This is a genomic window from Bradyrhizobium sp. LCT2 (genome assembly GCF_009931255.1).
GTDB classification, from domain to species: domain Bacteria; phylum Pseudomonadota; class Alphaproteobacteria; order Rhizobiales; family Xanthobacteraceae; genus Bradyrhizobium; species Bradyrhizobium diazoefficiens.
Map to the genome: position 1 here is coordinate 9,062,260 of NZ_CP034432.1, position 55,666 is coordinate 9,117,925.

The 55,666-nt window shown below is 65.7% G+C and carries 56 protein-coding genes (2 of these 56 running past the window's edge); 25 read left to right on the forward strand and 31 right to left on the reverse strand.

The annotated features are described in order from the left end of the window. Both EI171_RS42770 and EI171_RS42775 read left to right on the forward strand, forming a co-directional pair. On the forward strand, nt 1–498 hold the 3' portion of the coding sequence (locus EI171_RS42770; protein ID WP_060910436.1) for a Twin-arginine translocation pathway signal. 51 nt of this gene lie to the left of the window's left edge; 498 of the gene's 549 nt are visible here — the last part of the coding sequence; the start codon falls outside the window, past its left edge; its stop codon occupies nt 496–498. Nucleotides 499–528: 30 nt separating this feature from the next. Next, nucleotides 529–2,097 (forward strand): GMC family oxidoreductase, encoded by a 1,569-nt coding sequence (locus EI171_RS42775; RefSeq protein ID WP_161536727.1) that lies wholly within the window; start codon nt 529–531, stop codon nt 2,095–2,097. 249 nt (nt 2,098–2,346) lie between these two features. On the opposite strand, the gene EI171_RS42780 is transcribed toward EI171_RS42775, so the two are convergent. Next, nucleotides 2,347–2,664, reverse strand: coding sequence for a ribbon-helix-helix domain-containing protein (locus EI171_RS42780; RefSeq protein WP_011090224.1), 318 nt, complete (start codon nt 2,662–2,664; stop codon nt 2,347–2,349). Nucleotides 2,665–2,903: 239 nt separating this feature from the next. Here EI171_RS42780 and mutL point away from each other — a divergent pair, with 239 nt between their 5' ends. The 3 genes from mutL (at nt 2,904) to EI171_RS42795 (ending at nt 7,149) form a co-directional block, all read left to right on the forward strand. Beyond that, the gene (gene mutL, locus EI171_RS42785; RefSeq protein ID WP_161536728.1) at nt 2,904–4,715 is read left to right on the forward strand and encodes a DNA mismatch repair endonuclease MutL; all 1,812 of its coding nucleotides are present in this window, start codon (nt 2,904–2,906) and stop codon (nt 4,713–4,715) included. A gap of 119 nt (nt 4,716–4,834) precedes the next feature. Then, nucleotides 4,835–6,469: a DUF1963 domain-containing protein gene (locus tag EI171_RS42790; protein WP_371740380.1), complete on the forward strand. Its 1,635-nt coding sequence runs from the start codon at nt 4,835–4,837 to the stop codon at nt 6,467–6,469. After that, nucleotides 6,460–7,149, forward strand: coding sequence for a hypothetical protein (locus EI171_RS42795; RefSeq protein WP_161536730.1), 690 nt, complete (start codon nt 6,460–6,462; stop codon nt 7,147–7,149). The genes EI171_RS42790 and EI171_RS42795 overlap by 10 nt, the downstream gene beginning before the upstream one ends. A 233-nt stretch (nt 7,150–7,382) precedes the next feature. Here the strand turns inward: EI171_RS42795 and rsmD are convergent, their stop codons facing one another. Continuing rightward, complete coding sequence (gene rsmD, locus EI171_RS42800) at nt 7,383–7,937, reverse strand: 16S rRNA (guanine(966)-N(2))-methyltransferase RsmD (RefSeq protein ID WP_161536731.1); 555 nt, start codon at nt 7,935–7,937, stop codon at nt 7,383–7,385. Beyond that, nucleotides 7,938–10,016 (reverse strand): pseudouridine synthase, encoded by a 2,079-nt coding sequence (locus EI171_RS42805; protein WP_161536732.1) that lies wholly within the window; start codon nt 10,014–10,016, stop codon nt 7,938–7,940. It abuts the gene before it with no gap. A gap of 119 nt (nt 10,017–10,135) precedes the next feature. On the opposite strand from EI171_RS42805, the gene EI171_RS42810 reads away from it, so the two are divergent. After that, nucleotides 10,136–10,594: a nucleoside deaminase gene (locus EI171_RS42810; protein ID WP_038955606.1), complete on the forward strand. Its 459-nt coding sequence runs from the start codon at nt 10,136–10,138 to the stop codon at nt 10,592–10,594. Here the strand turns inward: EI171_RS42810 and EI171_RS42815 are convergent. The 5 genes from EI171_RS42815 to EI171_RS42835 form a co-directional block, all read right to left on the reverse strand. Beyond that, the gene (locus EI171_RS42815; protein ID WP_028174639.1) at nt 10,591–11,496 is read right to left on the reverse strand and encodes an alpha/beta fold hydrolase; all 906 of its coding nucleotides are present in this window, start codon (nt 11,494–11,496) and stop codon (nt 10,591–10,593) included. The two genes, EI171_RS42810 and EI171_RS42815, sit on opposite strands and share 4 nt — an antisense overlap. Before the next feature lie 189 nt (nt 11,497–11,685). Beyond that, the gene (gene purD / locus EI171_RS42820) at nt 11,686–12,969 is read right to left on the reverse strand and encodes a phosphoribosylamine--glycine ligase (RefSeq protein WP_161536733.1); all 1,284 of its coding nucleotides are present in this window, start codon (nt 12,967–12,969) and stop codon (nt 11,686–11,688) included. Nucleotides 12,970–13,187: 218 nt separating this feature from the next. Next, the gene (locus EI171_RS42825; RefSeq protein ID WP_161536734.1) at nt 13,188–13,487 is read right to left on the reverse strand and encodes a transcriptional regulator; all 300 of its coding nucleotides are present in this window, start codon (nt 13,485–13,487) and stop codon (nt 13,188–13,190) included. Further along, the gene (locus EI171_RS42830; protein WP_161536735.1) at nt 13,487–14,041 is read right to left on the reverse strand and encodes a hypothetical protein; all 555 of its coding nucleotides are present in this window, start codon (nt 14,039–14,041) and stop codon (nt 13,487–13,489) included. Before EI171_RS42830 ends, EI171_RS42825 begins: the two co-directional genes overlap by 1 nt. Before the next feature lie 244 nt (nt 14,042–14,285). Then, the gene (locus EI171_RS42835) at nt 14,286–15,296 is read right to left on the reverse strand and encodes an alpha/beta hydrolase (protein WP_161536736.1); all 1,011 of its coding nucleotides are present in this window, start codon (nt 15,294–15,296) and stop codon (nt 14,286–14,288) included. A 119-nt stretch (nt 15,297–15,415) separates the two neighbouring features. On the opposite strand from EI171_RS42835, the gene xseA reads away from it, so the two are divergent. Further along, entirely contained in the window at nt 15,416–17,053 is a 1,638-nt protein-coding gene (gene xseA, locus EI171_RS42840; RefSeq protein WP_049832534.1) for an exodeoxyribonuclease VII large subunit, read from the forward strand. Between the two features lie 214 nt (nt 17,054–17,267). On the opposite strand, the gene EI171_RS45210 is transcribed toward xseA, so the two are convergent. Both EI171_RS45210 and EI171_RS42845 read right to left on the reverse strand, forming a co-directional pair. Beyond that, nucleotides 17,268–17,417 (reverse strand): hypothetical protein, encoded by a 150-nt coding sequence (locus tag EI171_RS45210; RefSeq protein WP_165448178.1) that lies wholly within the window; start codon nt 17,415–17,417, stop codon nt 17,268–17,270. A gap of 222 nt (nt 17,418–17,639) precedes the next feature. Continuing rightward, nucleotides 17,640–18,464 (reverse strand): dienelactone hydrolase family protein, encoded by an 825-nt coding sequence (locus EI171_RS42845; RefSeq protein WP_028174629.1) that lies wholly within the window; start codon nt 18,462–18,464, stop codon nt 17,640–17,642. 203 nt (nt 18,465–18,667) lie between these two features. Here EI171_RS42845 and EI171_RS42850 point away from each other — a divergent pair, with 203 nt between their 5' ends. After that, entirely contained in the window at nt 18,668–18,895 is a 228-nt protein-coding gene (locus EI171_RS42850) for a DUF2093 domain-containing protein (protein WP_011090242.1), read from the forward strand. 16 nt (nt 18,896–18,911) lie between these two features. Here the strand turns inward: EI171_RS42850 and EI171_RS42855 are convergent, their stop codons facing one another. Next, complete coding sequence (locus EI171_RS42855) at nt 18,912–19,217, reverse strand: hypothetical protein (protein ID WP_161536737.1); 306 nt, start codon at nt 19,215–19,217, stop codon at nt 18,912–18,914. Nucleotides 19,218–19,394: 177 nt separating this feature from the next. Here EI171_RS42855 and EI171_RS42860 point away from each other — a divergent pair, with 177 nt between their 5' ends. Both EI171_RS42860 and EI171_RS42865 read left to right on the forward strand, forming a co-directional pair. After that, complete coding sequence (locus EI171_RS42860) at nt 19,395–19,682, forward strand: hypothetical protein (protein ID WP_161536738.1); 288 nt, start codon at nt 19,395–19,397, stop codon at nt 19,680–19,682. A gap of 406 nt (nt 19,683–20,088) precedes the next feature. After that, nucleotides 20,089–20,274: a hypothetical protein gene (locus EI171_RS42865; RefSeq protein WP_028174626.1), complete on the forward strand. Its 186-nt coding sequence runs from the start codon at nt 20,089–20,091 to the stop codon at nt 20,272–20,274. 385 nt (nt 20,275–20,659) lie between these two features. Here EI171_RS42865 and EI171_RS42870 read toward each other — a convergent pair whose 3' ends face one another. From EI171_RS42870 to EI171_RS42900, 7 genes are all read right to left on the reverse strand, one after another. Beyond that, the gene (locus EI171_RS42870; protein ID WP_011090245.1) at nt 20,660–20,995 is read right to left on the reverse strand and encodes a GYD domain-containing protein; all 336 of its coding nucleotides are present in this window, start codon (nt 20,993–20,995) and stop codon (nt 20,660–20,662) included. Nucleotides 20,996–21,231: 236 nt separating this feature from the next. Next, the gene (gene lpxK / locus EI171_RS42875; protein ID WP_161536739.1) at nt 21,232–22,248 is read right to left on the reverse strand and encodes a tetraacyldisaccharide 4'-kinase; all 1,017 of its coding nucleotides are present in this window, start codon (nt 22,246–22,248) and stop codon (nt 21,232–21,234) included. Further along, nucleotides 22,241–23,587, reverse strand: coding sequence for a 3-deoxy-D-manno-octulosonic acid transferase (locus EI171_RS42880; protein WP_082755944.1), 1,347 nt, complete (start codon nt 23,585–23,587; stop codon nt 22,241–22,243). The genes lpxK and EI171_RS42880 overlap by 8 nt, the downstream gene beginning before the upstream one ends. Next, nucleotides 23,550–24,263, reverse strand: coding sequence for a lysophospholipid acyltransferase family protein (locus tag EI171_RS42885; RefSeq protein WP_161536740.1), 714 nt, complete (start codon nt 24,261–24,263; stop codon nt 23,550–23,552). The genes EI171_RS42880 and EI171_RS42885 overlap by 38 nt, the downstream gene beginning before the upstream one ends. Beyond that, nucleotides 24,260–24,505, reverse strand: a complete 246-nt coding sequence (locus EI171_RS42890; protein ID WP_011090249.1) for a DUF4170 domain-containing protein — start codon at nt 24,503–24,505, stop codon at nt 24,260–24,262. Before EI171_RS42890 ends, EI171_RS42885 begins: the two co-directional genes overlap by 4 nt. A 60-nt stretch (nt 24,506–24,565) precedes the next feature. Next, nucleotides 24,566–25,384, reverse strand: coding sequence for a 3'(2'),5'-bisphosphate nucleotidase CysQ (locus EI171_RS42895; protein WP_028174622.1), 819 nt, complete (start codon nt 25,382–25,384; stop codon nt 24,566–24,568). Further along, on the reverse strand, nt 25,371–26,762 hold the full coding sequence (locus tag EI171_RS42900; RefSeq protein ID WP_028174621.1) for a TldD/PmbA family protein: 1,392 nt from the start codon (nt 26,760–26,762) through the stop codon (nt 25,371–25,373). Before EI171_RS42900 ends, EI171_RS42895 begins: the two co-directional genes overlap by 14 nt. 264 nt (nt 26,763–27,026) lie before the next feature. Here EI171_RS42900 and EI171_RS42905 point away from each other — a divergent pair, with 264 nt between their 5' ends. Beyond that, nucleotides 27,027–27,545: a DUF6101 family protein gene (locus EI171_RS42905; protein ID WP_011090252.1), complete on the forward strand. Its 519-nt coding sequence runs from the start codon at nt 27,027–27,029 to the stop codon at nt 27,543–27,545. 110 nt (nt 27,546–27,655) lie between these two features. Here EI171_RS42905 and ubiA read toward each other — a convergent pair whose 3' ends face one another. Together ubiA and EI171_RS42915 are read right to left on the reverse strand one after the other, a co-directional pair. Next, nucleotides 27,656–28,588 carry a 4-hydroxybenzoate octaprenyltransferase gene (ubiA, locus tag EI171_RS42910; RefSeq protein ID WP_161536741.1) on the reverse strand — a complete coding sequence of 311 codons (933 nt, stop codon included), beginning with the start codon at nt 28,586–28,588 and terminating at the stop codon, nt 27,656–27,658. Then, the gene (locus EI171_RS42915; protein ID WP_161536742.1) at nt 28,585–29,244 is read right to left on the reverse strand and encodes a hypothetical protein; all 660 of its coding nucleotides are present in this window, start codon (nt 29,242–29,244) and stop codon (nt 28,585–28,587) included. Before EI171_RS42915 ends, ubiA begins: the two co-directional genes overlap by 4 nt. A gap of 209 nt (nt 29,245–29,453) precedes the next feature. Between EI171_RS42915 and EI171_RS42920 the strand changes: the two genes are divergently transcribed. The 6 genes from EI171_RS42920 to EI171_RS42945 all read left to right on the forward strand — a co-directional run bounded on the left by EI171_RS42920 (nt 29,454) and on the right by EI171_RS42945 (nt 35,426). Continuing rightward, entirely contained in the window at nt 29,454–30,209 is a 756-nt protein-coding gene (locus tag EI171_RS42920; protein ID WP_161536743.1) for a 16S rRNA (uracil(1498)-N(3))-methyltransferase, read from the forward strand. Between the two features lie 145 nt (nt 30,210–30,354). Then, nucleotides 30,355–31,506 carry an ATP phosphoribosyltransferase regulatory subunit gene (locus EI171_RS42925; RefSeq protein WP_161536744.1) on the forward strand — a complete coding sequence of 384 codons (1,152 nt, stop codon included), beginning with the start codon at nt 30,355–30,357 and terminating at the stop codon, nt 31,504–31,506. 3 nt (nt 31,507–31,509) lie between these two features. Then, complete coding sequence (gene hisG / locus EI171_RS42930; RefSeq protein ID WP_161536745.1) at nt 31,510–32,487, forward strand: ATP phosphoribosyltransferase; 978 nt, start codon at nt 31,510–31,512, stop codon at nt 32,485–32,487. 87 nt (nt 32,488–32,574) lie between these two features. Beyond that, on the forward strand, nt 32,575–33,621 hold the full coding sequence (locus EI171_RS42935) for a glycosyltransferase family 2 protein (protein WP_161536746.1): 1,047 nt from the start codon (nt 32,575–32,577) through the stop codon (nt 33,619–33,621). After that, the gene (locus EI171_RS42940) at nt 33,618–34,463 is read left to right on the forward strand and encodes a ChbG/HpnK family deacetylase (protein WP_161536747.1); all 846 of its coding nucleotides are present in this window, start codon (nt 33,618–33,620) and stop codon (nt 34,461–34,463) included. The genes EI171_RS42935 and EI171_RS42940 overlap by 4 nt, the downstream gene beginning before the upstream one ends. Nucleotides 34,464–34,589: 126 nt before the next feature. After that, entirely contained in the window at nt 34,590–35,426 is an 837-nt protein-coding gene (locus EI171_RS42945) for a DUF2076 domain-containing protein (RefSeq protein ID WP_161536748.1), read from the forward strand. 70 nt (nt 35,427–35,496) lie between these two features. Here EI171_RS42945 and EI171_RS42950 read toward each other — a convergent pair whose 3' ends face one another. Further along, nucleotides 35,497–36,306 carry a L,D-transpeptidase gene (locus EI171_RS42950; protein WP_038967312.1) on the reverse strand — a complete coding sequence of 270 codons (810 nt, stop codon included), beginning with the start codon at nt 36,304–36,306 and terminating at the stop codon, nt 35,497–35,499. A gap of 315 nt (nt 36,307–36,621) precedes the next feature. Here EI171_RS42950 and EI171_RS42955 point away from each other — a divergent pair, with 315 nt between their 5' ends. Continuing rightward, entirely contained in the window at nt 36,622–37,404 is a 783-nt protein-coding gene (locus EI171_RS42955) for a protein phosphatase CheZ (RefSeq protein WP_028174613.1), read from the forward strand. Nucleotides 37,405–37,591: 187 nt separating this feature from the next. Here the strand turns inward: EI171_RS42955 and EI171_RS42960 are convergent, their stop codons facing one another. Next, nucleotides 37,592–38,113, reverse strand: coding sequence for a hypothetical protein (locus tag EI171_RS42960; protein ID WP_161536749.1), 522 nt, complete (start codon nt 38,111–38,113; stop codon nt 37,592–37,594). Between the two features lie 315 nt (nt 38,114–38,428). Here EI171_RS42960 and groES point away from each other — a divergent pair, with 315 nt between their 5' ends. From groES to EI171_RS42975, 3 genes are all read left to right on the forward strand, one after another. Further along, nucleotides 38,429–38,725, forward strand: coding sequence for a co-chaperone GroES (gene groES, locus EI171_RS42965; protein ID WP_011090264.1), 297 nt, complete (start codon nt 38,429–38,431; stop codon nt 38,723–38,725). Nucleotides 38,726–38,890: 165 nt separating this feature from the next. After that, nucleotides 38,891–40,522: a chaperonin GroEL gene (gene groL / locus EI171_RS42970; protein ID WP_011090265.1), complete on the forward strand. Its 1,632-nt coding sequence runs from the start codon at nt 38,891–38,893 to the stop codon at nt 40,520–40,522. Between the two features lie 242 nt (nt 40,523–40,764). After that, on the forward strand, nt 40,765–41,976 hold the full coding sequence (locus EI171_RS42975) for a hypothetical protein (RefSeq protein WP_161536750.1): 1,212 nt from the start codon (nt 40,765–40,767) through the stop codon (nt 41,974–41,976). A 66-nt stretch (nt 41,977–42,042) separates the two neighbouring features. On the opposite strand, the gene EI171_RS42980 is transcribed toward EI171_RS42975, so the two are convergent. Next, a complete protein-coding gene (locus EI171_RS42980) occupies nt 42,043–42,441 on the reverse strand; it encodes an META domain-containing protein (RefSeq protein WP_161536751.1) in 399 nt (132 codons plus the stop codon). Between the two features lie 133 nt (nt 42,442–42,574). Further along, on the reverse strand, nt 42,575–44,239 hold the full coding sequence (locus EI171_RS42985; RefSeq protein WP_011090268.1) for an L-lactate permease: 1,665 nt from the start codon (nt 44,237–44,239) through the stop codon (nt 42,575–42,577). A 313-nt stretch (nt 44,240–44,552) separates the two neighbouring features. Here EI171_RS42985 and EI171_RS42990 point away from each other — a divergent pair, with 313 nt between their 5' ends. Then, nucleotides 44,553–46,316, forward strand: coding sequence for an ABC transporter ATP-binding protein/permease (locus EI171_RS42990; protein ID WP_161536752.1), 1,764 nt, complete (start codon nt 44,553–44,555; stop codon nt 46,314–46,316). 291 nt (nt 46,317–46,607) lie between these two features. Here the strand turns inward: EI171_RS42990 and EI171_RS42995 are convergent, their stop codons facing one another. From EI171_RS42995 to EI171_RS43010, 4 genes are all read right to left on the reverse strand, one after another. Then, complete coding sequence (locus tag EI171_RS42995) at nt 46,608–47,615, reverse strand: TorF family putative porin (RefSeq protein ID WP_028174608.1); 1,008 nt, start codon at nt 47,613–47,615, stop codon at nt 46,608–46,610. Between the two features lie 423 nt (nt 47,616–48,038). Continuing rightward, the gene (locus tag EI171_RS43000) at nt 48,039–48,401 is read right to left on the reverse strand and encodes a histone (RefSeq protein WP_161536753.1); all 363 of its coding nucleotides are present in this window, start codon (nt 48,399–48,401) and stop codon (nt 48,039–48,041) included. 70 nt (nt 48,402–48,471) lie between these two features. Then, the gene (glcF, locus tag EI171_RS43005) at nt 48,472–49,794 is read right to left on the reverse strand and encodes a glycolate oxidase subunit GlcF (protein ID WP_161536754.1); all 1,323 of its coding nucleotides are present in this window, start codon (nt 49,792–49,794) and stop codon (nt 48,472–48,474) included. After that, nucleotides 49,791–51,029, reverse strand: coding sequence for an FAD-binding protein (locus tag EI171_RS43010; protein ID WP_028174606.1), 1,239 nt, complete (start codon nt 51,027–51,029; stop codon nt 49,791–49,793). The genes glcF and EI171_RS43010 overlap by 4 nt, the downstream gene beginning before the upstream one ends. Nucleotides 51,030–51,431: 402 nt before the next feature. Between EI171_RS43010 and EI171_RS43015 the strand changes: the two genes are divergently transcribed. After that, nucleotides 51,432–51,767 (forward strand): putative quinol monooxygenase, encoded by a 336-nt coding sequence (locus EI171_RS43015; protein ID WP_161536755.1) that lies wholly within the window; start codon nt 51,432–51,434, stop codon nt 51,765–51,767. A 54-nt stretch (nt 51,768–51,821) separates the two neighbouring features. On the opposite strand, the gene EI171_RS43020 is transcribed toward EI171_RS43015, so the two are convergent. After that, the gene (locus EI171_RS43020; protein WP_028174604.1) at nt 51,822–53,315 is read right to left on the reverse strand and encodes an FAD-linked oxidase C-terminal domain-containing protein; all 1,494 of its coding nucleotides are present in this window, start codon (nt 53,313–53,315) and stop codon (nt 51,822–51,824) included. A 229-nt stretch (nt 53,316–53,544) separates the two neighbouring features. On the opposite strand from EI171_RS43020, the gene cycA reads away from it, so the two are divergent. Further along, nucleotides 53,545–53,955, forward strand: coding sequence for a cytochrome c-550 CycA (gene cycA, locus EI171_RS43025; RefSeq protein WP_011090276.1), 411 nt, complete (start codon nt 53,545–53,547; stop codon nt 53,953–53,955). A gap of 118 nt (nt 53,956–54,073) precedes the next feature. Here the strand turns inward: cycA and EI171_RS43030 are convergent, their stop codons facing one another. Further along, nucleotides 54,074–55,030, reverse strand: a complete 957-nt coding sequence (locus EI171_RS43030) for an alpha/beta fold hydrolase (RefSeq protein ID WP_161536756.1) — start codon at nt 55,028–55,030, stop codon at nt 54,074–54,076. A gap of 327 nt (nt 55,031–55,357) precedes the next feature. Here EI171_RS43030 and EI171_RS43035 point away from each other — a divergent pair, with 327 nt between their 5' ends. Further along, the gene (locus EI171_RS43035) at nt 55,358–55,540 is read left to right on the forward strand and encodes a hypothetical protein (protein ID WP_161536757.1); all 183 of its coding nucleotides are present in this window, start codon (nt 55,358–55,360) and stop codon (nt 55,538–55,540) included. Nucleotides 55,541–55,554: 14 nt separating this feature from the next. On the opposite strand, the gene EI171_RS43040 is transcribed toward EI171_RS43035, so the two are convergent. Beyond that, nucleotides 55,555–55,666, reverse strand: partial view of a hypothetical protein gene (locus tag EI171_RS43040; RefSeq protein ID WP_161536758.1) — the 3' end only. 149 nt of this gene lie beyond the right edge of the window; the window shows 112 of its 261 coding nt (coding positions 150–261); its start codon lies off the right edge, out of view; the stop codon is at nt 55,555–55,557.

Consider the following 55,666-nt stretch of genomic DNA (forward strand, 5'->3'; position numbering starts at 1 on the left):
GGCGCGGCGACCGCCGTGCCGGTCGTCGCTGTCGCGACCAGCGTCGCCGTCAGCATCGAGGACGCATGGGCCGATGATTCCAGCGCGTTGTCCCCGGCGACGATGAAGACGTTGCTGAAGGTCGCGCGCGACATCTATCCGCACGATATTCTCGGCGACAGCTACTACATCACCGCGATCAAGCCATGGGACGGCAAGGCGGCCAAGGACCCTGCCGTCAAGTCGCTGATCAGCGACGGCATCGCGCGGCTCGATCAGAACGCGCGGGATCGCCACAAGGTGGCTTACGCCGAAGTCCCCTGGGAAGCCGACCGCGTGGTGCTGCTGAAGGAGATCGAGCAGAGCGACTTCTTCCAGAAGGTGCGCGGCGACCTCATCGTCTCGCTCTACAACCAGAAAGAGGTCTGGCCGCGGTTCGGCTACGAGGGCTCCTCCGCCGAGCACGGCGGCTACATCAACCGCGGCTTCGCCGACATCGATTGGCTGCCGAAGGCTTAAATCGCCACGCAACGGTTCAGGAGAACGCATATGGCAAAATTCGATCTGAACGACTCCAGCGTTGTGGTGATCGTCGGCTCCGGTGCCGGCGGCGGCACGCTGGGCAACGAGCTCGCGCAGAAGGGCGTCAAGGTCGTCATTCTCGAGGCCGGCCCCCGCATCGAGAACCAGGACTTCATCAACGACGAGTGGGAGAGTTTTTCGCAGCTGGCCTGGACTGACGCCCGCACCACATCGGGAACGTGGCGCGTGGCCAAGGACTTCTCGGGTCTTCCCGCCTGGATCGTCAAGGCGGTCGGCGGCTCGACCGTGCATTGGGCCGGCGCCTCGCTGCGCTTTGACGAGCACGAGTTCAGGGTGAAGAGCGCCTACGGCAATATTCCCGGCGCCAATTTGCTCGACTGGCCGGTGACGCTGGCGGAGATGGAGCCGTGGTACGCCAAGGCCGAGAACAAGATGGGCGTAACCCGCACCAACGGCATTCCCGGACTTCCCGGCAACAATAACTTCAAGGTGTTGGAGGCCGGCGCGAAGAAGCTCGGCTACAAGACCGTGCACACCGGCAACATGGCGATCAACAGCCAGCCGCGCGATGGCCGCGGCTCCTGCCAGCAGATCGGCTTCTGCTTCCAGGGCTGCAAGTCCGGCGCGAAATGGTCGACGCTCTACACCGAGATCCCCAAGGGCGAGGCCACCGGCAATCTCGAGGTGCGGCCGAGCAGCATGGCGGTCAAGATCGAGCATGACGCCGGCGGCAAGGTCACCGGTGTCGTCTACGCCGACGAGGCAGGCGCAATGCAACGCCAGAAGGCGCGCATCGTCGCGGTCGCCGGCAATTCGATCGAGAGCCCGCGGCTGCTGCTCAACAGCGCCTCGACCATGTTCCCGGATGGCCTCGCCAATTCGTCGGGACAGGTCGGCCGCAACTACATGCGGCACATGACCGGCAGCGTCTACGCCGTGTTCGAAAAGTCGGTGCACATGTATCGCGGCACCACCATGGCCGGCATCATTCGCGACGAGGCCGCCAACAATCCGAAACGCGGCTTCGTCGGCGGCTATGAGATGGAGACGCTGTCGATCGGCCTGCCGTTCATGGCGGCCTTCCTTAATCCCGGCGCCTGGGGCCGTCCGTTCACGTCAGCGCTCGACGGCTATCCGCGGATGGCCGGCATGTGGCTGGTCGGCGAGGACATGCCGCAGGAGACCAACCGCATCACGCTCGACCCGGTCGTGAAGGACAAGTTCGGCCAGCCGGTCGCGAGCGTGCATTTCGACGACCATCCCAACGACGTCGCGATGCGCGCACACGCCTACAAGCAGGGCGCCGCGGTCTACGACGCCGTCGGCGCCACCGTGACCTATCCCACGCCGCCCTATCCGAGCACGCACAATCTCGGGACCAACCGGATGAGCGAGAAGCCGCGGGACGGCGTGGTCAACAAGTTCGGGCAGAGCCACGACGTCAAGAACCTGTTCGTCTCCGACGGCAGCCAATTCACCAGCGGCGCAGCCTGCAATCCGACCCTGACCATCGTTGCGCTCGCGATCCGGCAGGCGGACTACATCGCGGGTGCGATGCAGAAGAAGGAGATCTGAGGTCAGATAGGCAACCGCTCTCTCCCCCGTCATTGCGAGCGGAGCGAAGCAGTCCAGACTGCCGACGCCGAAAGATTCTGGATTGCTTCGTCGCAAGCGCTCCTCGCAATGATGATGTGGAGGCAGTTGCGAAGCCCGGATGGAATCTCGTAGCCCGGATGGAGCGAAGCATAATCCGGGGCGCGGACGGATGACCAGAACCCGGATTGCGCTGCGCTCCATCCGGGCTACGCACTTTTGTTGGGACAGCTATTCGGCCGCGTCGAGGATCGGCGCCACCGTGGCCTTGAACTCCTGCACCGTCGCCATGTTCCTCGACCGGTAGATCAAACATGAGCAGCGCAGCAGCGAGGCGAAATTGTTGACCTCGCCGTGATGGTCGAGCACCTCGTTGTAGAGCGTGGTCAGGAACTTCCCGAGGCTCATGTTCTCCCTGGCCGCGATCTCCTCCAACGTGTCCCAGAACGCCATTTCCAGCCGGATCGAGGTGCAGTGGCCATCGATCCGCAAGGAGCGGGTCTGGGATTCGTAGTCGCGTTGGGGCTGGTGCGCGAAGAGATGGCACATGGCGTCCTCCCGTCCTGTTGCCATTTTTTCACGATGCTACACCGCGGCCCGGCACCCCACAATCAGGACTGCAGCCGGAGATCGGTCCGTCCCGCCTGCGCGATTTTCTCGAACGTCCAATGTCTTCAATGTGATAGATATCCCTCTTCCCCAGCCCGCCACGTTCCTGTTGCTCAACACATGCTTTTGACGCAACACGGCTTAAGATAACGCCGTTCGCGAATCCAAGACCCGAGCCCATGCCCGTCCGCCAATTGCCAGAGCAAGTCGTCAACCGCATCGCCGCCGGCGAGGTGGTCGAACGGCCCGCGAGCGTGGTCAAGGAACTGGTCGAGAACGCGATCGATGCCGGCGCGAGCCGGATCGACGTCTTCACCGACGGCGGCGGCCGGCGGCGGATCGGCATCACCGACGACGGCAGCGGGATGACGGCGAAGGACCTCGCGCTCGCGGTGGAGCGCCACGCCACCTCCAAGCTCGACGACGAGGACCTGCTCCAGATCCGCACGCTCGGGTTCCGCGGCGAGGCCCTGCCCTCGATCGGCTCGGTGGCGCGTCTGTCGATCACCACGCGCCATGCCGGCGAGCCGCATGCCTGGGCGCTGTCAGTCGAGGGCGGCGAGAAGTCCGGGATCATGCCGGCGGCGCTGGCCCACGGCACGCGCGTCGAGGTCAACGACCTCTTCTACGCGACGCCGGCGCGGTTGAAGTTCTTGAAGACCGACCGCACCGAGGCCGAGGCGATCCGCGAGGTGGTGCGGCGGCTCGCAATGGCGCGGCCGGACGTCGCCTTTACGCTGGCGGGCGAGGAGCGCGCGCCGGTGACCTGGGCCGCGGCGCTACCCGGCGCCGCCGGACGGCTGACACGGCTCGGCGACATCCTCGGCGGGGAGTTTCGCAGCCATGCCATCGAGGTCCATGCCGAACGCGAGGGCATCGTCGTTTCCGGCTATGCCGCAGCCCCCGCGCTGACCAAAGCCAACGCGCTCGGACAATATCTCTTCGTCAACGGCCGCCCGGTGCGCGACAAGCTGATCTTAGGGGCCGTGCGCGCGGCCTATTCCGACTACCTGCCGCGCGACCGCCATCCCGTGCTGGCGCTGTTCGTTACGCTCGATCCGCGCGAGGTCGACGCCAACGTGCATCCGGCCAAGACCGAGGTCCGCTTCCGCAACGCAGGCCTCGTGCGCGCGCTGATCGTCCATGGATTGAAGGAGGCTCTCGCGCGCGAGGGCCGCCGCACCGCCGCCAACAGCGGCGAGAGCGCATTGTCCTCGTTCCGGCCCGCCTTCACGCCGCGCCCGGCGAGCTGGGACTGGCGGGCCTCGCCGTCCGCGCCGGTCGCACCGATGCCGTCATTCGATGGCGCGGCCGCGCCCGCCTTCACGGAGCGCGCCCAGGCGGCGTTCGATGTCGGCGCGCCCAGTGCAGACGTGCGGTTCGAGACGCAGCCCGTCAGCGACCTCGTCGACCGCCCGCTCGGCGCGGCGCGCACGCAGATCCACGAGACCTACATCGTCTCGCAGACCCGCGACGGCTTGATCATCGTCGATCAGCATGCCGCGCATGAGCGCATCGTCTATGAGCGGCTGAAGGCCTCGCTCGCCGCCAACGGCGTGCAGCGGCAGATCCTCTTGATCCCCGAGATCGTCGAGATGGACGAGGCCACGGTGGAGCGACTGCTCGAGCGCAGCGACGAGCTGGCCTCGTTCGGGCTTGCGATCGAATCCTTTGGCCCGGGCGCGGTCGCCGTGCGCGAGACGCCGTCGCTGCTCGGCAAGACCAATGCGGGCGGGCTCTTGCGCGACCTCTCCGAGCATATGGCCGAATGGGACGAAGCGCTGCCGCTCGAGCGCCGCCTGATGCACGTCGCCGCCACCATGGCCTGCCACGGCTCGGTGCGCGCCGGCCGCAGGCTGCGGCCCGAGGAGATGAACGCCCTGCTCCGCGAGATGGAGGAGACGCCGAACTCCGGCCAGTGCAATCACGGCCGGCCGACCTATGTCGAGCTGAAGCTGAGCGACGTGGAGAAGCTGTTCGGGCGGAGGTGACGCGAGGGTCCGTAGGGTGGCTTAGCTAACTCGCCCTGCGCAGCTTCGACCAATTTCATCCGCAAGCCATTAACTCTTAGCTGCTACCTGAGGCTGTCCTGCGATGTCTGGGGTCCAGCATGTCTTGGTGGCAAGTCCTGGTCGTATGCGCCGTGGCGTTTGTTGTTTGGGATTTTCGCCGCTTTCAGCGGGCGAGAGCCACGACCTCGCCCCCGTGGCCAGGTCCGGCGACTTTCGCGCGGGTGCGGCGCGACGCGCCGATTCCACCGCTGCTTGGGATCAGCGAGAGCGTGTCGGTCGTCTTGCGACGGCAGATTCCGCCGCGGTTCGAACCGCCACGATCATGGCTGGGCGGGCTGCCGATGATGCCCCATCACATCGAATGGCCGCGGTCGATTTCGTCGGAATATCCTGATAGAGGCGAGCGGCCGCTGCACTTCATAGCGCAGATTGCCTGCGCCGACCTGCCGGCCGAATTATGGGGCGGGCTCGGGCCGCGCCAGGGCTGGCTCCTGCTGTTCATCGACCCCAATCAGGGCGCGCCTCAGGGACCTGATGCCTTTCGCATTCTGCATGTCGATGCGCTCGGCTCCGAGCGGGAGCCGCCGGCCGATCTCGGGCCTGTGCATGACGGCGTCTATAGCGGGTTCGACTATGACTATTGCCGCACCGCCGACGAGGTGCCGCGGCGCTGGCGGCGCTGGCCGGTCGATCTCGTCGTCGTGCCCAATGAGGCGCGGATCGAAGGCCGGCGGACGCGCGTGGCGCCGGAGAATTTCGCGAGCATCCTCTATCCGGGGCAGCCCGTCGCGTCGGACCGCGAGCGGCCGGACGAGATCGAGCCTTTCACCTGGCGCGGCGCGCTTCGCGTGCTTGACAGCATGGCGCGCACTTATCCGCCGTCAGCCAAACCGCCGGACGAGCTTAAGATACCCGATCGGCTGGTCGAGCGGCTGAGCCAGCCGGGTTATATCGGCTCCATCCTCGCCGTGATCGAGGCCGATGACGCCAATTGGACCGCGATGTCCCGGGCTGATCTCGAGGGCCCCGAGCCGGAGGACGAGGCGATGCGCCTGCGCCGTGCGCAGACGCGGCGCGCGGCGGAGAACCGCAGAACACGACGCGAAGCGCTGGCGGCTTTCCTGGCCAGCCATCCCACGCTGGAGTCGATCGTGGACTATCTGCACCGGTCCGAGCGCGAGCTTGGCGAGTGGAGCACCGCGATGCGCGAACGCGTTGCCGGCGAGAGATCAGCCGTGCTGGCGCACGACCTCGACAGCCCGATTCCGGACGATGCCTGGCGAGCGCTCAAGGCGCGCCTGCAGCAGGACGCATTCCGGTTCTGGAGATATTCCTCCGCCGACCGGGATGGCGAGCGGAGCCACGTTGCCTTTTACGAACACGAAATTTCCGCCTGGTCCTTCCAGCGCGGCCACATTCGCGAGCTGGTGGCCGACTATTACGTCGATGAAGCGAAGCGGCCACTGATCCCGCCCGCCGTGCTTTCCGAATTCGAGCCGTATTGGCGCAGCCTCTATCACAACCGTCCCCATCGCATCGGCGGTTACCACGACGGCTTGCAATCAGATGCGCAGATCGGCCCAACCCGGAAGCTCTTGCTGTTCCAGATCGCAACCGACGACGCCATGCACTGGTGCTGGGGCGACGTCGGCGCCTACTATGTCTTCATCGACATGGACGCGCTGAAGAAGATGGATTTCTCGCAGGCAACGATCACCCTGGAATGTTACTGACGATGCACAGCAGTTCGGCACGCGTGGTTGCCACCTCGGTCCCACACGTCGATCTCATGCGGAATGAACAGCCTTTGCTGTTTGCCGCGATGTGGATGTCGAGCGAACACAGCCATCTGTTCAAGGAGCTGGCCGTCGGAACACACGGCTTCGTCAATGAGGTGGGTTTCGCTGCGGGCTGGGCAGCTCCTTTGTCCTCGCTGCCGCCGTGCAACATGGCATTTTACCAGGAGTTCATGCGCGACCGCTACTTCTGGGTGAAGACAGGCGATTGCGGCGGCCATCTGGGACGGCTGGAGATCAATGAAGCGCTGGTCGAAGATACCTACATGCGCGGGTCGATCGACCAAACCGGTTTCGAACTGATCCTCACGCTCGGCGAGGACGCCTACGGGATCTTCGCGGATCGGGTGGAATTGGGAAAGCCCAGGCCCGACTTCGATCATCGCAACGTCATTCTCGGCGTACCGACGCCGCCGTTTGCCTTTCCCGCGCTACGCGGCGGTCCCAGGCCGGGCGATGCGACTAACCTTCAGCCGATTAAACGGCTTGAGCTGTCCGACATGTTCGTCGTCCTCGTGAACCGCCGCTTGGGCGAACCACCTGACAGCGCCTCGATGCATGACCGCTTCGAAATAATCTCTGCTGCAAGGTTGACGCTGGTAGCTGAAGGAGCCTGATCATCGCTGCAATACCGGCATTTCGTCAGGTTCCAGCCGAAGGCACATTTTACCGCCTTCAGGGCATTGCCGAGCACGCCGCTGATAAACGGGCTTCGTTCCAATTGCGGGGCGATCCAGACATTGGCGCCATCAAGAGTGTGTTCGGAAACGACCCATCTCACTGTGGCCTCATGGTTCGAGACGCGCTTCGCGCTCCTCACCATGAGGGCCTATGACGCAGTAGGGTTAGGCTACGGCTTCCTCAAAAACACGAACTCCGTGTCGTCGTAAGCCCGCCGCTCCAGCTCCTCAAAACCTTCCGGCGCCACGAACTGCGCGGCCTTGGCCTCTTCCACCACCAGCAGCGCGCCCGGTGTCAGCCAGCCGCCATCGCGCAGGCTCGCAAACGCCTTCTCGGCAAATCCCTTGCCGTAGGGCGGATCGAGGAACACCAGCGAGAACGGCTCGACGGGATGGGCTGGGCCGAGATCGGTCGCATCGCGGCGATAGACTTTCGTCACGCCGCCGAGGCCGAGCGACTCGACGTTGTTACGCAGCAGCGCACGCGCCTCCGCGCCGTTGTCGACGAACAGCACGAACTTCGCGCCGCGCGAAGACGCCTCGATGCCGAGCGCGCCGGTGCCGGCAAAGAGATCGAGCACGCGCGCGTCCTCGATCGGATCGTCATAGGCGTGCACGAGGATGTTGAACACGGACTCGCGCAGGCGGTCCGCCGTGGGGCGGATGTCGCGCGAGGACGGTGAGGCGAGATTACGCCCCTTCAAGCGACCGCCGACGACGCGCAATTAGTCCTCCCGCGGCGTCAAATCGCGCTTGCCGTGATAGCCGCGCTTGGGACGGCGCGGGGGGCCATAGCCGCTCGCCTCCGCCTCGTTGCGCTCGCGCGCCTCCTCGCTGCCGGTGCGCTGCACCAGCACGCGGCGGCCCTTGCGGTCGTTGATCACGGCGCGCTTGCTGGCGGGCTTCTTCTCGTGCGGCGCGCCGTCATCGGTCGCAGCGGCCTTCTGCGGCACGTCGAACTGCGCACCCGACTTCTCGATCACCTTGTCGCCGAGCTGCTCGCGCAGCACGCGCGACTTGATCTCCTCGACCTGGCCTTCGGGGACCTCGCCGAGCTGGAACGGGCCGTAGGACACGCGGATCAGCCGGTTCACCTCGAGCCCGAGATGGGCGCAGACGTTGCGCACCTCGCGGTTCTTGCCTTCGCGGATCGCGAACACCAGCCAGACATTGGCGCCCTGGTCGCGCTCGAGTGTCGCATCGATCGGGCCGTATTTGACGCCCTCGACCTCGATGCCAGCCTTGAGCTCGTCGAGCTGGGCCTGGGTGACGTCGCCATGGGCGCGGACGCGGTAGCGGCGCAGCCAGCCGGTGTCCGGCAGCTCGAGCGTGCGCGCGAGGCCGCCGTCATTGGTGAGCAACAACAGGCCTTCGGTGTTGAAGTCGAGCCGGCCGACGCTGATCAGGCGCGGCAGACCTTCGGGCAGATTGTCGAACACGGTCGGACGACCCTCGGGATCGTCATGCGTGGTCATGAGGCCGCGCGGCTTGTGATAGAGGAACAGCCGCGTGCGCTCGCGCGGCGGCAACGGCTTGCCGTCGACAGTGACGACGTCGTTCGGTGTGATGTCGAGCGCCGGCGAATTGATGACGCGGCCGTTGACGGCGACGCGGCCCTGCGTGACCATCTCCTCGGCGTCGCGGCGCGAGGCAAGCCCCGCGCGCGCCAGCGCCTTGGCGATGCGCTCGCCGGCCTTCTTCGGCTTCGGCGCTTCTTCGCGGCGCGGCCGCCCCTCGAAATCCCGATCGCGCTCGCGATAGGCGCCGCGGCCACCGAAGGCCGGGCGCTTCTCGAAGATCCGGCTCTCGTCCTCGTTTTCGCGGCGCGGACGATCACCGAACCGGCCTTCGCTGCGCGGATGCTCGTGCCAGTCGGAGCGGCCTTCCGAGCGCTCGCGCGGGCGATTGAATTTCGGGCGGTCGCCGCCGCGCTCGCCATCGCCGTCACGACGGGGACGATCGAATTTTGGACGATCATCGCGCGGGCGATCGAACTTGGGACGATTAAACTTGGGACGGTCGAATTTGGGCCGCTCGCGGAACGGACGATCGCCCGACGGACGATCGTCGCGCGAACGCGAGAACCGGGGACGGTCGTCGCCGCCTTCGCGCTTCTGCCAGGGCTTGTCTTCGCTGCGATCGCGGCCGCCAAAATCCTTGCGTGGACCCTTGCTGAAATCCTTGCGCGGCGGCCGGTCGCCGCGCGGACCCGCATCGCGCTTCTGCCACGGCTTTGAATCGCTGCGCTCGCCACGATCGCGCGGGCGGTCGCTGCGGTCGGGTGCGCCGCGCGAGAATTTCCGCTCGCCGTCGAACTTGCGTTCCGGGCGGTCGCCACGCGGCGCGTAGGGCCGCTTGTCGCCAAACTTCTTGTCACCGGTCCGGCCGGCGGGGCGGGAGTCGTCGCGATCCCGGCTGCGCGGCGGACGGTCGTCACGGCCATAGGACGGGCGATCACCGCGCGGCTTGAACGGCCGCTTCTCGCCATCGCGCGAGCCGCGATCCGAAAACGGACGGTCGCCACGCGGCTTGAAGCTGCGCTCACCGCGCTCCTCACCACCGCGGTCGTCGCGCTTGAAGCGCGGGCGGTCGCCGAAATCGCGGCGCGGGGCATCGCCCTCTTCGCGGCGGCGGAACGGACGCCCCTCGCGGTCGCCGCGGGGCGGACGGCTGTCGCCCTTGCCCTCAAAGCCGCGCTTGGCGAACTTCTTCTCAGGGCCGCGCGCCTTGCCGGAACGGCCCTTGGCCGGGCCTCGATCACGCCGGCCGCGGGAATCGTTGTCTTTGTCGCTGTCGCGAGGCATGAATAATCTCACTCAGGGGGTGGCCAGAGGGCAGTGTGCGCGCTCGTTCCGAGCCGCATGCTCAGGCAAAACCGGTATTCACTCTTGCTGAAGGCGGAGCTACTAGCAGGTTTCTGGCGATGATACGAGGCTTGAAAGCCCCCTCTTTCATGGATTTGGCGCTCAAAACGGCCGAAAATGCCGGAAAGGCGGGCGAAGTTCCGATCGGATGCGTCGTGGTCCGCAATTACGAGGTCATCGCCACGGCCGCCAACCGGACGCTGACCGATTACGACCCCACGGCCCATGCCGAGATCGTCGCGCTGCGCGAGGCCGCGAAAAAGATCGGCAGCGAGCGCCTGGTCGACTGCGACCTCTACGTGACGCTGGAGCCCTGCACCATGTGTGCGGGCGCGATCTCTTTTGCAAGGGTCAGGCGACTCTATTACGGCGCCGCCGACCCCAAGGGCGGCGCGGTGGAATCAGGCGTGCGCTTCTTTGCCTCGCCGACCTGCCATCACGCGCCGGACGTCTATTCCGGGGTCGGCGAGAGCGAAGCGGCGCGGCTGCTCAGGGAGTTCTTTCGGGAGCGGCGCTAGCTGCCTGCGAAGAACTCGCGCAGCGCCTTTGCGGTGACGTCGGGGTTCTCCTCGGTGAGGAAGTGCCCCGAGTCCACCGGCATTCCGTCGACGTTCGTGGCCCATTGCTTCCAGGTATCCAGCGGTGTCGCTGCGGCCTGCGCCACGCCGGCGTTGCCCCACAGCGCCAGCATGGGAATGGTGATCTTCTTGCCGGCCTCGAAATCGGCCTTGTCGAGGTCGTAGTCGAAATAGGCACCGGCGCGGTAGTCCTCGCACATCGCGTGCACGCGGGCGGGATCGCGGAACGGGGCGATGTAGTGCTCGAGCGCGCGCTCGTCGATGGCCTCTAACGTCTTCGACTTGGTCTGGCTCGCCATCTTGAAGCGCAGGAAGAACTCGCCGTTGCCCGAGATCAGCGTCTCCGGCAGCGGGGCGGGCTGTGCCAGGAAGGTCCAGTGATAGATCTTCAGCGCGTAGGCGCGGTTCATCCGCTCCCAGTAATTATAGGTCGGCAGGATATCGAGCACGGCAAGGCGCGACAGCCGGCCGGGATGGTCGAGCGCGAGGCGGTAGGAGACGCGGCCGCCGCGGTCGTGGCCGGCGAGCGCGAAGTGCACGTGGCCGAGGCGCTCCATCGCCTCCACCATGGCCTTGGCCATCGCGCGCTTGCTGTAGGGCATGTGCAGCGCGTCGCTCTCGGGCATGTCGGACCAGCCATAGCCCGGCAGGTCGGCGATGATCAGCGTGAATTTGTCGGCAAGCTGCGGCGCCACGCGGTGCCACATCACATGCGTCTCGGAGAAGCCGTGCAGGAGCAGCAGCGGCGGGCCCTTGCCGCCGACGCGGGCAAAGATGCGGCCGAGGGAGGTGTTGATCCACTCGGAGGCGAAGCCGGGATAGAGGTCGGCGAGATCGGACATCTTTCTGCATCCTTGTCTGGTCAGTCCCGGAGCCGCCCCCAACAAAAATGTCGAAAACAACCCCATGCACAGTAGCACGCGTCCTCGGCGAAGGGCGCTAAGCCCAACAGCCGACTACGCATTTTTGAAATGTCGATGTGGCGGCGCGATGGCGCAAGGTTTTTTGCGCGCGCAGCGGAAAAACCGCTGTCAGCCCCTGGCCTTCTCCGCTTCCACCGCCTGCCAGCCGATGTCGCGGCGGCAGAAGCCTTCCGGCCAGTTGATGCGGTCCACGGCCTGATAGGCGCGGCCTTGCGCCTCCGTCACGGTCGCACCGAGCGCGCAGACATTGAGCACACGGCCGCCATTGGCGAGGATCGCGCCGTCCTTTGCGACCGTGCCGGCGTGGAAGATCTCGACGGTGTCGACCTTGGCGGCCTCCTCCAGCCCCTCGATGCGCGTGCCCTTCTGGTAGTCGCCGGGATAGCCCTTCGCCGCCATCACCACGGTGAGCGCGGATTCCGGATGCCAGCGCAGATCGAAATGCTTCAACTCCCCATCGCAGGCGGCAACGAACGCCGGCACGATGTCCGACATCATGCGCAGCATCAGCACCTGGCACTCGGGATCGCCGAAGCGGACGTTGAACTCGAACAGCTTCGGCCCCTGCGTCGTCAGCATGATGCCGGCATAGAGGATGCCGCGGAACGGCGTGCCGCGCTGCTTCATGCCTGCGACCGTCGGCAGGATGATCTTCGCCATGATCGCGTCATGGATCGCGGGCGTCACCAGCGGGGTCGGCGAATAGGCGCCCATGCCGCCGGTGTTCGGGCCGACGTCATGATCGAACACGCGCTTGTGGTCCTGCGCGGAGGCCAGCGGAATCGCGGTCTCGCCGTCGCACAGCGCGAAGAAGCTGATCTCACGGCCGGGCAGGAATTCCTCGATCACGACTTCGGCGCCGGCTTCGCCAAAGGCGCCCTCGAACATCATGGCGATGGCGTCCTCGGCCTCGCGCACGGTCTTGGCGACGACCACGCCCTTGCCGGCGGCGAGGCCGTCGGCTTTCACCACGATCGGCGCGCCCTGGCTGAGGACATAGTCGCGCGCGTCCTTGGCGTTGGTGAAGCGCTTGTAGGCGCCGGTCGGAATGCCGAATTCGGTGCACAGCGCCTTGGTGAAGCCCTTGGAGCTTTCGAGCTGGGCGGCGGCCCCGCTCGGCCCGAACGCCTTGATGCCGGCGGCGGTGAGATCATCGACGATGCCGGCCGCCAGCGGCGTCTCCGGGCCGACCACCACCAGCTCGACCGCGTTGGTCTTGCAGAAGTCGATCACGGCCGCATGGTCGGCCACATCGAGCGCCACGCACTCCGCCTCGCGCGCGATGCCGGCATTGCCGGGCGCGCACCAGAATTTGGTCACCAGGGGCGAGGCCGCGATCTTCCATGCGAGGGCATGTTCGCGGCCGCCGGAACCGAGCAGGAGAATGTGCATCGAAGGCTCGAAATGAGGGGTTTGCTGGGGGCGGAGGTCGCACGAATCGCGGCGGGTCTCAAGGGGGCTTGCCCCGAACTCCCCGTCATTCCGGGGCGCGGCGAAGCCGCGAGCCCGGAATCCATAACCACCATCGTGAGTATGGATTCCGGGCTCGCGCCAAGAGGCGCGCCCCGGAATGACGGTGGAGAGAGGAACGCCTCGAAATGACGGTGGGGCTAAACCTGCTTCCCCGCAATGATCTCCTGCAACGTCGCCACATGCCGCGCGAAGGCGCCGCGGCCGGTAGCGGTGGCGGTGACCGTGGTCTGCGGCTTCTTGCCGACGAAGGCCTTCTCCACGGACACGTAGCCCGCCTTGGCCAGCGTCTCGATATGCGCGCCGAGATTGCCGTCGGTGGCGCCCGTCAGTTTCTTCAGCCGCGAAAATTCCAGGCCCGCCGTCGCAGGCAGCGCGTTCAGTGCCGCCATGATCTTGAGCCGCAGCGGCTGGTGGATGATGTCGTCGAGCTCGGCCATCAGATCCGCCGCATCCAGAGGCCGCCGAGGATCAGCCCGCCGCCATTGACGAAGGCCATCCAGAGCGGGAACGCCTCGCCGATGAAGAAGAAACCGATCAGGGTCAGCGCGGAGATGCCGAGACCGATCGCCACGAAGGCGTGGCCGAACCAGAGGCCTGCCAGGGTGTAGAACAGCATGAAATAGAGCGGCCAGAACGCACCCAGCTGGCGCGGACCGAAATGGCCGATGACGTTGGTGCAGAGATAGCCGAAGGCGAAGAACAGCACGAACACCAGGAGGAGCCTGATGTCGAAGGCGGCGCCATGAGGGTGATGCGGCGGATTGAGCAGGCGCAGCGCAACCAGACCGCCGACACCGAGAACATCGACCGCGACCCAGGCATGGACCGCGTAGATCGGCCAGAGCCAGGTCACGAGATTTCCTGCGAACACCAGCACGCCCCACCAGACGGCAGCATAGCTCGCCAGCTCGTAGAGCTGCGATTGCTTCACGCGCTGGACGATGTCGTCGATGTCGGCCAGCGCTGCGGACGCCTCCTTGCTGTCGATCATGTCGTCCCTTTCAGTCCCAGCGCTATCTCGTATGACGCTCGGTGACACCTGAGCGCACGCCTCGTCCTTCGAGACGACCGCTTCGCGGTCTCCTCAGGATGAGGCTCAGCTGCACCAGTCCCCTTTGAAGCTACCTCCGCAAACTCCGCCCTCATCCTGAGGGTCCGCCGCAGGCGGGCGTCTCGAAGGATGGCCGCGGGGAAGCCGCTCCCATATGCGCTTGCCTTGCCATCAGCGGATCGCATCATGACTGCCCGCTCCCGCGCGTTGCCACGTCCTCGGCGATGGCCGAGATCGCCTTCGGGCTGGTGACGATGCCCATGTGGTTGATGCCGTCGATGATCTTGACGTCGACCGACGGTTTGATCGCCTGCACCGCCTCCGCATATTTATCCGAGATCATCATCTCGTCCTCGGCACCGCCGAAGATCGTGATGGGGCGTGTCGCCGCCGCGAGATCGAGACGATAGCCGCGCGTCGCGAAATTGCGCATCAGGCGGTCGGAATAGGTGGGGACGAGATACTTCGCCGAATTCGCAGGCACGGCCAGAGCAAGCACCGGAAGCTGCGAGCAACAGTCGATGCCGAGCTTGCGCAGCGCGGTGAGGCCGAGGAGGCGGGGAACGTCGGCATTGGCCCAGCCGCCGGAATGCGGCTTGTTGGTCGGCGCGTCATAGCCGAGATAGGGCGCGAGCAGCACGGTGCGCACGAACATGTCCTGCATGATCGGCGTCGCGGCGACGCGCAGCGCGAAGCCGGCGCCGGCGGAATGGCCGATCAGGGTCAGCGGCAGATCGGGCGCAGCCTTGCGGACATGAGCGACGAAATCGACCAGATCGTCCTCGAGCTGGCCGACATAGCCGATATCGCCGCGCGTGCCCGAGGCGCCGTGGCCGCGCATGTCGCGCGCCCAGGTCTCGACGCCGCGCAAGGCGATCGCATGGGTCAGCGCGTGGTTGACGGTGCCGCTGGAGCCGGAGGAGCCGTGGATGAAGATCGCGCCACGGCCGCTCGCCGGCCCGTTCGGGACGTAGTGGCGAAAGCCGAGCCAGCTGCCGTCACGGGCCTGAAAACGCTCGAGCGGCGGCATGGTCGAGAAGTCGACAAGCTTCACCGACTCCGAGACCGACCGCATCTCCGGCGGCCGCTCCGGTGGCGTTGCGATCATCGCGACCAGGATCAGCGCCACGGCGCCGACTGCGCACAGGGCCCATTTCAGTCCGTTCAACACGCCGCGCAGCAGCCGGATCGCCATGGCTCAACTCCATTGAACTCACCATCGATAGAGAACTCTATATTACAGAGTACTCTCCATATCAATCCCCGGATTGGCGCCGCGCGGCGAAAATCCTTAACGTCGGGCCTGACCCCAAAATGCCGAATCGTTTGCCGATGCCGCCCGCGGAACCCCTGCTCAACGCCCCCGAATTCACCGTCTCCGAGCTTTCACAGTCCCTGAAGCGGACGGTGGAGGATGCCTTTGGCCATGTCCGGGTCCGCGGCGAGATCTCGGGCTTTCGCGGCGCCCACTCCTCCGGCCACTGCTATTTCGCGCTCAAGGACGAGAGCGCCAAGATCGAGGCGGTGATCTGGAAGGGCGTGCACGGCCGGATGCGCTTCAAGCCGCAGGAGGGGCTCGAGGTCATCGCCACCGGCAAGCTCACGACCTATCCGGGCTCCTCGAAGTACCAGATCGTCATTGAAGCGCTGGAGCCGGCCGGCATCGGCGCGCTGATGGCGCTGATGGAGGAGCGCAAGAAGAAGCTTGCCGCCGAGGGCCTGTTCGACGAGGCGCGCAAGCAGCTGCTGCCTTGGCTGCCGGAGGTGATCGGCGTCGTGACCTCGCCGACCGGCGCCGTCATCCGCGACATCCTGCACCGGCTGGAGGACCGCTTCCCCCGCCATGTGCTGGTGTGGCCGGTCAAGGTGCAGGGCGAAGGCTCGGCCGAGCAGGTTGCGGCCGCGATCCGCGGCTTCAACGCGCTGCCGGAGGGCGGCAAGATTCCGCGGCCCGACGTCTTGATCGTCGCGCGCGGCGGCGGCTCGCTGGAGGATCTCTGGTCGTTCAACGAGGAGATCGTGGTGCGGGCAGCAGCCGAGAGCATGATCCCGCTGATCTCCGCCGTGGGCCACGAGACCGACATCACGCTGATCGATTTCGTCGCCGACAAGCGCGCGCCGACGCCGACGGCGGCGGCCGAGATGGCGGTGCCGGTGCGCAGCGATCTGTTCGTCGAGGTCGCCGATCTCGCACGGCGCACCCGCGCCTATTGGCAGCGCGCCCACGAAAGCCGCCGCAGCGAATTGCGTGCGGCTGCGCGTGCGCTGCCGGCGGCCGGAGATCTGCTGGCGATCCCGCGGCAGCGGCTGGATTCGGCGGGCGCCGCCCTGCCCCGCGGCTTGAAAGCCAACACGCATGCGCATTTCCGCAGGTTTACGGCTGCGGGCGCAAAGCTGACGCTGCGCGTGCTGCACGGGCAGATCTCGCAGGCCGACCACCGGCTCACCGTGTGCGGCGAGCGGCTCGGTCTCTCCGCGCGGTCGCTGTTGCGGCAGCGGCGCGACCGCTTTGCCGGTCTCGAGGTGCGGCTGCGGGCCTCAAAACTCTCCAACGCCCAGGCGCAGCGCAATGCGATTGCCCGCCAGCGCGAGCGCACGCATCGTCTGGCCGAGCGCGCCAACCGTGCGCTGGTGACGCTGCTGCAACGGCTTGACGCCCGCGTCGAGGCCAGCGGCAAGCTGCTGTCGGCGTTGTCCTACCGCGGCGTGCTCGCGCGCGGCTTTGCGCTGGTGCGGGACGAGGCCGGCCATCCCCTGCATTCGGCCGACAGCGTCGGTCCCGGCGCACGCGTCGAGATCGAGTTCGCGGACGGACGCGTCGGCGCGACGACGGACGCGGATCGTCCGGCGCCTCCTGCCAAGCGCGCACAGCAACCGAAGCCGGCCGCGCAGGAGACCAAGCCCGCGCCGAAGCGCGTCGGCAAGCCGGTGGATCAGGGCAGTTTGTTCTGAGTTGGCGGCTCACTCTCCGTGTCGTCCTGGCGAAAGCCAGGACCCATTACCCCAGGAAGTAGTTTGGCGAAGACTGATCGTTCGGGACTAATGCCGCGTACAATCGATAGATTCCGCGGTATGGGTCCTGGCTTTCGCCAGGACGACGTTGGGGAGAGTTGGTCGCCCTCTCAATACATATCAGCGCGGAAGGGTAGGAGTCGCAACAGCCCGCCTAGCGGCAGGACAATCCCGCGTCGATCGTGGTCCAGAAGCCGCAATGTTCAGGCGCGAGCATTGGCGCGCCGGCGTGGGCTTCGAACAGGAAGATCGCGACGGTGAAGACGATCAGTGCGGAGGAAAAGAGGACGATGCGGTTGCGCATGTGGGATGCGTTTAACTGACATCGTGGTCGAATGATGGCACCGTCCCGTGCTGAAACCGCAGCCATGCGCGATCCGTAGATTCACGGTCGGCCACTCTCCGTGCAGGGCGGTGGTCGATGCGGGGCTGTCCGCCTCAAATTGTTCCTCGGGCGGCCCCGCTTGGGAATCCGTAGCCCCCTAGCCCGCATGAGCGCAGCGATATCCGGGCTTCTGGATCTTCATCACCGCGCCAGCCACTCCGCGACGTCCTTCTGCGACTCCGCGCGCGCGACCGCATCGGTGCCGAGATGGCCGTGCTCGGGCGCGGCGGCGTCGCTGCTGCCGCTAGCTGCGTGCAGCGGCGTGTTGGCGCGGTCGAAGTCGTGATAGGCGCCGGGATAGACCACGATGCGCGCGAGCGCGCTGCGGCCATGCGCACCCTCGACCATCTGGCGGCAGGCCGGCGGCGACGACACGTCGTCATTGGCGCCGATCAAAACCAGGGTCGGCACCCGCGTGCTCCAGCCGAGGCCGGCGGAGATGCGGCAATCCGGATAGAACGCGATCGCCGCGCGGAAATCCGGCCCTGCGTCGCGCGCCGCGTTCTGCGGGCGCACCGCCCACAGCAGCGTGCTCGCGCCGTTGGCCCAGCCGATCAGGCTGACGCGGTCGCGCGCGACCCAGGCCTGCTTCATCAGCCAGGCGCGCGCGGCCGCGACGTCGGCAACACGCTCGCGCCGCGCCTTGACGTGCGTCTCCTTGACGCGGCATTGCGGCCCGAGCTCGCGCGAGCCGTAGCTGTCGGGCAGCAGCACCGCGTTACCGGCCTTGAGAAGCCGCTCCGCCCAGTCGCGATAGCGCGGCAATACGGGATCGGCATGGCCGCCGAGGCCGCCGCAGCCATGCAGCGCGATCACGGTCGGAAACGGCCCGGCGCCCTCGGGCTTGTAAAGCTGGGCATGCAGGATTCCGGAGCCGAGCGGAATCTCGACCTGCTGCGGCGCAGGCGCAGCGCGCGCGGCCGACATCAGCAGCATCAGGAACAGGGCGGTCAATCGAAGGCGCATCGGGCTCTGCCGTATCAGGTGCCGGCCGCTTGCGCCGGGACGATCCTTCGCCCGAAGCACTATCATGCGAAAACGGCGGCAAAACAACACAAACCGGTGGGTTTACCGGGCGGACAGGCCGCCCTATCTATGCTACATCCCGTCCAACACATCGTGCCCTCCAGGGTTTTTTACGGAGAGGCCTTCCACGGAGACTTTCGACCGTGCTGAACAAGTTCGGCTCTTCCGGCAATGGCGAAGCGCAGGTGCAATATCTCGATGGCGATTTCCGCGTGATCTCGCCGGGGACCTATGTGCGCTGCGCGATCACCGACACGCGGATCCCGCTCGACGAATTGAAGTACTGGAGCGTGGACCTTCAAGAAGCCTACGCCACGCCGGCCGCGGTGCTGCAGCGGCATTTCCCCGGCGCGCCAAAGCCGCAGCCGTGAGGCCGCGCCTGCGCTGCTATTGCTGCTCAGTGGCATCCCCGCCCACGCAGGTCTTGATGAAGGTCTTCCTGGGCTCGCCGACGACCTTCTGATCGATCGCCTGCTTGAGGCAATCGACCCGCGCCTGCGCCATGCAGAGCTGCATCTGGTCGCGCTTGTCCTGTCCCTTCAGGTTTTGCGTCGTGCCGAGACACGTCACGCGCCTGGTCGCGGGAACCGGCACCGTGCCGGTCGAAGCGGCGGGCGGCGTCGTTTGTGCAAACACGGGCGCAATGATCAGACACACAAGGCTGGCGGCGACAGTCGCGGACGGCAATTTCATCGAATTCTCCCGATCGGTCCCGGACCGATAGGCGTTTTGCGATGAATGTCGCGTGAATGGCGAACTGCCGCAGGGTGCGGCAGAGCACAAGCGCGCCCACCATCACTTCGTCGCGGGCGTGTGCTCAGGCTTGGTGAGATTGTGTTACGTTGGAGGCAGGACAGTTTGGGAGCTCGAATGGGACGCCCGAATGCATTCGACGGGATGATGCACGAATTCTGTGCGAACCTAAATTGGTGTGGCGGCGTCGAGGATCGCGCGCCGCTGCACGTTTCCGACTTTATTCCAGACACAGGGCCGGTTTCTGCGGATCAATTTGCAGGCTGGCTCATCATGGCCGAAGGTCTCGATCCCGACCGGTTCAGTGCTTCCGAGCGCAGCCAACTGAAGACTGTCTTCGTGAAGCACATGGGAACGGACGTCGTCGATGCGAGCAAGCTTCGCTCCGGACATCACGGCGTGTAAATTGCGCCGCGCTATTCCAGCCACCGCGGCACGCGGCAGTGCACCTGAACTGCGGGTCTCACAGCCAAAATGATCTCCATCGTGCCGATCTGCGTTGCATCGAACGGTGCTTGCACTCCTTGGTGAGTCATTTCGCGCTGTGGTTGGATTCTTTGGTGCGACTTGGCGCCCTTAAGTTGTTTGACGAAGTCTTGCTGAAACAGAGGGCTGCTATAGTGCATCTTAGGTAACTGGCCCTGCTCTTTTTATCGCGCAGACAATCAAGTCAACCAAACGGCCATCGAGCTTTGGAATTGGCGCAGTCTGTGAACGGGCTCATATCGAAGAGCCATCTGGCGGGTTACGATCACCTCGAAAATTTGCGGTGAAATATTTGTAAATCGAAAGTCAAACGATGGGGGTGATCATGCCCACCATACTGGACCTGCTCTATCGTGAATATTGCCGCGCCCGCCTCGCTGAAATGCGGAAACAGCTGCTGATCGCAGCTGAACGCTCTGAAGCTCTCGAAGCGCATTATCATCCTGCGGACCAGGGTGACGATGAGAGGACGGACGTACAACGCAAGACCGGTCGCGGCGTGCCGACTTGAAGCGGCACCAAGACCGGCGATCTCTCCCGCGTAGCAGTGACCAAGCAATTGGCAGCAGTTTGGGAGCAAGCAATGAATACACCCGAATGCTATACTGTCATGGTGGCCTGCGCCTCGTGCCTGACCATCATCGGAATGATTGCCGTTGGAGCCTGGTGAGGGGGCCTGACCGCCGAGCCGCGATTGCACGCCGTTAGCGGGCCCGCTGCCAAGCACGTTCAGTCGGACCTAGGACGCCGGACGCAGCACGCGCCGTCCCGCATCGTCCGTCAATGGACGCCGCAAGGCCTTCGCCGCGCCTCAGCGTGCAGACCTGCTTCTTGCTGTGAGGAAAGCGTTGCCGCCGCTTGATGCGATTGCGGCGGCATCGCTCGAGATCCGGATATCAGCCTCCGGGCGGAGTATACGAAGAACGCAGCTTCGCCGCGTTCTGGCGGACCTGCTTGATCTCGTCCTGCGTGAACAGCCGGGTCAGCTTCACGTTCTGCAGGGTGCCCGCCGTGACGGTCAGGCCGGAAATCGCCGGAGCCGCACTCGGATCAGGCACATCGAAAATCACCAGAACGCCTGGACCGTCGGCCGCAACGCTGTACATCGAAATCAGCTTGCCGCCGGCCGCTTCGATGAGTTTCCTCGCCGCCTCCTGGCGATTGGTCGTGGGGTTTTCCAAAATGGCGTTGAGAGCGCGTGGTGTGTATTGTCCAGTGAGGCAAAAATGCATGGCATGTTCTCCTCTGAGCTTTTGGCAATGACTCTCGCGGCCGTTCCGAACTTATCGGTACGGTCTCGCATCTGAAATGATGAAGGTACGTTGCCCGCCGTGGGCATAAACGCCGCCGATGATTGCCGGGAGTTCGGCACGTCCCGGTGACGGCTCTCATCGAAGGCTACATCAACTCCCGAACGTGCGGAAGAGAATTCATCCGCCGCGACATGTCGCCCCGGTGTCGCACGCGATCAACGCCTGCCGAACCGCCGCTCGCGCGCCTTGTAGAGATGATCGCTGATCAATTGCCGCAACTTTACCGGGTCATCGAATTCGAGCTGCACCGCGAACGGCACGATGCCGTTGGGCACGCCCTCGCTGCCGCGCAGGCGCGCGAGATCCTTTTCCGTGGTCACCAGCGTCAGCTGCTCGCGCTGTGCGTCCGCCGCGAGCGCGGCGATCTCCTCGGGCGAGAACATGTGGTGATCGGCGAAGCGACGCGTGCGCGCGACATCGATGCCGCTGGCGCGCAGGGTGCGGAAGAAGCGTTCGGGATCGCCAATGCCGGCGAATGCGAAAACCCGTTTGCCGAACAGCTGCGCGACCGAGGCAGCATCCGGCTTCAGGCGCGCGCGCAGCTCCGGCTTGTTGCGCTTGGCAAGCTCGGCCGCGACGTCGTTGGCGGCGCGGCCGTCGCCGATCAGCACCAGCGCGTCGGTGCGCGCGAGCTGGGCCTTCAGCGGCGCGCGCAGGGGACCGGCGGGAAACACCTTGCCGTTGCCGATGCCGCGCTCGCTGTCGATCACGATCAGCGAGACATCCTTGAGCAGACGCGGGTTCTGGAAGCCGTCGTCCATCAGGATCACGGTTGCGCCTTGTGATTTGGCGAGCGCGACGCCGTCGAGGCGGTCACGCGCGACGACGACCGGGACGTCGCGCGCCATCATCAGCGGCTCATCGCCGACATCGGCTGCGATGTGACGCGCGCCGTCGACCATCACCGGGCCCTGCAGGCGCCCGCCATAGCCGCGGCTGAGCACGACAGGCGTCTCGCCGAGCTCACGCAGGAGCTTCGTCAGCGCCAGCACGGTCGGCGTCTTGCCGGCGCCGCCGACATGGTAGTTGCCGACGCAGATCACGGGGATGCCGGCGTCGAATCCCTGGAGCGCCATGCGACGCGCCGTGATCGCGCCGTAGAGCGCGCCCAGGGGACGGAGGATTTGGGACTCTGGGGAACGCGGCCGGTACCAGAAGGCCGGCTCACGCATTGGCGGCTCCCATCTCGATCCGCAATTGCAGCAGATACGGCTCGAGCGCGGTCATGGTGCGCTCCAGCGCGCCGCCGAGCTGCTCGACCACGCTGCTGCCTGCGTGCTGTATCTTGTCGCGCACGGCGGGATCGGCCAGGAGCTGGCCGAGCTGCTTGACCAGGATCTCCTGCGTGTCGGCCTGGCGCGCGCCGCCGCTCGCATCGAGCGCTTCGTAGACGTCGGCGAAATTGAAGACGTGCGGACCATGGACGATCGCCGCACCGAGCTTGATCGCTTCGATCGGATTCTGGCCGCCATGGCGGATCAGCGACCCGCCCATGAACACGATCGGCGAGAGGCGGTAGAACAGGCCGAGCTCGCCCATGGTGTCGGCGACATAGACATCGGTCGCGGCCGTCGGCAGCTCCTCGCGCGAGCGCAGCGCCGGCTTCAGGCCCGACGCGGTGATCAGGCCAGCGATCGAGGAGCCGCGATCCGGATGGCGCGGCACGATCACGGTCAGAAGCTGCGGGAAGAAACCGACGAGGCTGCGATGCGCCGCCACCAGCATCTCGTCCTCGCCCGGATGGGTCGAGGCCGCGACGATGATCGGACGCCCGCGCGTCATCGCCATCAGCCGTTCGAGCTTGGCGGGATCGGCCGGCGGCGCCGGCACGTCGAGCTTAAGATTGCCGGTGGTGAGGACGTCGCGGCCGCCGAGCGCGGAGAAGCGTTCGGCGTCAAGCTTGGACTGCGCCAGGCAGATGTCGAACCGCGACAGCAGCGCCGAGATGGTACCGTACATGCGCCGCCAGCGCGGGAAGGAGCGCGGCGACATCCGACCGTTGATCAGCACCATCGGCACCCGCCGCGTTGCGCCCGCCAGGATCAGGTTCGGCCACAGATCCGATTCGATGAACAGCGCCAGCGACGGCTTCCAGTGGTCGAGGAAGCGCGCGACATAGCGCGGGGAATCATACGGCACGTATTGATGGATGACGTCGGGTGGAAAGCGTTTTGCGACGACGGCGGCCGAGGTGACGGTGCCGGATGTAAGCAGGATGCGCAAATTGAGATCGCGCAGCCGCCCGATCAGCGCCGCCGCGGCCAGAACCTCGCCGACGCTGGCGCCGTGGATCCAGACCAGCGGACCATGCGGCCGCACATCCCGGGACAGGCCGCGCCGCTCGCCGACACGCGCGGGGTCTTCCTTGCCCTGCTTCAGCCGCCGCTTGATCAGCGCAGGCGCGAGCGGCACCAGGCCGGAAGCCAGGCGCTGGTACATCCGCAGCGTCATCGGCAGCGCTCTGGGCAGCGAATTAGGCATCTTGCGGCCCCGGGCGGCCGAGCTGCGCATAGGCGCGCCGGGTCGCTTCGTTCAACGTCTCCTCCAGCTCCAGCCGCAACGCTTCCATCATGGCGGCGTCGGCCTCCGGCGGAACGTGGATTTCCTTGATGCCGACCAATGCGCCCCGCCCGAACGGCAGGTTGATGGTGGTGCGGTCCCAGTTCTTGAGCCGGATGAAACGGCTGGTCGCCATCGCGAAAGGCATGATCGGCCGCCCCGATTCCCGTGCCAGCATGATGATGCCGAGCCCGGCCACGCGCGCGCGCTTGGGGACATCGGCGGTCAGCGCGACATTACAACCGTCCTGCAGCGTCCGCACCATCTCCTTGAAGGCGCCGACGCCGCCTTTACGGTGGAAGGCACTGCCATGATCCCCGGAACCGCGGATGAGACCGATGCCGAGCCGCTCCACCGCGATGGCGTTGAACTCGCCGTCGCGGTGCCGGGAGATCAGGACCTTGGCCCGGTAGGAGTCCTTGTTCTTGATGAACGGGGTGAGGAAATGCTGGCCGTGCCAGAAGGCGAAGATCGCCGGGATCTGCGGCTCGACGATGTCATAGACGTCGGGCGGATCGAACGTGAATTTGTTGGTCCGCCAGACCAGACGCAGATATTCGGCCGCCAGGACCCCGACGGCACGCTGAAACCAGCTGCTTCGCAGCGTATTGCGAAGCAGCTTTTTCAACGCGCCTTCGTTTCTTGATTCGGGTCGAGCAGCCGGTGGAGATGGACGATGAAGTAGCGCATCTGCGCATTGTCGACCGTGCTCTGCGCCTTGGCGCGCCAGGCGACGTGGGCGGACGCATAGTTCGGGTAGAGGCCGACGATCTCGACGTCGTCGAGGTTCTTGAAGGTGTTGTGCTCGAGATCGAGCAGTTCGCCTCCGATGACGAGATGAAGCAGTTGTTGCGGGGCACTATCTGGCATGGGTTCTCTTCCTAACGGGCTGCCCGGCAAAGCAGTGTTCGACAAGCACAGCGAAAGCGCTCAGGGCAAGGGACGATTTCGAAAATGCGCGACAATGCTCGCATGACGATCGCGACCCGCTGCCACCAGCACCCCGTGCGCCACTTCCCGGCGGTTATAGAGGATGGGATCTCCGGAGAGGTCGCTCATCCTACCATCCGCTTCCTGCACGATCAAATCGGCCGCCGCAAGATCCCAATCATGGCTGTTGCCGCCCGCAAAAGCCGCATCCAGCGCGCCATGGGCGACCCGGCAGAGCCGGAGCGCGAGCGAGCCGATTCGCGGGTGCAGCTTGATGTCGCCGCCGGCGGTATTGAGACGCTCGACCATCGGCTTGGGGCCGGCCATGCGGGAGAAATCGAGCGTGGACCCGGGCGTCGCCCGCACCGGCTTGTCGTTGAGCAGCGTACCCTGGCCGCGGGCCGCGAAGAAGAACTCGCCGCTGGCCGGCGCGAACACCGCGGCCAGCAGCGGCGCGGCGTCCTCGACCAACGCCACGCTGACGCACCATTCGTCGTGGCCGCCCAGATAATTGCGCGTGCCGTCGATCGGATCAACCACCCAGACCAGCCGCCGCGACAGCCGCGTGGAATCGTCGGCGCTCTCCTCCGACAGCCAGCCATAGTCGGGCGTGGCACTGCGCAGGCGCGCTTCGAGCAGGTCGTTGACGGCGATGTCGGCTTCCGACACCGGCGAGGACGCGCCCTTGGTCCATGTCTTCAGCTCGGTGCGGAACATCGACTGCGCGAGCGCGCCCGCTTCCCGTACCGTGTCTTTCAGCAGCGCCGCGTCGCGCGTCAGGATCGTCGCGTCGAGCGAGTTCGCGTCAGCGTCCGCCAAGCGTCAAACCCTCGATACGCACCGTCGGCGCATTGATGCCGTAGCGGAATTCGAGATTGTTGGCGGGCTGCATCGACTTGAAGATCTCGAACAGGTGGCCTGCGATCGTCACCTCGCTGACGGGATAGGTGATCTCGCCGTTCTCGATCCAGAAGCCGGAGGCGCCGCGGCTGTAATCGCCGGTGACGCCGTTGACGCCGGAGCCGATCAGGTCGGTGACGTAGAAACCCTGCTTGATGTCGGCGATCAGCTCGGCCGGTGTCGGTGTGCCGGCTTCGAGATGCAGATTGTACGGCCCGGGCGAGGGCGAGGACGAGACGCCGCGATGGGCGTGGCCGGTGGTGGCAAGGCCGAGCTCCCGCGCGGTGGCGCAGTCGAGCAGCCAGGTCGTCAGCACGCCCTCGTCGATCAGCGCGATCTTCTTCACCGCGACGCCCTCGGCATCGAAGGTCTGCGAGCGCAGGCCGCGCTTGCGCAGGGGATCGTCGATGATGCGGATGTTCTTGGCGAACAACTGCTGGCCGAGCTTGTCCTTCAGGAAGCTGGTCTTGCGCGCGATCGAGGCGCCGTTGATGGCACCGACGACATGGCCGACCAGCGAGCCCGCAACGCGCGGATCGAACACGACCGGCACCTTGCAGGTCTCGACCTTGCGCGGATTGTAGCGCGCCACGGTGCGCTCGCCGGCGGAGCGACCGACGATCTCCGGCGACAGCAGGTCGGCGCCATGCGGCGCCGAGGTGAAGTCGTAGTCGCGCTCCATGCCGGTGCCTTCGCCGGCGATTGCGGTGGCCGAGATGCCCTGGCTCGAGCGCAGGTAGGAGCCGTGGAAGCCGGTTGAGGTGACGAGCACCATGCCGCCCATGCCGGCGGAGGCCGAGGCGCCGCCGGACTTGGTCACGCCCTTCACCGCGAGCGCAGCAGCCTCGGCTTCGAGCGCGCGGCGCTCGAGCTCCGAGGTTGCCGGAATATTCGGATCGAGCAGATCGAGATCGGGGAAATCGCGCGCGAGCAGTGCGGGATCGGCGAGGCCGACATATTTGTCGTCGGGTGCGACCTTCGCCATTGCGACCGCGCGTTCGGCGAGCTTGGTCACGGCATCGCCGCTGACGTCGTTGGTCGAGACCACCGCCTGGCGCTGGCCGACCAGCACGCGCAGGCCGACATCGTCGCCCTCGGACCGCTCGGATTCCTCGACACGGCCGTCGCGCACCTCGACGCCTTGCGAGACGCCGCGCACTGCGACCGCATCGGCCGCATCCGCGCCGGCGCGCCTGGCAGCCTCGACCAGCCGCTGCGCGAGATCGGACAGCGCGGACTGATCGAACAGGTCGCGATTGGCTTTGGGCGAAAGCGTCGAGCTTGGTGAAGGGTTCACAAACGAAATCCTGTTGGGGCGGGGTTCGGGACCGGAACCCACAGATGTGCCCTGATAGCGCGGACTTCAAGCATTTTCAGCCCGCTAAAAGCTCAGATTCGCGACTTCGGCGCAACGTCTCGTCAATCATGCGCGCCAAGGTCTTGTCAATCATGAGCCGCGGTGACGCTGGGTTAACCAGCCTTTTTAAGCGGTTTCGGAAGCCGCCGCGCTAAGGTCCTCGCATCGACCGGGAACATAATCCTGGCGGGGAGAACTAAAGCCGTGAGGCGTCAAACAGCAACAAGCGGGATCGCTCCCGCCGGGTCGAGCCGCTCTCTGCGGCTCGACCCTCTTTCCCTTCCGGTCCGCTTCGATGCGCATGATCCGCGCGCCGACGGATACACAAGGCAGATCGAGCTTCATCGCGAACGTGTCGTGCTGCGCCGTGCCGTCCGCGGCATGCGGATGGCGATCAACGTGCGCGTCAGCGACTTCTCCGGCGTCGCGCTGCGCGGCAACGACGCGGCGCAGGCCCTCGTCCTCGTCCATCGCGATCCCTCGCTCTCCGTTCCGCTGCTGGTCGGCGCCGACGGCGACGAGCTCACCGAGGCCTGGGCGGTCTGGAGCGAGATCTTCGCGCTTCCGCAGCTCGACGAAGGCGCGCGCAAGCCCGCACCGCGCCGCCGCCGCGCCAACGCGATCCGCGCCCGCCGTCCGAAATTCCTGATGCGCCGGCGCACCGCCATGGCGCGCGAGCTGTCGGTTCATCACGGCGAGCGCGAGATCATCGCGAGGAACTAAAGGTGCCGTAGGGTGGGCAAAGCGAAAGCGTGCCCACCTATTTCCATCTCAATCTCGGCAAGATGGCGGGCACGGCGCAAGAGCGCCTTTGCCCACCCCACGCATTTGCGTCACGCCGCGCGCATCACCGCGTCCGCGAGCAATCCCGCAAACAACAGCAGGCCCGCATCCCGGTTCGACTTGAACAGGCGCAGGCAAAGCGCGGGATCGCCGATCCTCAAGCGCACGATCTGCGAGGCCAGATGCGCGGCGAAAGCGGCAAGCCCGAGCCAGGCGGGCCAGCGCACATCGCCTGACGCCAGCGCGACGCCGATCAGCACCACCGCAAGCCCATAGAACAGGATCAGCGCCTGGTGCGTGTGCGCGCCGAACAGGCGCGCGGTGGACTTGATGCCGATCAGCGCGTCGTCCTCGGCATCCTGATGCGCGTAGATCGTGTCATAGCCGATCACCCAGGCGATCGATCCGCCATACAGCACGAGCGCGGTGACGTCGATGCGGCCGAAGGTGACGGCAAAGCCCATCAAGGCGCCCCAGGAGAACGCGAGGCCGAGCACGATCTGCGGCCACCAGGTGATGCGCTTCATGAAGGGGTAGATCGCGACGATCAGAAGCGAGGCGATGCCGGTCAGGACCGCGAAGCGATTGAATTGCAGGAGCACCACGAGACCGATCAGGGCCTGCGCGACCATGAAGGCCAGCGCCTGCTTCGTGGTCACCTGCCCCGACGGCAGCGGCCGCGAGCGGGTGCGCTCGACCTTGTCGTCGAGATCGCGGTCGGTGATGTCGTTCCAGGTGCAGCCTGCCCCGCGCATGACGAAGGCGCCGATGAAGAACAGGACGATGGTGAGCGGCAGGCGGCCGGAATCGTGCGCGATGCCGGCGGCGAGCGCCGCCGACCACCAGCATGGCATCAGGAGAAGCCAGGAGCCGATCGGACGATCGAAGCGGGACAATCGCAAATAGGGCCGCGCCCATGGCGGCGCGAGCGTATCGACCCAGTTGCCGGTGGAGTCGGCAACGCGGGCGGATGTGTCGCTCATCGCGTGAGGACGTTGCCGTTGAGCGTGTCGAAGGTGCTGCCGCCCTTCTTGCCGGCATTGGCTTCAGGTGCCGAGCCCGAACCCAGCACCTCGCTCAGCGACGGGCCGGCCGGACCGCGCGGCTGGTTCTGCATCTGCTGCGCGACGTTGCAGACCTTCGTGGTCATGGCCTCGGTGTTCTTGTGGCCGTCCTTCATCTGCGCGCCGACCTGCGGCGGGATTCCGCATTTTGCAGCGTTGGTCTCGACGTACTTGATCATCTTCATTTCAGCCTGGCCGAAATTGCGGATCAGCTTGCACGCCTCGTCCGGCGGCGCGTGGCGGTCGCTCGCGGCCTTAATCGCCTTGCCGCGCTTCTCGGCCTCCTCGCGCAGGGGAATGAAGGCCTTCATGCAGTCCTCACCCGGGGCTTGCGTCGGCGGGGCCGCGCTGAAAGCGCCGGCGCCGCCGACCGGCGCGGCGCCGTTCACCGGAAACGAGGATTGCGGCGCCGTGCCGACGGAGGCTGTCGGCGCCGAGCCGTTCACGGGCGGAAACGCCGAGCTGCTCGCGGCCTGGTTTGGCAGCGGCGCCGGGAAGGCGCTTTGCGCATAGGCGCCAGCGGCCCCCATGGTGATCATGGCGGCGGTGATCGGAACCATCAAATGACGGATCATCAAGGCAGTCTCTCCGGCAGGAGCTTACGGGGTTCGGCGTCTTCCCAATTGAAGCGCAACCAGCGTGTTCGCGTTTTTACGATTCCCGCCGGCCCTTAACAACCCGTCGAATAGGGCAAGAGCGCGGCGCGCCGACGCACCAGTTTAGCAATATTTACCCCCGAAATGGCGGCTTTCGGTTAATAACGGCGGCAAATCGGACCTGAATGATGCCTTCCCACGATTTCCGCGCCCCCCGCCTGTTCGTCGATGCCCCCCTGGCCCAGGATGCCAGGGTCCCGCTCGACCGCGACCAGAGCAATTATCTCGGCAATGTGCTGCGGCTTGCCGCGGGGGCCGAGGTCCTGGCCTTCAACGGCCGCGACGGCGAATGGCAGGCCGCGATCGAAGGCCGCAAACGGCCGGACGGCCTCGTCATCCTCCAGCAGACCCGGCCGCAGGACCGGCTGGCCGACCTCACTTACGTCTTCGCCCCGCTCAAGCACGCCCGGCTCGATTACATGGTCCAGAAGGCCATTGAGATGGGCGCCGCCGGCCTGCAACCGGTCCTGACCCGGTTCACCCAGGCCTCCCGGGTCAACACCGAGCGGATGCGTGCCAACGTGGTCGAGGCCGCCGAGCAATGCGGCATCCTGAGCATCGCGACCGTGGCCGAGCCGGTGCCGCTGGAGCGCTTCCTCAGCCAGCGCGCCGCGGGTCGCCTGCTCATCTTCTGCGACGAGGCCGCGGAGGTCGAAAACCCCGTTCAGAGCCTGCAAGCCGCGCGCGAGGCGGGACAAGGTATCGACGTGCTGATCGGCCCCGAAGGCGGTTTTGCCGAGGAAGAGCGGGCGCTGCTGCTGCGACAGCCGAAGATCCTGCGGCTCGCCCTGGGTCCCCGGATCATGCGGGCCGACACCGCCGCGGTGGCTGCGCTGGCGCTGGTGCAGACGGTGCTGGGCGATTGGGGCGGCAAGACTCCCTGATGCTGCGCATTGGCCGGCCGTTAAGCGATTGATCCTTTGGAGGTCGAAACCGCTTTCCGGCCATGCTAAGGGCTGCGCCAACTGGCTTGCCTCCACTTGCCTCCCCTTGCCCTGCCCGGTTCCGCCGGGACGATGGACCCCTGAGATGACCGCGACTGCCACCTCAAATGCTGCCGGCTCCGCCGCCTGGGCGGATACGCTGCTCTTGTCGTTCGCGCAGGCCGGCTATGTCAGGGCCGAGCCGGCGATCCTGCAACCGGCCGAGCCGTTCCTGGACCTTTCCGGCGAGGACATCCGCAAGAGCCTGTATCTGACCACGGACCTCACCGGCGAGGAGCTCTGCCTGCGCCCGGACCTGACCATACCGGTGGCGCGCGATTACCTCGCCTCCAGCCGTGCCGGCCAGCCGGCCGGGTTCAGCTATCTCGGCCCGGTGTTCCGCTACCGCAGCGGCCAGGCCAGCGAGTTTCTTCAGGCCGGCATCGAATCGTTCGGCCGCCAGGACCGCGCCGCGGCCGATGCCGAGATGCTGGCGCTGGCGCTGGAGGCGACGGGCGCCTTCGCCGTCCGCGACGTCGAGATCCGCACCGGCGATGTGGCGCTGTTCAACGCGCTGCTCGACGCGCTCAACCTCTATCCGGTCTGGCGGCGCCGCCTGGTCAAGGACTTCAACCGCAAGATCAGCCTGGAGCAGGATCTGGAACGGCTGGCGGCCGCGACGACCGCCACCCGCAGCGAATATGAGGGCGTGCTGGCGGCGCTGGCCGGCTCCGACCGCAAGGCGGCGCTCGCCTTCGTCACCGATTTGATGTCGATCGCCGGGACCACCAATGTCGGCGGCCGCACCACCGCCGAGATCGCCGACCGCTTCCTCGAGCAATCGACGCTGAAGGGCGGCGCGCTGCCCCGCGAGGCGATCGCCGTGCTCAAGCGCTTCCTGTCGATCGCAGGCAATCCCGACGACGCCGTCGCCGAGTTGCGTGCGCTCTCCACCGACGCCGGGCTCGACCTCACGGCTGCGATCGATCAGTTCGAGAGCCGGGTCGGCTTCATGGCTGCACGCGGCATCGACGTGAAGCAGACGCGCTTTTCGACCGCGTTCGGACGCGGGCTCGACTATTACACCGGCTTCGAATTCGAGCTGCATCACCGCGGCAATGGCGCCGAACCGCTGGTCGCCGGCGGACGCTATGACGGGCTGATGACCCAGCTCGGTTCAGTCGAGCCGATCGCCGCTGTCGGTTTCTCGGTCTGGGTGGACGCGCTGACCCGGATCGGCCGCAAGGTGGGAGCCTAAGTCATGAGCGCGCCATTCGTTCTGGCCGTTCCCTCCAAGGGCCGCCTCCAGGAAAACACCGAAGCCTTTTTCGCCCGCGCGGGCCTCAAGCTGTCGAAGGCCGGCGGCGCACGCGACTATCGCGGCACCATCGCAGGGCTAGACAATGTCGAGGTCGCCTATCTGTCGGCGAGCGAGATCGCCGCGCAGCTGTCGCGCGGCTTCGCCCATCTCGGTGTCACCGGCGAGGACCTGGTGCGCGAGAACATCGCGGACGCCGACAAGCGCGTGTCCCTGATCGAAGGCCTCGGCTTCGGCTATGCCGACGTCGTCGTCGCGGTGCCGCAGGCCTGGATCGACGTCCGCACCATGGCCGACCTCGACGACGTCACCACCGGCTTCCGCGAACAGCATCACATGCGGATGCGGGTCGCGACCAAGTTCGTCAATCTCACCCGCGCGTTCTTCCAGAACCACGGCATCACCGATTACCGCATCGTCGAAAGCGCAGGCGCGACCGAAGGCGCGCCGGCAGCCGGCAGCGCCGAGCTGATCGTCGACATCACGACGACCGGCGCGACCCTCGCCGCCAACGGCTTGCGAGTGCTCGACGACGGCATGATCCTGCGCAGCCAGGCCAATCTGGTCGCCTCCAGGGATGCCGACTGGTCGCCGCAGGCGCGGGAGACCGCGCGCGTCATCCTCGACCACATCGCGGCGCGGGCGCGGGCCAACAAGTACCGCGAGGTCCGGACCCGATTCCGGCAGTGCGACGCCACCCTGCTCGGCGAGGCCCACAGCCGTTTTGGCGTGGAGGCCCCGTTCGGCGGGCCGACCTCGTCGGGCATGCTGACGCTGCACTGCCCGCCGGGGCAGCTCTATGCGCTCGCGAGCTTCCTGCGCGAGCATGGCGCCGAGACCGTCTCGGTGGTTTCGCTCGACTACGTGTTCGACCGTGAGAACCCGCTGTTCGCCAAGCTCGAGGCGTTCCTGCGGCGGTGAGCCTCAGGTCCGTTCAGCGTAGCGACAGCAAACGGCAGCTACCATATGCTGTTGAGATGACCATGAACGCCTCTGGAACCTTGATCGATGACGCTGGGCTCTGATGTTTCCGGCCTGACGACCACCGCGACCAACGCCGCCGCGAAGGGACTGTCGATTGTCGTCCCCGTCTACAACGAGGCGGCGGGCCTTGCCGCCCTGCACCAGCGCATCTGCGATCTCGCAAAGACCCTGCGGCAGCGCCATCGCCTCGCTTGCGAGGTGGTCTATGTCGACGACGGCAGCGCGGACGCGACGCTGTCGATCGCGCGCAGCCTGCCGGCCGACGCGATCGACGTCCAGGTGGTCTCCCTGTCGCGCAATTTCGGCAAGGAGGCGGCGCTGATGGCCGGCCTCGACCATGCCCGCCTCGGCGCCGTGATGTTCATGGACGGCGACGGCCAGCATCCGCCGGCTCTCGTCGAGCAGCTCGTGGGACACTGGATCGATGACGGCTACGACGTCGTCTATACCGCCAAGGCGCATCGCGACAACGAAACCTTCCTGCGGCGGCTCGCCGTGCATGGCTTCTACGCCCTGATCAACTGGGGCGCCCGCCAGAAGATTCCGGAAGACGCCGGCGATTTCCGCCTGCTTTCGCCGCGCGCGGTCACGGCGCTTCGGCAACTGCCGGAGCGCAACCGCTTCTTCAAGGGCCTGGCAAGCTGGATCGGCTTCCGCCAGATCCGCGTCGACTACGAGCCGTCGCCGCGCGCCCATGGCGTTACCACCTTCAACGCCGCGCGCCTGCTCGGCCTGTCGATCGAAGGCCTGACCTCGTTCTCGGTGGCACCACTGCGTTTCGCCAGCCTGCTCGGCGTCGTGCTCGCCGGCATCGCCTTCCTGTTCGGCCTCTCCATTCTCTGGGAGGTCTTCACCACCGGCAAGCAGGTCCCCGGCTATCCCTCGCTCGTGGTCGGCCTGATGACCATCGGCGGCGTGCAGCTCATCATGATCGGCATCGTCGGCGAATATATCGGCAAGATCCTCTCCGAGCTGAAGGCGCGCCCGATCTACTTCGTCGCCGAGCACAGCGAGAAGCATTTCGAGGCCGACAAGGCCGACGACGCCGCGAAGAGGACGGCGGCCGAATGAGCGCGGCGGCGGCGCCGCGGCGGATCTGGCTCTGCGCCGACGATTACGGCATCAGCCCGGGCGTCAATCGCGCCATCCGAGACCTGATCGAGCGCGGCCGCCTCAACGCCACCTCGGTGATGATGGTCGGCCCCGCGATCGCTCGCGGCGAGATCGAGGCGCTTGAGGCCGCGGCGAAGACGAGCCCGCGCTGCGCGATCGGATTGCACGTGACGCTGTCCGCGCCGTTCCGGCCGCTCACCATGCATTTCCGCCCGCTCGACGGCGACATGTTCATGCCGTTTCCGAAGCTCTTGCGCGCGGGTGTCTTGCGGCGGCTCGACCGCGAATTCTTTCGCAATGAGGTGAAGGCGCAGCTCGTGGCCTTCGCAGAGGCTTTCGGCCGCGCGCCAGACTTCGTCGACGGCCATCAGCATGTGCAGCTCTATCCGCAGGTGCGCGACGGCTTTATCGACGCGGTCAGCGAAACCGCGCCGAACGCCTGGGTGCGCCAGGGCGGCCGCGACCTGCCGCTGAAGCAGCGGCTCGCCTCGCCGAAAGCCATGGTGCTCGACATCCTCAGCGCGCAATTCCGCCGCCGCGCCGGCCGCGCCGGCCTCGGTTTCAATCCCGGCTTTGCCGGCGCCTATGATTTCACGCGCGCGGCCGATTTCGGCGCGCTGATGCGGCAATTCCTGGAAGGCCTCCCCGATGGCGGCCTCGTGATGTGCCATCCCGGCTTCGTCGACGACGTCCTTGCCGCGCTTGATCCGATGACCGACGTGCGCGAACGCGAGCATGCCTATCTTGGGGGCGATGAATTCGTACGGCTGCTGGAGCAGACCAACGCGACATTGGGGTGAATGGCGGCGAAAGCCGGCCGACGAGGCAGCTTGTCGCATACCGAAATTTAATATGGCCGGCACTGTTGGGGCCACAATGGAACCCTACATCTCCTGCGCGCTTGGTTTGCGCGAGGGAGATTGATCATGACGCCGCAGGAACGCCAGCTCGTCGACGAGCTTTTCGACCGGCTTTCGAAACTGGAAAATGCACCGCGCGATCCCGACGCGATCGCTGCGATCTCCGACGGCCTGCGCAAGGCGCCCGGCGCCGTCTACGCGCTGGTGCAGACCACCCTGTTGCAGGACGAAGCGCTCAAGCGCGCCCATAACCGCATCCAGGAACTGGAAGCGGCGCAGGCGCCCGAGCCGGCCCAGTCCGGCGGCTTCCTGGATACCATGCGCGACACGCTGTTCGGTGGCGGCCCCTCGCGCGGCTCGGTTCCGAACGTGCCGCCGCGTGACGCACGGCCGGTGTGGAACAGCGGCCAGGCGATGCAACAGGCGCAACCGGGTTACGGCCAGCCGCCTTACGGCCAAGGCCCAGGTCAAGGCCCAGGTCAAGGCCCCGGTCAGGGCTATGGCGCCCCGCCGGTCGGCGGTGGCGGCGGCTCGTTCCTCGGTACGGCCGCGGCGGCCGCGGCCGGCGTCGTCGGCGGCTCGCTGCTGCTCTCCAGCATCCGCGGCATGATGGGCGGATCGCACCAGCAGGCCTTCGGCGACACCAACGCCCTGGGCGACCGCAGCGCTGGTGGAAGTCCCTGGGGCGGCAGCGATCAGTCCGGCGGCTCGCTCGCGCGCGATGCCGGCCTCGACGACATCGGATCGAACCGCGACCGTGGCGGCGATTCCCGCCAAGGCTTTGTCGACCAGGCTTCGAACGACGACCAGAATTACAACGACCAGAACGACAATGACGACAACGTAGACCTGGCCGACGACAGCGATTTCGGCGGCGACGATGGCGGCAGCGATTATGCGTAAGGCCGCTCGATAGCGCGCAAACAAAAACGGCCGCCGATGGGGCGGCCGTTTTCATTTCGGGGCTCGGACCTCACATCACCACGACCCTGGTGCCGACATTGACGCGGCCGTAGAGGTCGATGACATCCTCGTTGCGCATGCGGATGCAGCCGGACGAGACGTTGGTGCCGATGGTCCAGGGCTCGTTAGAGCCATGGATGCGGTAGAGCGTGGAGCCGAGATACATCGCGCGCGCGCCGAGCGGGTTTTCCGGACCGCCTTCCATGTGCCTGGGCAGGTCGGGGCGGCGCGCGATCATCTCCGCCGGCGGGGTCCAGTCCGGCCATTCGCGCTTGGCCGTGATCGCCTTGACGCCGGACCAGGTGAAGCCGGGACGGCCGACGCCGATGCCGTAGCGCATCGCCCGGCCGTTGCCCTCGACGAGATAGAGGAACTTGTTCGGCGTATCGACCACGATCGTGCCGGCACTTTCCTTGCCGCTATAGTCAACGAGTTGTTTCTCGAACTTCGGATCGAATTGACGCTGGCGCGGATCGACCGCCTCCTGCTGGAGACCTGCGCCTTGCTGATATCCGCCCTGCATCTGCGGCTCGCCCATCGGCGGCAGGCGGCGCGGATCGTTGTAGCCCGGCTGCTGCTGATACACCGGCGGCGCGTAGGCCGGACCGCGGCCGGGCCCATCGCCGAACAGGAACTCGATGAAGCCGCCGCCCATGTTCGCATTGGAGGCGACGCGCACCGGCGCCGGCGGCACTTGCGGCTGATAAAGCACCGCGGGCGGATCGTTCGGAACGGTATTGTCGAAGGCGCTGGCGCTGGTTGCGCCGGCAACGAGGGTGCAAGCGCTGCCGAGCAGCGCGACAGACATTTTCTTGAACATCGACGTACTCTGTACTGTTTCGTCTAGATCACATGCGTCGTGCAGAGCTGATGGCTGATCGGCGTCCGCGACGTGGTCAATAAAGAGCAAAAGGCGTTTTGTTTGGTAAACGGAAACGCCGTTTTGATTCACCACGTCGCGAGCGAGAGCCCAATTTGGCGATCAGCGTTTATTTTCGATGAACGCCTCATGCTCATGGTTAATCGCTTCTTCTCGCGTCGTCGCGCGCGGCCGCGCAACAGTTCCGGTCGTGAACCTCGTGTTAAATTGCTTCTGCCTACAAAGACGCGTGAGTGAGGTGGGGGGGAGTTTCTGATGGCTATTCACCGCAAACGTTTTCGTGTCGAAGAGGCTATTGTCGGCGAGATGCCCAGCCCCGAAATGATTGAGGAGGCTGCGCCGATGCATAGCGAGATCATGGCGGAGCTGCGCGCGATCCGCGCACAGATGGCGAAGGGCACCGCTGCCCCGCTGTCCGCCAGCGCGGCGATGGCGGCGATCGACGCTTCCACGGCCCATGAGCTTGCCGAGACGCGCACCATGCTCGACACCTACCGGGCGCAGATCGAGCAGTGCGAGAAGCTGAAGGTCGAGCTCGACCTCATCCACGACGCCATCGACCGCACCAAGCGCGAAATCGCGACGCTGCACGGCAAGAGCTTCGACGGCGGCGAGATGGCCAAGGTCAATGGCGAACTCGGCGCGGTCGTCGGCGGCACCGAACAGGCGACCCAGCAGATCCTGGAAGCCGCCGAGTCGATCGACCAGGCGGCCAGCGCGATGTCCAAGGTGCAATCGGCCGACCAGCAGAAGCGGCTCGCCGACGACATCCAGGAACGCGTCATCTCGATCTTCGAGGCCTGCAACTTCCAGGACCTGACCGGCCAGCGCATCAGCAAGGTCATGACCACGATGAAGTTCATCGAGCAGCACATCAACGCGATGATGGAGATCTGGGGCGGCGTCGACGCGATCAAGGCCCATGTGCCGGCGCCGGCCGACACCCGCAGCGAGGACGAAAAACTCCTCAACGGTCCGAAGCTCGCCGGCGACGTCGGCCACGCCTCGCAGGACGACATCGACGCGCTGTTCGACTGAACGGACGCGGCATAGAGAAGAAGCAAAACGCCGGCGCGAGCCGGCGTTTTTGTTTTTGGGGATTTATCTCACGCTGTCATGCCGGGGCGGTCCGCAGGACCGAACCCGGAATCTCGAGATTCTCAGGTGCGCAATTGCGCACCATAGTTCGATGCTTTCGCATCGCCCCGGAATGACGGGAAGAACATCACGCCCTCGGGGCGCAGCGGACGTAGACCATGTTGCCGTAGCGGGTGGCGGCGTCCTTGTCGATGAAGCGGGTAATCAGGACGCGGCCGTCGAAGGACACGATCTCGCGGTCCTGCTCGCCGGGGGTCGGACCGGCCGGCCCGATATAGTTCTTGCCGCTGGGCGAGCCCTTCAGCCGCAATTCCTGCGGTGTCGCCTGGTCGGCCAGATGCATGACCACGCCGCCGGAGGTGCCGGCGCCGATCACGTAAGGATTCTTGCACTGGGACCGCGCGGCGGCCTCGGTGCGGGCGCGGTCGGCCGGGTTCTGGAACGAGGCGAGACCCCAGCGGCCGACGATCTCGTCGGCGCGGATGCTCGCCGGCATTTCCGGGCCGGTACCGGGCTCTGCCTCGGGCGGCGGGGACGAAGACGAGAAGGACGGCAGGCTCATGCCGCCGCCGCAGGCGCCAAGCAGCAACGCCAGGCCAGATGCGGCTGCCAGATTGGCAACCTTGCGCGCGCGAGCTGAACTGATCATGGCATTCCCCCGAACAAGACCATGGCCGCACCCCTCCTGCAGCCAAGCGCAAAACCGCCACCGGAGCAATGACGTCGTTTGATACGCCGGCGCCCCGAACACGTTTCCAATGCCACCATCCTATATCCGCCTCACCAATCGCTTAACCACCTTTGCTTGACAGGATCGCGGCCAAGCCATATTTCCGGGCGCACTATTAGCACTCGGAAAGCCCGATTGCTAAGCGCGCCGTTCGATCCTCGGGACGAGGGTGGACGGAAGCGCCGCCCCACCCACTTCCACTACTTCCGAAGCGAGCCTCCAAAGGGAAACGTCATGGCTAAATCCAAATTTCGTCCGCTGCATGACCGTGTCGTGGTCAAACGTATCGACGCCGAGGAAAAGACCAAGGGCGGCATCATCATTCCGGACACCGCCAAGGAAAAGCCCTCCCAGGGCGAGGTCGTCGCCGTCGGCCCCGGCGGCCGTGACGAGACCGGCAAGCTGATCCCGATCGACCTCAAGGTCGGCGACCGCGTGCTGTTCGGCAAGTGGTCGGGCACCGAGGTCAAGATCGACAACGAAGAGCTCCTGATCATGAAGGAGTCGGACATCATGGGCGTGATGGCCTAAGGCCGTCAGCCTGAACGGCCGCTGAATGTCGTGCCCGGATCGCGTGATCCGGGCATCCATCCTTCCGCCGGGTTCGACCTGCGGATCCCGGAATCGATGCGGCCGGCAAAGCGGCAAGACGCAGCACGAAACAAGACACAGCACGAAACACGAGGGATTGCAGAAATGGCTGCCAAAGACGTCAAGTTTTCCGGAGACGCGCGCGAACGCATGCTGCGCGGCGTCGACATTCTCGCCAACGCCGTCAAAGTGACGCTCGGCCCGAAGGGCCGCAACGTCGTCATCGAGAAGAGCTTCGGCGCGCCCCGCATCACCAAGGACGGCGTCACCGTCGCCAAGGAGATCGAGCTCGAGGACAAATTCGAGAACATGGGCGCCCAGATGGTGCGTGAGGTCGCTTCCAAGACCAACGACCTCGCCGGCGACGGCACCACCACCGCGACCGTGCTGGCCCAGGCCATCGTGCGCGAAGGCGCCAAGGCGGTTGCCGCCGGCATGAACCCGATGGACCTCAAGCGCGGCATCGACATCGCGGTTGCGGCCGTCATCAAGGACATCGAGAAGCGCGCCAAGCCGGTCGCCTCCTCCTCCGAGGTCGCCCAGGTCGGCACCATCTCGGCCAACGGCGATGCCGCCATCGGCAAGATGATCGCGCAGGCGATGCAGAAGGTCGGCAACGAGGGCGTCATCACCGTCGAAGAGAACAAGTCGCTCGACACCGAAGTCGACATCGTCGAGGGCATGAAGTTCGACCGCGGCTATCTCAGCCCCTACTTCGTCACCAACGCCGAGAAGATGACCGCCGAGCTCGAGGACGCCTACATCCTCCTGCACGAGAAGAAGCTCTCGGGCCTCCAGGCCATGCTGCCGGTGCTCGAAGCCGTGGTGCAGTCGGGCAAGCCGCTCGTGATCATCGCCGAGGACGTCGAGGGCGAGGCGCTGGCCACCCTGGTCGTCAACCGCCTGCGCGGCGGCCTCAAGGTCGCCGCCGTCAAGGCGCCGGGCTTCGGTGACCGCCGCAAGGCTATGCTCGAGGATCTCGCGATCCTCACCGGCGGCCAGCTCATCTCCGAAGAGCTCGGCATCAAGCTCGAGAACGTCACGGTGAAGATGCTCGGCCGCGCCAAGAAGGTGGTGATCGACAAGGAGAACACCACGATCGTCAACGGTGCCGGCAAGAAGCCCGACATCGAGGCCCGCGTCGGCCAGATCAAGGCGCAGATCGAGGAGACCACCTCGGACTACGACCGCGAGAAGCTCCAGGAGCGCCTCGCCAAGCTCGCCGGCGGCGTCGCGGTGATCCGCGTCGGCGGCGCGACCGAGATCGAGGTCAAGGAGAAGAAGGACCGCGTCGAGGACGCCCTCAACGCCACCCGTGCCGCGGTGCAGGAAGGCATCGTCCCCGGCGGCGGCGTCGCGCTGCTCCGCGCCAAGAAGGCGGTGGGCCGTCTCACCAACGCCAATGACGACGTCCAGGCCGGCATCAACATCGTGCTGAAGGCGCTGGAAGCCCCGATCCGCCAGATCTCCGAGAACGCGGGCGTGGAAGGCTCGATCGTCGTCGGCAAGATCCTGGAGAACAAGTCCGAGACCTTCGGCTTCGACGCCCAGAACGAGGACTATGTCGATATGGTCGAGAAGGGCATCATCGACCCCGCCAAGGTGGTGCGCACCGCGCTCCAGGACGCCTCCTCCGTGGCCGGCCTGCTGGTGACCACTGAAGCCATGGTCGCCGAGGCGCCGAAGAAGGACGCTCCGCCCGCGATGCCAGCCGGCGGCGGCATGGGCGGCTTCTGAGCCCACCGTTCCCTGACAATGTTGCGAAGGCCGCCTCCGGGCGGCCTTCTTTTTTGCCGACCATGGCTCACGCTTTCCGATTCAACCGACGGCCAAAACCCATTACGGTGGCGCCGATTCTAAAGCGCGATGAGGTCGGAACGAGTCGTCATCGCGCTTTAGGTTGTTGTTTGAGCATGATCTTTTCGGAAAACCGCATCACACTTTTCCGGATCATGCTCCCTTGCTCGAGGATTTTATCGATGCGCGCGCTTCTGGTTTGCTCCACGGCCCTTGTGGCGGCTCTGCTTGCTGTTTCGCCGGAGGTCGCATCCGCCCAGATGAAGCTGTCGCCAAAGGCGACGGTGCCGGGCGGCCCCGAGACGCGCTATTTCACCTCGATCGACGGGCTGATGGACGGCAATGCCGACGTGATCCTGAAGGAGACGCGCCAGGGCAAGACGGTCACGGCCGCCGTGCTCGACGTCTGTTATCCGGTCGCGAAAAATTCCGACCGCAAGGATCGCTTCGTCGTCAATCTCCAGGTCGCCGGCCAGACGCTGACCGGCACGACGCAGAGCCTCGGCGCGAAGGCGCCCGTCACCGTCAAGCTGCTGCGCAAGCCGACCGGAGACACTTTCGAATTCCGCGGCCAGATTGGAATCGGCCAGGCCGTAACCGAGGTCACCTCGCCCGACAATTCCGATCTCAGCGAGAAGGAGTTTCTGGACAACCAGACCTCCGACGACGGTATCACGCCGCAGCCGAAGGACTTCACCGACGTCTCGCCGGAGGCGATCGCGGTCAAGGTCAAGCTGGATGCGGCGACCGAGTTCCTGAAGAGCCTGAAGGGCCAGGAGGTCGAGGTGACGCTGGCGAGCCTCACCGTCGGCTGCGACGCGTTGCGCGCCGGCGAGCAGACCATCAACATGTCGGTCGACCCGGAGCGCGCCGGCGCGCTGCTGGCAAAATTCAAGGCGATGCCCGGCGTCGTCGCCGCGGGCTGGACCGCGGGCATGACCGAGATGGACCGCACCATCCGCTTCGCCGCGGCCGACTGGCGCGACGGCGACAAGATCAACCGCGACAAGCTCGCAGCCGCCGTGGCGGGCGTGCTGAGCCGGACGCTCGCGGCAAAGCCGGTCTCGCAAAACTTCAACCCGGCCACCGGCAAGCTCAAGCTGGTCTTCAAGCGGCCGAACCAGGATTTCCCGACGCTCGATCTGACCGACACGATCGAGGTCGCAGGGCTCATCTCGCCGGACAAGCCCGGCACGACCGACAAGCTCATGCTCTGGATCGGCAGCCCCGCCACCACGACCGCCGACGAGAGCAGCGGCGCCAAGCTCAATCTCTCGGACGAAGCTTCGGCCGACGAGGAGGGCGACCAGCCCGACGACAACGGCTCGGTCGAGGCGCTCGCAAAGGAATTGAAGGGCCAGCGCTGGGACGCCGACAAGTCGGTGTGGAAGTAGACGGAGACACCACCTCAACCCCGGCGAAGCCTTGGCGTAGCCGGGTCGCGGGGTATGACAGCGAGGCTAATTGCCGTTCGCGCGGAAGCGCAGCGGCTTGGGGCCGAGGAGCGTCAGCACATCGCCCTGGCGCTTCCAGGTCTCGACGCTGCCGAGCGCTGCGACGAGATCGTCGTCGGCCTGGGCCTTTGCCGGCGGGCAGGACCGGTCCTGGATCTGGCCGGGGACGAAGATCACGGTGTTGCCGGCGACCGAGAACTGGCCCTTGCCGCCCTTGCACCAGAGCTCCAGCACGACCTCGCCATTGTCTCCAATCTCGATGTTCGGAATCCGCTTCGAGCCCGGCTGCGGCGACGCCTCCAGCGTCAGTTCGGTGCCGAAGGGAAAACCATCCTCCGCACGCGCGACAGTGGACATCGCAAGCACTGCAACCGTCGCACACACCATATGCCTGAGCCAAACCATGAGACCTCTCGAGCGACCTGATTTGCCGCACCTTCTATAAGACGGCGGCGCCATTGAGAAGGTTCGCCCATGACGGACGCAAAAATCCCCGCGGGGGTGAACCCCGCGGGGATTTGCGTCGAAGTGGAGCCTGTTACTTCAACACCATCGCCGTGAACGGCCAGACATAGGCCTGCAACGTCACGAGCACACCGACGAGACAGGCCAGCACGATCGAGTGCCAGAACACGAAGCGCAGGATCGTGCCTTCATGGCCGTACCAGTTGGTGGCGGTGGAGGCGACGACGATCGATTGCGCGTCGATCATCTTGCCCATCACGCCGCCGGAGGAGTTCGCCGCGCCCATCAGGATCGGCGACAGGCCGAGCTGCTCGGAAGTGATCTTCTGCAAGTTTCCGAACAGCACGTTGGAGGCGGTGTCCGATCCCGTCAGCGCCACGCCGAGCCAGCCGAGCAGCGTACCGAAGAAGGGATAGAGCACGCCGGTTGCGGCGAAGGCGAGACCGAGCGTCGCATCGACGCCGGACAGGCGCGTCAGCGTGCCGATCGCGAGCATCGCCGAGATCGTGATCAGCGAGATCGCGCACAGCCGGATGGTGCGGGCGTACTCGGTCACGAGCTTGCCGGGACCGACGCCCATCAGGAAGCCGGAGATGATCGCCGCGATCAGCATGCCCGTACCGGTGAAGGACAGGTAGGTGAAGCCGAACACCGCGCTCTCCTTGGTCGGCCCTGGCGCGACCGGCGGCATCTTGTTGATCATCTGGTGCAACTCGGGAACGGGATAGTTCCAGGTGAAGATCGAGTTCGCCCAGGTCTTGAAGCCGCCATTGCCCCAGACCAGCATCACGATGCAGACCATGATCCATGGCAACAGCGCGCTGAAGAGTTCGCTTTGCGTCAGCGGTGTCTTGTCCAGCGGCTTTGCGGCGGCCATGGTGGAGGCCGATTCGTCGCGGCCGCGCAGCGCCGGCGACAGCCAGAGCTGCCTGGGCTGCCACACCTTCAGGAACAGGATCAGCGCGCCCATCGAGATCAGCGAGGCGCCGATGTCGACGATCCACGGATTGATGAAGTTCGAGATCACGAATTGCGGGACCGCGAACGACACGCCGGTGACGAGGATCGCCGGCCAAACGTCCTTCATGCCCTTCCAGCCCGCGAACGCCCACACCACCCAGAACGGCACGATCAGCGAGAAGAACGGCAATTGCCGTCCGACCATCGCGCCGAGGATGTAGGGATCGAGCCCGGTGACCGAGGCAAGGCCCTGGATCGGCGTGCCCAGCGCGCCATAGGCGACCGGCGCGGTGTTGGCGATCAGCGACAGGCCGGAAGCGGCGAGCGGCGAGAAGCCGAGGCCGATCAGCACCGCGCCGGTGATCGCAACCGGCGTGCCGAAGCCGGAGGCGCCCTCGAAGAAGGCGCCGAACGAGAACGCGATCAGCAGCAATTGCAGCCGCCGGTCCTCGGTGACGCCGCCGACCGCGCGCTTGAGCAATTCGAAGCGTCCGGTGGTCACCGTCACCTGGTAGAGGAAGATGACGTTGAGAACGATCCAGCCGATCGGGAAGAAGCCGGTCACGACGCCGAGGATCGAGGCGCGGATCGACATGTTCACCGGCATGGTGAAGACGAATATCGTGATCAGGTTGGCTACGATCACGGCGATGATGGCCGCGATATGCGCCTGGACGCGGCCGCTCGCGATCAGGACCAGCAGCGTGACGACGGGTACCGCCGCGGCGATCGTCGACAGCACAGGGTTGTGCAGCGGATCATAGATTTGATTCCACATGGTCTTCCTCCCCCACGCATGTGTGCCGCAGGCGGCCCGCGTGGACAGCCGAACCTGCTTGACGCTGGAAGCGATAACCCCCGAGCTGGACGCGAATTCCTCGCGAATGCGGCGGTTCCCGTCCGCTCACAAGCTCGCGAAGTCCCGAAGGCCCCCACCCGCGCCGTTAAACCCCATGCTAGGGTTGCAAGCGCCGACAAGCCAACGCAAATTGCAGAACTTGCGACTTTAGTCTAAGCGCGCCCATTTCGGCCGTTGCCTCAGCCATTTGGCTCCAGGCATTTGTGCACATCCCCTCAGGAGACAGAGCTCTGTGAAGAACATCAGCGCCACGCTCGCGATCGTCTGGCGAATCGCCGTCCCCTATTTCCGATCCGAGGACAAATGGGTCGGCCGCGGCCTGCTCGCCGCCGTGATCGCGATGGAGCTGGCGCTGGTCGCGATCGACGTGCTCGTGAACCAGTGGCAGAACCGGTTCTACAGCGCACTGCAGGCGAGCGACTGGGACGCGTTCGTCACGCAGATCTGGATTTTCGTCGCCCTCGCCTCGATGTTTATCGCGCTGGCGGTCTACAAGCTGTACTTGAACCAATGGCTCCAGATCCGCTGGCGGCAATGGCTGACCCGGCACTATCTGGGCGAATGGCTGCAAGGGGCCACGCATTACCGCATGCAGCTCAAGGGTGATGCGGCTGACAACCCGGACCAGCGCATCACCGAGGACGTCAAGAACTTCGTCGAGCAGACCCTGACGATCGGGCTCGGCCTGCTCTCGTCGATCGTGACGCTGTTCTCCTTCGTGATCATCCTCTGGGGTCTCTCCAACGCCGCGCCGCTGCACCTGTTCGGCACCGACCTCATGATCCCGGGCTATCTTTGCTGGGGCGCGCTGGTCTACGCGATCTTCGGCACCGCGCTGACGCACTGGATCGGCGCTCCGCTGGTCAACCTCAATTTCGAGCAGCAGCGCTATGAGGCCGACTTCCGCTTCCACCTCGTCCGCGTCCGCGAGAATTCCGAGCAGATCGCGCTGCTCAAGGGTGAAGGGGCCGAACGCGGCCGGCTCCTGGGTCGCTTCGGCCTTGTGATCGGCAACTGGTACGCCATCATGAGCCGGACCAAGCGCCTCACCGCGTTCACCGCGAGCTACCAGCAGGCCGCCGTGATCTTTCCCTATGTGCTGGTGGCACCGGCCTTCTTCGCCAAGAAGATCCAGCTCGGCGACATGATGCAGACCGCATCGGCCTTTTCCAGCGTACAAGGCGCGTTGTCGTTCTTCGTCACGGCTTACCGATCGCTCGCGGAATGGCGCTCGATCGTCGCGCGTCTCGATGGCTTCGAGATGTCGGTCGATTCAGCCGCGAACCTGCCGGCACATGAGCCGGCGATCGCCATCGAGGCCGCCGGCGGCGACCGCAATATCGGCCTCGAGCAGCTCTGCGTGAACCTGCCCAACGGCACGCCGCTGGTCGCCGCCGGCGCCTTCGCCATCCAGGTGCCGGAGCGCGTGCTGGTGACGGGGCCGTCCGGCTCCGGCAAGTCGACCCTGTTCCGGGCCATCGCCGGCATCTGGCCGTTCGGCACCGGCACCATCGTCGTCCCCGAAAGGGCGAAGCTGATGATGCTGCCGCAGCGCCCCTATTTCCCCGTCGGGGTTCTGCGCGATGCCGTGGTCTATCCCGCAGCGCCTGATACATTCGACGCCGCGCGCGTCCGGGACGCGCTGATCGCGGTCGGATTGCCCGACCTCGCCGAGCGGCTCGACGAGGACGGGCACTGGAACCGGATGCTGTCGCTCGGCGAGCAGCAGCGTCTGGGTCTCGCCCGCGCGCTGCTGCATGCGCCGGACTATCTGTTCCTGGACGAGGCCACCGCCTCGCTAGACGAGCCGTCCGAGGCCCGGCTGTACCGGCTGCTGACGGAGAGGCTGCCGCAAGCCGCCATCGTCTCGATCGGCCATCGCTCGACCCTCGATGCTTTCCATACCCGCAAGGTGACGATGGTGAAGGACGGCCAGATCCACGTCCTCGGCAAGAGCGGGGAGCCGGTCCAGGCGGAATCGACCGTGGCGCGCTGAGGCGCAAGACGATCGCTATCGTAGTCGAAGGACCCCGATAAGGGCCTTTCCTTGCGGCCCATCCTTCGAGACGCCCGCCTTTGGCGGGCCCTCAGGATGAGGTCGGACTTCGCCGCAAAGTCCCAGATCCTCATGGTGAGGAGCGCCGCCCTGCGGCGCGCCTCCCGGACGATGCTTCGCATCGCCTAGAAAACCATGAAGGCCCGGCACGATCGCAGCGCTCCAGGCCGCAAAAAGCAAAAGGGCGGCAGATTGCTCTGCCGCCCTCAGCAAGTCGTTTCGGGAAGAAACTTACTTCAGGTTGGTCATCGCCGTCAGGTCGAACGACAGCTTGGCGATGCCGGCCGCGCCGCACCAGTTGGAGCCAGCGCCGCTCGGGTTGATCGGGGTGACGTTGGTGGTGCCGGTGGCATTGAAGGCGCTGGTGAAGGCGTTGCAATCACCCTTGTTCAGGTCGGTGTCGGAGTAACGCAGATCCAGCGTGAACACCTTGTAGGTGAAGCCGATGCCGACGTTCCAGGTGTTGTAGTCCTTGTAGGGAATACCGTTGGCGAAAACGGTGCCGGCGCCGGTGCCGTAGAAGGCGTCCGAGGTGCCGAACCACTGGCGGCCGAACTCACCCGACACATACATGCCGACGCCCGAGGGACCGAAGACGGTGCTGGGCGCGGTGTACTTGGCAGTCACCGACGCGTAGTTGCCCCAGGCACCCGAGTTCAGGAAGTTCGGCGAGTAGTACTCGTTCACGCCGACGGCCCAGTTGTCGTTGATGGTGTAGTTCAGCTTGGCATAGCCTTCGAAGAAGCTGACGTTCTTCTTCATGACGTTGCCGTCGGCGAGGAAGATCGTGGTGGTGCTGACGGCGCAGACGTTGCCGCCGGGAACGCCGCCCGTAAGCACGTTGTCGGCGCAGCTTCCGCCCGGATACAGGTAGCCCCAGATACCGAAGTCGAAGGCAAAGGCGCCGAAGGTCGGGCGGATACCGCCGTAGACGTCGACTTCAGCCGCAGCGCGGTTGGCGAAGGAGATGCTCTCCGCGGACACACCGGCGTAAAGCTGGAGGTCCTTGGTGACGTTGTAGCGCGGCTCGAAATAAGCGGCGACCGACGGCTGGTGGTTCGACTGGGTCACGCCGCGAAAGATGTAATCGCTGACGAGCGCACCGCCGAAGGCGATGTCCCAGGGGTCGAAGGCAGCGACCGGCGGGGCCTTCTTGGCCTTCACCGCCATATCCGCCGCGAAAGCCGAACCCGTCGTCACCATTGCCAGCGCCGTTGCCAACAAAGCCACTTTTTTCATTTCGATCCCCATCACCAGTTCTCACTCAGTCGGTTTCCCGGAAGCCCCCCGGGGCGTACGACCCAACATCAAAAATTCATGACTGCGGCAATCTGGATCGGAGGATGTGAACCGTGAAGCAAAAAACGCGGGCATCTGCTGACTTTTTAGGCGTTCTGACGATTTCACGAAAGGTTGTCTGCCTGTGTGGCTTCTCGATCACATTATTTGCCCTCCAAAGGGCACTGGAGGACGGGGTTAGTACCGTGCTCCGCGCGCTACGAATCGGGCTGGCGCCGGGGAATGGCGGCCTCCGGCAGCCACAGCCGCGATGCAGAAAGGCCGCAGCGTCGCCGCCGCGGCCCTCCTGCTGTCGATCGTGGTCGTTGGGTTGAAGCCAGCCCTGGCCCAGCCCCTAGCCTGACCGCGGGCCTGACCTTAGGCCTAACCTTGCCCCTCGGCCGGCGTCGGTTCCGCAGAAGACGAAGGCATCGCCCAGCTTGTCTCGGCGACAGGCTCGGGAGCCGGAGCTGCCACCGGCGCTGACGGCTTCGGCGCGGGAGCTGCCTTCGCCTTCTTCGGTGCCGCCTTCTTCGCAACCTTCTTGGCGGCCTTCTTCGGTGCAGCCTTCTTCGCAGCCTTCTTCGCAGCCTTCTTGGCCGACTTCTTCGGTGCGGCCTTCTTAGCGGCCTTCTTGGCAGATTTCTTCGCTGACTTCTTGGCTGCCTTCTTCGTCGCCTTCTTCGCCGCTACAGCCTTCTTGGCCTTTTTTGCCTTCTTGCTTTTTTTCTTTTTCGCTTTCGCCATCGTGGTCCTCCTGTTGCCGCCGAACAATGGTCGATCGGACGTCTTTCCGCCGTCACCTCCGGACGAAAGCTCAGCTCGACGCGTTCAATGCCGGCCGCGACCCGCCCGTAGCCCAATCGAGAAGCTCAATCGTGTGTACGACCGGAACTGACGTGCCACTGGCAATCTGCACCATGCAGCCGATATTGCCCGCGGCAATCATGTCCGGCTTGACGCTCGCGATGTTGGCGACCTTGCGATCACGCAACCGGCCCGCAAGCTCGGGTTGGAGAATGTTGTAGGTCCCCGCCGAACCGCAACACAAATGGCTCTCGGGCACATCTTTCACCACGAATCCATTCTTGGAAAGCAATTCTTTCGGAAGGCCCGTGATTTTCTGCCCGTGCTGCAACGAACAGGCGGAGTGATAGGCGACGACGATGTTGTCGCCTATCGCAGTGGTCGCGAGATCGAGGCCGGCAACATATTCGGTGATGTCCTTGGCAAGCGCGGACACCTTCGCCGCATCGGCCGCGAACGCAGCGTCCTCGCGCAGCAGATAGCCGTAGTCCTTGATCACGGTGCCGCAGCCGGACGCCGTCACCAGGATGGCGTCGAGCCCCTCGCCGGCCGCTTCCGCCCGCCATGCCGCGATATTGGCGCGAGCCCGCGCCAGCGCATCGTGGTCGTTGCCGAGGTGATGGGTCAGCGCGCCGCAGCATTGCTCGTCCCTGACCAGGACGACCTCGATGCCGTGGCGGGTGAGAAGACTGATGGCAGCCTGGTTGATGCGCGGCGCCAGCACCTGCTGCGCGCAGCCCTGGAGCAGCGCGACCCGGCCGCGCTTCTTGCCGAGCGCCGCGAACACGCTGCCCGGGAGGGGGCCGGGCGACGGCAGCCGGTTCGGGGCCAGCGCCAGCATCGCCTTGAGGCGCTGGACCAGGCCCGGTGTCGCCGAGGGCCGCGGCGTCGGCAGGAATACGGCGAGCGGACGGGCCAGCCGCGCCAGCCACATGCTGGCGCGGAAGCGCTGCGGATCCGGCAGGACGAAGGCCAGCACCTGGCGCAGCAGCCGCTCGGTGAGTGGCCGCTGATAGCGTTGCTCGATCCTGACCCGGGCCTGGTCAACGAGGTGCATGTAGTTCACCCCGGAGGGGCAGGTCGTCATGCAGGCCAGGCACGACAGGCAGCGGTCGACATGCTTGACCACCTCGGCCGTCGGCGCCTGGTCCTTCTCCAGCATCTCCTTGATCAGATAGATGCGGCCGCGCGGGCTATCGAGCTCGTCGCCGAGCAGCACATAGGTCGGACAGGTTGCAGTGCAGAAGCCGCAATGGACGCAGGCGCGCAGGATCTTGTCGGCCTCCGCGATATCGGGATCGGCAAGCTGCGCGAGTGAGAATTCGGTCTTCATGCCGCAGCGCCCCGCGTCAGCCGTCCCCGGTTGAGAATGGACTTCGGATCGAAACCGGCCCGTACCCGCTCGCTCAGGGCGGCGATGCCTGGCGCTTGCGGATGGAACACATCGACGTCGCGCCTGACATCCTCTGCCGCCCGGATCAGCATGGCATGCCCGCCGACCGCATTCGCACGCGCGCGCACGGCCGGTTCATGCGCGTCGCCCTTCGGCGGCAGTGCGGCCCAGATCAATCCGCCGCCCCAGTCGTAAATCACGTCGCCGCCGGTCTCGCGCGCCAGCTGGGTCCCGAGCGCCGCACCTGACGCCGGCGGACAGACGATCCGCCACACCGGCCAGGCGCCCAGCGCGCCGCCGGCCGCGAACGGCAGGACATCGCGGACGGTCGCCCACAGTGCCGCCGACGATGCGTCCTCGACCAGGGCCGCGGTTCCGAACGGCGCCAGCAATTCGCGCAGCGAACCGGCGCGGTGGGCGGCTGAAGCGGTAATGCCTTCGAGCCGCAGCACGGTCAGCGCTTCGCCCTGGCCCGCGATGTCGCCGAGCCCGTCGATCTTCGCCCGGAACGCGGATTTCGGCAGGTGGGCGGCGCCGGACACGTCGAAGGGCGAGCCGAGCGCCGCGGTCATCGCCTTGTTGGCGGCGGCATCGTCGAGCCCGCGCAGCAGCAGCGTCCGCTCGGCCTCCGGCTTCGGCATCACCTTCAGCGTGACCTCGGTCATCACCGACAGCGTGCCCCAGGAACCGGCCAGAAGCTTGCAGAGGTCGTAGCCGGTGACGTTCTTCACCACCTTGCCACCGGTCTTGAAGCTGTCGCCGAAACCGGAGACGGCGTGCGCCCCGAGCAGGTGGTCGCGCGCCCCGCCCGCCCTGATGCGCCGCGGGCCGGCGAGGCCCGCCGCGATCATGCCGCCGATGGTGCCTGATACGGGCGTGCCGAGCAGCGGCGCGGTATTCATCGGCTCAAAGGCGAATTGCTGGTTCTTGGCATCGATCAGCGACAGCACGTCGGCCAGCGGCGCACCGGCCTCAAGCGTCACGATCAGCTCGTTGGGCTCGTAGGAGGTGACGGCATTGAGCGCGGAGACGTCGAGCACGGCGTTGGTCGCCATCGCGTGGCCAATGCTGCGCTTGCTGCCATGACCGATGATCTCGAGCGGCTGCTCGTTGGCAATCGCCGCGCGCACCACCTCTTCGACGTCTTTGGCGTCTCTGACCTTGAGCGTATCCACGGGAAAAGGCGGTAGCGAAATTCGCCGCCAAAATCAAATGCAGCGTGACGCGGCGACCACCCGCCCGTGCAATGCCAGTGCGGCGTGCGACGAAACTCCATCAGGCCGGCTCCGCGACATCCGACGACAACGGTTCGATAAAGATCGAAGCGTTCACGACATCGACACTTCGATCACCGGCGAACCAAAGCCGACAGGCCATCGCTACAAGCTTGCGCCGATCGCGATCGAGCCCAACCGACGGAGACACACATGGAGCGATCGACATATGCGCGGCCGGCGCCGCGCGTCCACGAAACATTCAGCCGCAGGTCGGTGATCACCGCCTTCGGTGCCGTCCTGGCGATCTATCTCTCGCCGTAGACGTCGTCATCTCAAGCCCAGCAGCAAGGAGGAAAGACCATGAACCACTATGCCACGCAGAAATCCCTCAGCGACGCCGTCGACGGCGGCGGCCTGCTCGTCGTCGCGCAATGGGAGGCCAAGCCCGGCGAGGCCGACAAGGTCGCCGCGGTCCTCGACCGCTTCCTGCCCGAGGCGCAGCGCGAGGACGGCGTCAAGCTGTTCCTGATCTCACGCGCCAGGGAGAATCCGGCCCAGTTCCTGTTCTACGAGCTGTTCCGCGACGAGGCCGCTTTCAAGGCGCACCAGGAGAGCGGGCACTTCAAGACGTACATCGCCGGCGAAGCCCTGCCGCTACTGGCGAAGCGCGAGCGGGCGCAATACGGGCTGCTGTAAGCGTTTCGGAGGGAAGGGGTTTGCATCGCAAGCCCCTTCCCTCCGCGCGAGCGCCTAGAACCGCGGAATGTCCGGAAACGCCAGCTTGCCCGCGTGCACGTGCATGCGGCCGAGCTCGGCGCAGCGGTGCAGGGTCGGAAACACTTTTCCGGGGTTGAGCAGGCCCTGCGCGTCGAAGGCGCATTTCAGCCGCTGCTGCTGGTTGAGGTCGATCTCGCTGAACATCTCCGGCATCAGATCGCGCTTCTCGATGCCGACGCCGTGCTCGCCGGTGAGCACCCCGCCGAACTCGACACAGGCGCGCAGGATGTCGGCTCCGAAGGCCTCGGCCCGCTCGATCTCGCCGGGCTTGTTGGCATCGTAGAGGATCAGCGGGTGCAAATTGCCGTCGCCGGCGTGGAACACATTGGCGCAGCCGAGCTGGTATTTTTCCGATAGCTCGCGGATGCGCGCCAGCGCCTTCGGCAACGCACCGCGCGGGATGGTGCCGTCCATGCAGAGATAGTCGGGCGAGATGCGGCCGACGGCCGGAAACGCGGCTTTCCGGCCCGCCCAGAACAGGTTGCGCTCGGCCTCCGAGGTCGAGATCTGGCAGGTGGTCGAGCCGCAGGCATTGGCGATGGTCTCGACGCGCGTGATCAGCTCGTCGACCTCGATCTTGGGACCGTCGAGCTCGATGATGAGCAGCGCCTCGACGTCGAGCGGATAGCCGGCATGGACGAAGGCTTCCGCGGCGTGGATCGCGGGCTTGTCCATCATCTCCATGCCGCCGGGAATGATGCCGGCGCCGATGATGCGTGCCACGCATTCGCCGGCCGCTTCGACCTCCGCGAAGCCGACCATCAGCGCGCGCGCCGTCTCCGGCTTTTGCAGGATGCGCACCGTGATCTCGGTGATGACGCCGAGCAGACCTTCGGAGCCGGTGATGACGCCCATCAGGTCGTAGCCGGCGTTCTCGCACCCCTTGCCGCCGATCCGCAGGATCTCGCCGCTCATCAGCACGATCTCGCAGCCCAGCACGTTGTTGGTGGTCATGCCGTATTTGAGGCAGTGCACGCCGCCGGAATTCTCCGCGACATTGCCGCCGATCGAGCAGGCGATCTGCGAGGACGGATCGGGCGCGTAATAGAAGCCGGCATGCGCAACCGCCTGGCTGATGGCGAGATTGGTGACACCGGGCTCGGTGACGACGACGCGGTTGTCGAAATCGATCTCGCGGATGCGCTTGAACTTGCCGAGCCCGAGCAGCACGCCGTCTTCGAGCGGCAGCGCGCCGCCGGACAGCGAGGTGCCGGAGCCGCGCGGCACCACCTTGATGCCCTGCCTGGCACAATATTTCAGGACGAGCGAGACCTGCTCGGTCGTATCGGGCAGCACCACGACCATCGGCGGCTGGCGATAGGCGGTCAGCCCGTCGGATTCATAGGCCCGCATCTCGGCGGCGCTGTCGATCACGCCTTCGCCTGATACGATTGCGCGCAAGGCGGCGACGATCTCGCTGCGACGCGCCAGCACTGCCTGGTCGCTTGCGGGCATCATGATGGCCATATTACGAAGCCTTCGTCCGACGGAGGAAATTGTCCCGGCAAATCAATCATGTCTTGCCGTCTTTGGGTAGGTCCTCCGAAGGTCGCATTGCATTGTTGCAGCGCAAGTTCTCTCTGGGGCAAGTCTGCTATCAGGAAACCTGTCAAGGATTCGCGGCTTGTCCACTTGCCCTGGACCTGCCAAAACCACGACCCTCCATCTGACCCGGGAAGAGACGAAGAGCACCCTTATGACAAAACTGACTTTCGGCGCGCTAGTTGCCCTCGCCATGACTGCCGCAGCGTCCACCGCCATGTCTTCCAAAGCGATGGCGCAGGACGCCGCCGCGGGCAAGACGTCGTTCAATAAGTGCCTGGCCTGCCACGCGATCGGCGAAGGCGCCAAGAACAAGGTCGGCCCCGAGCTCAACGGCCTCAACGGCCGCAAGTCGGGAACTGCGCCGGACTACAGCTATTCGGATGCGAACAAGAATTCCGGCATCACCTGGGACGAAGCCACGTTCAAGGAGTACATCAAGGACCCCAAGGCCAAGATCCCCGGCACCAAGATGGCGTTCGCCGGCATCAAGAACGAGACCGAGATCAACAATCTCTGGACCTTTGTCTCGCAGTTCGACAAGGACGGGAAGATCAAGCAGTAAGCGCGCGAGAGGCGGTCGCCTGAGCTTCGGTTCTGATTGAAGCAGAGCCGAAGCTCCGGCTTCTTGTTTTGACGCGTTTTCTTCACGCGAACCGGTATCCGCTTCGCTCGAAAACGCTTCAGTCGGCGGCCGCCTGCGCCGGCACGATTTTCCCGATCATCGTCTCGATCTCCGTCTTCACCAGATCCGGCACGGCGTTCTGCACCATGTGGCCGAGATCGGGCAGCACGATCAGCTTTGCATTCGGCACCTGAGCTGCGAACGGGCGCGCGTGGATATTGGTCTTCACCGTCTTGTCGGGCTCGCCGGCGATGATCGTGACCGGGGCCGATATTTCGCCATAGCGCGCGGCTTGCCCGGCCACCGACGCCTTCAACGTCGCCAGATCATAGGCATTGGCGATGAACTCGCGCGGCCGCAGCAGCAGCGGCGTCGCGGAGTGCTGCACGAAACCATCGGGCATGGTCTGCGGCAGGAACACATTGCGCGCGCCGGACTCGGCGACGAAATACCCGAGCGGCAGCGTGATGGTGTAGGCGAGCAACGGGCCGATCACGGGCGCTGCGATGAGTTCGTTGTAGCGGCCGACGCCGCCGCGCCAGGGATGCGTGACGGGCGCCAGCATCACGAGGCCGGCGACGCGGCCGGGATGATCGAGCGCGAGGCGCGCGCCGAGCGCCCCGCTCCAGGAATGCACGACGAACACCGCACGATCGATTCCGAGCTTACGAAGCGCCTCGTCGATCATCCGTGCCTGGATCTGCGGCGTCGAATCCTGCCGCCGCGCGCGCGTGCTCCAGCCATGGCCGGGACGGTCGATCAGGACGACGCGATGGTCTTTTGCCAGGAGATCGCCGAGCGGGCGTCGCATTGCTTCGAGATTGGAGCTCGCGCCGTGCAGCATCACGACCGGCAGGCCTGAATCGCGCGGGCCGATGTCGACGACGTGAAGCGTCGCGCCATCGACCTCGATCATCCGCCCCTGCGGCGGAAAGGCGCGTTGCACGGCGACGATTCCGGCCTGCGTGACCAGCGCCAGCAGAACCAGCGCCGTCACGACTGTCATCACGATCATTGAGAGAATCCGGACGTAATAAGGCACCTGGCAATTACGGGCGTGGCACGCGGCAGTTTCGCCCCAGGCGCTTCAGCACTTCCACCGGAAATGAGGGGCTGTGGATATGTGCAAAATCGAGGGCCAGAAAAACTCAATAGAATCAATCTAATTCCTGATTGCGCGCGAGCTTCGGACCAGCTTCATGCGGTCGTCATAGCGGTTTCCATATAATCGCCATGGTCGGTTCCGCCATTTAGGCGCGGGTGGGCGCCGATCCTCCTCGCGACCTCAGGGGATGCGGGACAGGCCGGCAGGATTTGTCCTGATTTGAACCGGAGAATTTCGATGAGCTTCAGATCGAACGACACTGCAATCGACGAGATTGTCGCAAGCTGCAACGGTGACCTGCGCGGTGCCGTGCGGGCGCTGCTCCTGATCAACGAGCATCTCGAGGCGGAGCTCGCCAGGGCTTACGCCGCAGTGGCCGATCGCGGCCTCGCCGAGCGCGGCGGCGCCGCCCTGCATTAGGTTGCGGGCCGGACCTAGTCCGTCTTGTCCTCGTCCTTTTCGTCATCGGGACTGACCGCGGGACAGGCGCGGATGGTCGAGCGGGCGAGCTTGGCGTCGGCCCTGGACTTGTAGGGACCATCGCCG

Coding starts and splice junctions, on each gene's coding strand:
- EI171_RS42775 (WP_161536727.1), top strand. CDS start 529: ATGGCAAAATTCGATCTGAACGACTCCAGCGTTGTGGTGATCGTCGGC.
- EI171_RS42780 (WP_011090224.1), bottom strand. CDS start 2,664: ATGTGCCATCTCTTCGCGCACCAGCCCCAACGCGACTACGAATCCCAG.
- mutL (WP_161536728.1), top strand. CDS start 2,904: ATGCCCGTCCGCCAATTGCCAGAGCAAGTCGTCAACCGCATCGCCGCC.
- EI171_RS42790 (WP_371740380.1), top strand. CDS start 4,835: ATGTCTTGGTGGCAAGTCCTGGTCGTATGCGCCGTGGCGTTTGTTGTT.
- EI171_RS42795 (WP_161536730.1), top strand. CDS start 6,460: ATGTTACTGACGATGCACAGCAGTTCGGCACGCGTGGTTGCCACCTCG.
- EI171_RS42805 (WP_161536732.1), bottom strand. CDS start 10,016: ATGCCTCGCGACAGCGACAAAGACAACGATTCCCGCGGCCGGCGTGAT.
- EI171_RS42810 (WP_038955606.1), top strand. CDS start 10,136: ATGATACGAGGCTTGAAAGCCCCCTCTTTCATGGATTTGGCGCTCAAA.
- EI171_RS42815 (WP_028174639.1), bottom strand. CDS start 11,496: ATGTCCGATCTCGCCGACCTCTATCCCGGCTTCGCCTCCGAGTGGATC.
- purD (WP_161536733.1), bottom strand. CDS start 12,969: ATGCACATTCTCCTGCTCGGTTCCGGCGGCCGCGAACATGCCCTCGCA.
- EI171_RS42825 (WP_161536734.1), bottom strand. CDS start 13,487: ATGGCCGAGCTCGACGACATCATCCACCAGCCGCTGCGGCTCAAGATC.
- EI171_RS42830 (WP_161536735.1), bottom strand. CDS start 14,041: ATGATCGACAGCAAGGAGGCGTCCGCAGCGCTGGCCGACATCGACGAC.
- EI171_RS42835 (WP_161536736.1), bottom strand. CDS start 15,296: ATGGCGATCCGGCTGCTGCGCGGCGTGTTGAACGGACTGAAATGGGCC.
- xseA (WP_049832534.1), top strand. CDS start 15,416: ATGCCGAATCGTTTGCCGATGCCGCCCGCGGAACCCCTGCTCAACGCC.
- EI171_RS45210 (WP_165448178.1), bottom strand. CDS start 17,417: ATGCGCAACCGCATCGTCCTCTTTTCCTCCGCACTGATCGTCTTCACC.
- EI171_RS42845 (WP_028174629.1), bottom strand. CDS start 18,464: ATGCGCCTTCGATTGACCGCCCTGTTCCTGATGCTGCTGATGTCGGCC.
- EI171_RS42855 (WP_161536737.1), bottom strand. CDS start 19,217: ATGAAATTGCCGTCCGCGACTGTCGCCGCCAGCCTTGTGTGTCTGATC.
- EI171_RS42860 (WP_161536738.1), top strand. CDS start 19,395: ATGGGACGCCCGAATGCATTCGACGGGATGATGCACGAATTCTGTGCG.
- EI171_RS42865 (WP_028174626.1), top strand. CDS start 20,089: ATGCCCACCATACTGGACCTGCTCTATCGTGAATATTGCCGCGCCCGC.
- EI171_RS42870 (WP_011090245.1), bottom strand. CDS start 20,995: ATGCATTTTTGCCTCACTGGACAATACACACCACGCGCTCTCAACGCC.
- lpxK (WP_161536739.1), bottom strand. CDS start 22,248: ATGCGTGAGCCGGCCTTCTGGTACCGGCCGCGTTCCCCAGAGTCCCAA.
- EI171_RS42880 (WP_082755944.1), bottom strand. CDS start 23,587: ATGCGCAGCTCGGCCGCCCGGGGCCGCAAGATGCCTAATTCGCTGCCC.
- EI171_RS42890 (WP_011090249.1), bottom strand. CDS start 24,505: ATGCCAGATAGTGCCCCGCAACAACTGCTTCATCTCGTCATCGGAGGC.
- ubiA (WP_161536741.1), bottom strand. CDS start 28,588: ATGAGCGACACATCCGCCCGCGTTGCCGACTCCACCGGCAACTGGGTC.
- EI171_RS42915 (WP_161536742.1), bottom strand. CDS start 29,244: ATGATCCGTCATTTGATGGTTCCGATCACCGCCGCCATGATCACCATG.
- EI171_RS42920 (WP_161536743.1), top strand. CDS start 29,454: ATGCCTTCCCACGATTTCCGCGCCCCCCGCCTGTTCGTCGATGCCCCC.
- EI171_RS42925 (WP_161536744.1), top strand. CDS start 30,355: ATGACCGCGACTGCCACCTCAAATGCTGCCGGCTCCGCCGCCTGGGCG.
- hisG (WP_161536745.1), top strand. CDS start 31,510: ATGAGCGCGCCATTCGTTCTGGCCGTTCCCTCCAAGGGCCGCCTCCAG.
- EI171_RS42935 (WP_161536746.1), top strand. CDS start 32,575: ATGACGCTGGGCTCTGATGTTTCCGGCCTGACGACCACCGCGACCAAC.
- EI171_RS42940 (WP_161536747.1), top strand. CDS start 33,618: ATGAGCGCGGCGGCGGCGCCGCGGCGGATCTGGCTCTGCGCCGACGAT.
- EI171_RS42945 (WP_161536748.1), top strand. CDS start 34,590: ATGACGCCGCAGGAACGCCAGCTCGTCGACGAGCTTTTCGACCGGCTT.
- EI171_RS42950 (WP_038967312.1), bottom strand. CDS start 36,306: ATGTTCAAGAAAATGTCTGTCGCGCTGCTCGGCAGCGCTTGCACCCTC.
- EI171_RS42955 (WP_028174613.1), top strand. CDS start 36,622: ATGGCTATTCACCGCAAACGTTTTCGTGTCGAAGAGGCTATTGTCGGC.
- EI171_RS42960 (WP_161536749.1), bottom strand. CDS start 38,113: ATGATCAGTTCAGCTCGCGCGCGCAAGGTTGCCAATCTGGCAGCCGCA.
- groES (WP_011090264.1), top strand. CDS start 38,429: ATGGCTAAATCCAAATTTCGTCCGCTGCATGACCGTGTCGTGGTCAAA.
- groL (WP_011090265.1), top strand. CDS start 38,891: ATGGCTGCCAAAGACGTCAAGTTTTCCGGAGACGCGCGCGAACGCATG.
- EI171_RS42975 (WP_161536750.1), top strand. CDS start 40,765: ATGCGCGCGCTTCTGGTTTGCTCCACGGCCCTTGTGGCGGCTCTGCTT.
- EI171_RS42980 (WP_161536751.1), bottom strand. CDS start 42,441: ATGGTTTGGCTCAGGCATATGGTGTGTGCGACGGTTGCAGTGCTTGCG.
- EI171_RS42985 (WP_011090268.1), bottom strand. CDS start 44,239: ATGTGGAATCAAATCTATGATCCGCTGCACAACCCTGTGCTGTCGACG.
- EI171_RS42995 (WP_028174608.1), bottom strand. CDS start 47,615: ATGAAAAAAGTGGCTTTGTTGGCAACGGCGCTGGCAATGGTGACGACG.
- EI171_RS43000 (WP_161536753.1), bottom strand. CDS start 48,401: ATGGCGAAAGCGAAAAAGAAAAAAAGCAAGAAGGCAAAAAAGGCCAAG.
- glcF (WP_161536754.1), bottom strand. CDS start 49,794: ATGAAGACCGAATTCTCACTCGCGCAGCTTGCCGATCCCGATATCGCG.
- EI171_RS43015 (WP_161536755.1), top strand. CDS start 51,432: ATGAACCACTATGCCACGCAGAAATCCCTCAGCGACGCCGTCGACGGC.
- EI171_RS43020 (WP_028174604.1), bottom strand. CDS start 53,315: ATGGCCATCATGATGCCCGCAAGCGACCAGGCAGTGCTGGCGCGTCGC.
- cycA (WP_011090276.1), top strand. CDS start 53,545: ATGACAAAACTGACTTTCGGCGCGCTAGTTGCCCTCGCCATGACTGCC.
- EI171_RS43030 (WP_161536756.1), bottom strand. CDS start 55,030: ATGATCGTGATGACAGTCGTGACGGCGCTGGTTCTGCTGGCGCTGGTC.
- EI171_RS43035 (WP_161536757.1), top strand. CDS start 55,358: ATGAGCTTCAGATCGAACGACACTGCAATCGACGAGATTGTCGCAAGC.